We start from the raw sequence: 57671 nt of genomic DNA, 5'->3' as shown, positions 1-57671 counted from the left end.
CTTCGATAACCTCGGTTTCCGGGTTATCGGCGAGCATCCGTTCGAGGTGGTGGATCGCAACGAGCGAACCGTGTGGATTCATGACTTCTCGCTCCAGGCCTATTCCGGCAAGGTCGTGGACATCCACCGCATACGGCCGATCTTCGAGGACCTGTTTACCCGGGTCTGGTATGGCGAGGCGGAAAACGACAGCTTCAACCGCCTGGTGCTGGCTTGCTATCTGGACTGGCGCCAGATCGCTATGTTCCGTTCGTATTCGCGGTACATGCAGCAGATCCGGATTTCCAATAGCCAGACGTTTATCGCGACTACGCTGGTCAACCATGTTGATCTGGCGCAGACACTGCTTGAATTCTTCGCGGTACGTTTCGATCCCAAACGCAACCAGAGTGCGGGCAAGAGCGCGGCGGCCCAGCAGAAGCTGGAACTGGAGTTCAACTCCGGTCTGGACGAGGTGGAAAACCTCAGTGAGGACCGGGTATTGCGCCTGTTCCTCGACCTGATGAAGGCCACACTTCGCACCAACTACTTCCAGCCGGATGGCGACGGTCAGGCCAAGACCTACATCAGCTTCAAATTCCGTCCTTCCGAGATTCCGGACATGCCGCTGCCGATGCCCATGTTCGAAATCTACGTATACTCGCCGCGGGTGGAAGGCGTGCACCTGCGTGGCGGTAAGGTGGCACGGGGCGGGTTGCGCTGGTCGGACCGTTTCGAGGATTACCGTACGGAGATCCTGGGACTGGTCAAGGCCCAGCAGGTCAAGAATGCGGTGATCGTACCGGTCGGGGCGAAGGGCGGCTTCGTCGCCAAACAGCTGCCTGAAGGCGGTGACCGGGACGCGATCCAGCGCGAGGGCATCGAGGCCTATAAGACATTTATTCGCGGGCTTCTCGATGTAACCGACAACCTCTCGGATGGCACGATCAAGCCTCCGTTGAATGTGATTCGCCACGACGAGGACGATCACTACCTGGTCGTCGCGGCGGACAAGGGCACAGCGACGTTCTCGGACATCGCCAATGGCTTGTCGGCCGAATATGACTTCTGGCTGGGGGACGCCTTCGCCTCCGGTGGCAGCCAGGGTTACGACCACAAGAAGATGGGCATCACTGCCAAGGGCGCCTGGGTCTCCGTGGAGCGCCATTTTCGCGAGCTGGGCATCAACCCGAACAAGGACGATTTCACGGTCATTGGTATCGGCGACATGGCGGGGGACGTGTTCGGCAACGGCCTGCTGCGCTCCGAGCATGCCAAGCTGATCGCGGCGTTCAACCACATACACATCTTCGTCGACCCGTCACCGGATCCCAAGAAGAGTTTCGAAGAGCGCAAGCGCCTGTTCGAGCAGCCGCGCTCAGCCTGGACCGACTATAACGCGGACCTGATCTCGAAGGGCGGCGGGGTGTTCAACCGCAACGCCAAGTCAATCCCGGTCAGTGCCGAGATGAAGAAACTGTTCGGTATCAAGTCGGATCGCGTTCCGCCGAACATGTTGATCAGCCATATCCTCAAGGCCCAGGCGGACCTGCTGTGGTTCGGTGGTATCGGTACCTACGTCAAGGGCTCCCAGGAAACCCATACCGATGTGGGCGACAAGGCCAACGACGGTCTCCGGGTCAATGGCAAGGAGCTGCGCTGCAAGGTGGTCGGCGAGGGTGGCAACCTGGGGATGACCCAGTTGGGTCGCATCGAATTCGGCCTCAATGGTGGGCGCCTGAATACGGACTTTATCGACAACGCCGGAGGGGTGGATTGCTCTGACCACGAGGTCAACATGAAGATCCTCCTCAACCGCGTAGTGGCGGCCGGCGACCTGACCGAAAAACAGCGTAACAACATGCTGGAGAAGATGACCGACGACGTATCGGATCTGGTGTTGTTGAACAATTACCGCCAGACCCAGGCGATCAGTATCGCCAATACGGGTGCGACGGCTCGGCTTGAAGAGTACCGTCGCCTGATGGCCAACCTTGAATCTGCCGGCAAGCTCAATCGCGAACTGGAGTTCCTGCCGGACGAGGAGACCCTGGCCGACCGCAAGGTCAAGAAACAGGGGCTGACCCGGCCGGAGTTGTCCGTACTGATTTCCTACGTCAAGGCGGATCTCAAGCAGCTATTGGTTGAAAGCGATCTGCCGGACGAGCCGGGATTGTCGTCGGAGATGCACAAGGTGTTTCCCGATGCACTGATCAAGAAATTCGGCAAGGAACTGGAAGAACACCAGCTGCGCCGAGAGATCATCGCTACCCAGATTGCCAATGATATGGTCAACCACATGGGGATTACGTTTGTTGATCGTTTGCGGCAGTCCACCGGCGCGTCGGTCTCCGCCATTGCCATGGCCTGGATTATCGCGCGCGATGTCTATCGGCTGGACGAATGGTGGGACAAGATCGAGGAGCTGGACTACAAGGTGCCGGCGTCACTCCAACTGGAACTGATGAACGAACTGATCCGCCTGGTACGCCGTGCGGTGCGTTGGCTGCTGCGCAACCGGCGCAGCGAGCTCAATATACAGTCCCACATGGACCGTTTCGCCAAAGCGCTATCGGATATCATCGCCCAACTGCCGGAGTACCTGGGCGAGCAATCTCGTAAGGATTGGGAGAAGCAGTTTAACGATCTGGTGGAGAAATCCATTCCGAAGGATGTGGCCGGAGTCGTTGCCGGCACCTCATACCTGTACTCGGCGCTGGGCATCATCGAGGCTCACGAAACCACCAAGGTACCCCTCAAGAAAGTGGCGAACCTGTATTATCGCCTTGGAGAGGAGCTTAATCTCAACTGGTTTGCCGGTGCCGTCGCGCGCCTGTCGCCGACATCCCATTGGGAAGCGCTGGCGCGGGAAAGCTTCCGTGAGGACCTCGATTGGCAACAGCGGGCCCTGACCACCGGCGTACTGCGGCGTAGCGGCAAGGATCTGGAAGTGAGCGAAGCCATTGACGATTGGATGTCACGGCATGATGTGTTGGTCAGTCGTTGGGAGTCGATGCTGTCCGAACTGCGCAGCGCAAGGGAACCGGAGTATGCCATGTTCTCAGTAGCACTGAGGGAGCTGTTGGACCTGGCCCAGTCATCCATGCATTCTCCCCTGGATGATGCAGACCACTGACTCGACTTGCCCTTGGCGGTCTATTGAAGTTCAATCGGGACGCCGGCTCCGATGTGACGGGGTCGGCGAACTTTCGTGCGGGCTCGGCCAACTTGCGGCCGGGGCTGCTTTGTGGCTCTAGAGAGAATGGGATTATGCGACGCCTGAACCATCTATTCCAAAGTAACCAAGCGTGGGCAGACAAAATCAAGGAAGAGGATCCACGCTTCTTCGAACGTCTTTCCAATCAGCAGGCCCCCGAGTACCTCTGGATCGGCTGCGCCGACAGCCGAGTACCGGCTAACCAGATTGTCGATCTTATGCCCGGCGAGCTTTTCGTACATCGCAATGTTGCCAACGTGGTGGTGCATACCGACTTCAACTGCCTGTCCGTGCTGCAGTTCGCCGTCGACGTGCTCAAGGTAAAGCATGTGATGGTCGTTGGCCATTACGGCTGCGGCGGCGTCAAGGCCGCGCTCAAGAACGAGGGGTTCGGTCTGATCCATAACTGGCTACGTCATGTACAGGATGTGCGCGATCACTTCACCCCGGTATTGAATGAGCTACCGACCGAGAGCGAGAAGGTGGACCGCCTGTGCGAACTCAACGTACTCGAGCAGGTGCGCAACGTTTGCCAAACAGCAACCGTGCAGGAAGCCTGGGCGCGCGGGCAGCAGTTGTCTGTTCATGGCTGGGTCTATGACGTAGCCGATGGCCTGTTGCGGGATATGGGGCTCTGCATCACCAACGCCGAGGAGCATGATGAGTTGTACGAGCGGAGTGTGAACGAACTGGTTGCACGCCCGGTTCGTTCATTCGGAAGTTGATCATGTAGTGCGGTTATCCCGGGTGCGGGGCATCGGCTATCCGCACCTGGTTTCGGCCGCCTTCCTTGGCGGCATAGAGTGCTGAATCGGCCGCCTCGATCCATTTGACAGGCGCTTCAAGCGCATTGTGTATCGGCGCAACGCCCATGCTGATTGTGTAGCGAATCGACGCATCCTGCGTATCCACCGGTGTTTGCTCAATGGTGCTGCGGATTCTCTCGCACATCGCAGTCGCGCCCTCGACGCTGGTTTCCGGCAGGATGATGCCGAACTCCTCCCCCCCGTAGCGCCCAGCCAGATCGGCATGACGCAGGCTGGCCTGGAGTATGGCCGATGTTTTGCGGATGACCTCGTCGCCGGCCACATGGCCATATGTGTCGTTCACAGCCTTGAAATGGTCGATGTCGAACATCACCAGCACCGATTCGTTGCCGTAGCGACGGCAACGTTCGTACTCTGCTTCCAAAAGGTTTTCCCAGGTACCGCGGTTGAGCAGGCCGGTAAGGCGGTCGGTTTCGCTGAGCTGGGTTAATTGGTCGTTGGCCCTTTCAAGGGCCTGGCGGCTGGCCGCGAAGTCGGTGACGTCGTAGATCATGAGGCAGACCAGCCGAACCTTGCCGTCCGCGCCGGACAGGGGACTGATAGTCAGGTTTTGGTACATGTAGGGCGCAGTGCCGGTGATCGGGCGGGTATTGCGAAAATGGAACAGGTAAGGGCGCTGTTCCCAGGTGGTGAAGGCACGGGTATTGAGCAGTCGTACAGATTCCACCTTGCGCTTGAGCCAGCGTTCGGGCAGGTCCGGGAAGTACTCGAACAGATTCTTCTCCTTGATGCGCGATGCCGTGATCCCGCTGTGGTTCTCCATGAAACCGTTCCAGACCAGCACGCGGTAATCCGCGTCCATCACGATCAGGCCCACTTCCACGGTTTCAAGCATATCCATCAGCCAGTGGAATTCCAGCATGTCCGATTCGTTGACTGCCATGGGTTACTCCGTCAAGTAGGCGATGGCTTTTTCGAGGTGGGGGCGGGAATCCGCCGTTAGCAGGATCAATAGGTCACAGACCACATTATGGTCTTCGATGGCGTAGTTGATCTCGATACACAGCAACTGCTGGTCGCCGTCCTGATGGTATTCCAGCAGTTCGCTGACCTGTCGGTGCTGCCCGAGGACAGTCGGATGACTGAGACCGAACCGCAGATCGAGCTGATCGCCGAGCCCCTTCAGGAATGCGCCGAACAGGATGCTCGACATATCCATCAAGACTTCCACTTCCAGGGCGTTGCGGTTCTCTTCTTCGTAGCGCAGCAGGTGGGCCATATCGTCGAAGCTGGCATCGGAAAACAGCAACAACGCCTCACCAGCGACGCCCGCGCCGTTGAAACCCTGGCACACCGCGGAGTAACTCTCGCCCGACGATACGGCGGTTAAAGCCATGGACAATTCGCTCTGGGCCAGGGTGGCGACACGAGGTACCGGTAGTTTGACGAAAACATCGAGCAGCCGCGCGAGCAGGTCAGCGGCCTGGCCCATGGCAACGTTGGACATTTCCTGCAGATAAGCGGTCAGGTCGAGTTTGACGTCCTGCTCTGCCACGCTTGGGGCGAGGTCCTCGCCATCGAGCTCGTCGCTGCGGTAGAGGCCGAAATCCTCCAGGATCTGCTGGATCTTGTCGGGGTCGGTCGGTTTGCGGATGAAATCCATTGCGCCGAGTTTACGCACCCGTTCCCGTGCCTGGGGCTGGATGTCGCCGGACACCACGATGGTCATCACAGGCAGGTCGTCACGGGCCACAGCCTCCAACACACCATAGCCATCCAGCACGGGCATGTTGAGGTCGAGGAACATCAGGTCGCATTCGCCCTGACGGATGATAGCCAGGGCTTTCTCTCCATCTTCCGCGTATGTGATATCGGCGGACCAGTTCTTCGGCAGGGCCCGAGCCATTTGCTTGCGGGCCATGGAGGAGTCATCACAAATAAGGATGCGAAAGCTCATGGATCAGGCTCTTGGACATTTCCCACAGTCTAGCAGTGCCGATCCGGCGATGCGGCAGATGCGTTGAAAAATAAGATCAAATCTTCCCCAAAACCCATACCTACCTAGGCCGACACCGGCTCTCTTGCGTGAATGTAATCAAATGTAAGACGTTCTTCACAAATTGCGAGCCTGGCTGTTGCTGGCTTGGCCTAATGTGACAGCTCTCACTTTTGTTGCCGAACTGCCCTTTTATAGTCGCCCCACAAGCAAATAATAAAACTGCAATGGCGGCACCGAACAACAATAACGATGGCCGCGGTGTATGCAGTGACTGTAGTCGCAGTCAAATTCACTCAGAGACACGATAACCATGAACAGGGAAACGCTGAAATGCGTGGCCCCGGCTCCGTTCAGCCCGACGTTGGCAACATTGGTGTTTTCGACACTGGTGCTATCGACAACGGCCCGGGCTGAACTGCAACCCATTAGTGAAGAAGAGATGGGACGCGTGAGCGGGCAGGCCATGATCGCAGTGGATGTGGATGGAACCCAGGCCAACCGTTTCACCCGGGTCACCCTGGGACTGGACGCGGAAATCCAGACCAACATCGACAATGTGGTGTTGGGTGAGACCAGTGATGGTTCCGACGTGCAGATAGCCCAATTGTCCCTCGGCCATATCTCGAACGATGCGACCCGGATTCAGCTCGATGGCCAGACCTATGCGCTCAACGAGATCGTACCTTTCGTGGGCTCCAATCCTTATTTCGAGCTGGCGGAGCAGGAAGGCGAGGTTATTGGTTTTCGCATGGGGCTGAACCAGGCTCGAGGGACACTATCCGGCGATATAGCGAGTTTTTCCGGTAACCTGGGAATAAATCTGGAGGACGGCTCCGGGAACGTGGTTGCCGCCCGGCTATTTGATAACACCGGGACGGCTACCCATAGCCGAGCGACGCACATCGGACTCGATGACGCCGCTACCGATTGCAGTGCCGGTGTCCAGTGTAGTGCGCTCAGCAATTTCAAGACGCTCGATATAGGCACCCGGAACGAGGACGGTAGCGTGGGTTATGCCCAGGAGCTATTCATCGCCTTCCAGAAAGACGCTGTCCAGTGGCAGAGCAATACGGAAGGCGGTACGCCTATCGACGCGGCGGCTGGCGTCTTCTTCAACGTTCCGACGGCCATGAAGCTGGATCTCCAGACACTGGAGCAGGGTATCCCCCGGGCAAGGACAGAATATATCGATCGCGGTCTGGGGCTGTTCTAGTTCGACTGATAGCTCATCTACACGAAGGCCGCCTGGACTGGGGCGCCTGGCGTCTGTCTGGTACACTCGGCAGCCATTGACGGGATAATCTGCTGAGGTCTGTGCGGCGTGATCAAGAGTTTTTACTGGCATGACTACGAAACCTTCGGTGCCGATCCGATCCATGACAGGCCGTCCCAGTTTGCTGGCGTGCGCACCGACGCCGACCTCAACGTCATCGAGGAACCGCTGGTCATATACTGCCAGCCGACCGAAGACTATGTCCCCGATCCGGTTGCCTGTCTGATCACCGGTATCACGCCCCAGCAGGCACGGGCTGAAGGTTATCCCGAGGCCGAGTTCATCGGCCTTATCCATGACGCCTTCAACCAGCCCGGCACGTGTGCGGTGGGGTACAACAGCCTACGCTTCGATGATGAAGTCACCCGCCATACCCTGTATCGCAACCTCCGCGATCCCTATGCCCGTGAATGGCAGAACGGCAATTCCCGCTGGGATATTATCGATATGGTGCGGCTGACTTATGCCCTGCGTCCGGAGGGGATCAACTGGCCTATGAAGGAAGACGGTACCCCGAGCTTCCGGCTGGAAGAGCTGACCGCTGCCAATGGTATCGCCCATGAGGCGGCGCACGATGCCATGTCTGACGTGGAAGCAACCATCGCGCTGGCAAGACTGATTCGCGACAAGCAGCCGAAACTCTTTCAGTACGTGCTGGAACACAAGGACAAGCATTCGGCCCGTGCCATGCTCGACCTGGCGACCTTCAAACCGGTTTTCCACGTTTCCAGCAAGTATCCGGCGACCATCGGCTGTTGCGCCATGGTGGCGCCTGTGGCCCAACACCCGGTCAATCGTAACGCGGTCGTTGTCTACGATTTACGCCATGACCCTGATGAGCTGATCGAGGCTTCGCCCGAAGAGATCCGCAATCGTGTATTCACCTCACAGGCGGACCTGGGCGAGGGGACCATGCGGTTCCCGCTCAAGGCGGTGCATCTTAATAAATGCCCGGTGCTCGCGCCGGCGACCATGCTCAAGTCCCTTTCGCCCGAGCGCCTGGATGCCCTGCAACTGGATGGCGATGTGCTGCGGGACAACCTCCATAAGCTGCGTCAGGCGCCAGGCATCTCCGAGCGTATCGCGGAAGCTTTCCAGCCGCAGGATAACGGACCGGGCGACCTGACCGACCCGGACGAGCAGCTTTACGCCGGTGGTTTCCTGACACCGGCAGACCGCAAACGTTTGGACCAGTTGCTGCTGCAGCCGGTAGATCTGATGGGGGAGGCGGTGCCGGCATTCGATGATCCGCGGCTGGAGGAAATGGTGTTCCGCTACCGTGCCAGGAATTACCCGCAAACCCTGCTAGCAGAGGAACAGGAGCGCTGGGAGCAGTTCCGTCAGCAGCGTCTCATGCAGCCGACATCGGGATGGCGTTCATTGGAGGGCTACTTTGCGGGCATTCAGCAGCGCTTGCAAGATGAGGAACTCAGTGCCCGTGATCGGCAGTTGCTGGAGGAATTGGCGTTGTACGGAGAGTCGCTGATTCCCTACGTCTGATTCGGGCATGGCGAAAAGCCTCTGGCGTTCCGACTGATGCTGGCTCGCTTCCGTTAGCCCCTTTTTCTGCTTGAAGAACCCTTTCGCGCTTTCGTCTTATTGACACTGGCATCGCGTCGTGAGGTCGGTTCGGGCTTGCCCGGGTCTTCCGTGGGTTTGATCGTCTCGGCGCGGATCTTTTCGACTTCCATCTCCTGCTCAGCTACAAAATGCAGGGACATTTCGAAGCTACGACGCGTGAACTCCAGAACCTTTTCGAAACCCTCGTCGGAGAGTTTTCGCGCCTCGTCGTGGCCGCGAAAGATATTGATGAACTGACGCTCTCGCTCGAACTGAAGCGGTAAGCGGCCAACACCCCAGTCGTTCAGTACCTGCCAGGCTTCCGGATTGTAGTTGCGCGTATAGCGCAGGATGAAGGGAATCGGGTCGTTGCGGGCGACCAGCGCAGCCAGCCGCAGGATCAGTTCGAAGGAGAGGGTGGCTGTGCCGTTCTCGACCGCTTCCAGGAAGTTCTTGTCCCGCAGGTCGAGAGCATCGGCCATTTCGTTCAGTGTAAGACCGGCCACTTCGCGGATGTCTTTCAGGGAATCCCCCGCTGCAAGCATCATGCGAAGCTGGTCCTGGGACTTGAGCAGCGCCCGACCCGCCCGCATCGAAGCATCGGTCGTGCGCAGGGCGAAACGGAAGGCAGAACCGGTCAGATCGGAAAGGCGGTCAACCAGGGAGTCCTCGGTGTTGTCGTCGGGTTTCTCCGGTTTAGCTGACTTGCTGGCATCTTCGGTGCCTGTGAGCGGGGGGACGCCCAACGCTTCCGCCTGCCGCATGGACTGGATGGCATGGAGCGTGTCCATCAGCAGACTTTCGAGAGCGAGGGCCTTGCGGGCTTCGCTCTCGATCGGATTTGGGTTGTCGCTCTCGTTGTCGCTGGTCATCGGAGGCTTCCGTGCCCGGTTTCAGTAAAGATAAAGGGCGCTATTGTCCATAAAGAACCCCATTACGTATAAAAAGCAGCCATTACGGATAACGATTCCGCCTAGAACTTCTCCGAGGTATTGCGGGCCTGGGCAGTAATACGCTCTGGATGGATCATCGACGCCATACGGGAATCCAGTTCCAACATGTCAGCCATAATATGGCCGCCTTCCCGTACGATGAAGTCCAGTTTGTCGTCCCCATCGGGATCGGCCGCCTCGGCTTCCTGATGGGACTCCAGGGCCTTCCAGTCTTCGAAGGGCTCTTTTCCTTCCAACTGGCGACGTGCATTGGCGATGTGCAGCTGGCGAGATTCAAGTTGCTCCTGGTACGTCTCGCGTTCGCCATAGTTCAGGCTGACCCATTCACGGTCGCGCTGGGTGTTGAGCAGCTCGATTTCCTCTTCCAGCAACTGGAATTCCGGACTTTCGGCGAAACGGTCTTCATGGCGACGCCGAAGCTCATCGATCACACCGCTGAAATCGAAGTAACGGGCGTGGGGTACGGCTTCGATCTGGTCCCAGGGCAGGGCACCGTCCAAGGCGTCTTCACCGATCTCTTCCTTGTTGATACGGGTTGGGATGGTGATGTCAGGAATAACACCCTTGTGCTGGGTGGAGCCGCCGGACACCCGGTAGAACTTGGACTGGGTGATCTTGAGCTGACCGTGGTTGAGCGGGCGTACCGCCTGCACGGTTCCCTTGCCGAAAGTTTGTGAGCCGACCACGAGTCCACGGCCGTAGTCCTGTATCGCACCGGCAAAGATCTCGGATGCGGAGGCGCTCATGCGATTTACCAGCACCACCAATGGCCCAGAGTATGCGACCGACGGATCTTCATCAGTGAGCACGCTGACATCGTTGTCGGCATTACGGATCTGTACGGTGGGACCTTCATCGATAAACAGGCCCACCAAGTCGCTGGCTTCCTGGAGCGCGCCACCGCCGTTGTTACGAAGGTCGATCACCAGGCCTTCCATACCGTTGCCTTTCAGGTTGTCGATCAACTTGCGCACATCGCGCGTGGTGCTTTTGTAGTTGGGATCGCCCGCCTGCATGGCCTGGAAATCGGCGTAGAAAGTAGGGATGTCGATGACACCCACCTTATAGGGTTTGCCATTCCTTTCGAGTTCGATCATGTCGCTCTGGGCGGACTGCTCTTCCAGCTTGACCTCGTCACGGGTGATGGCGATGGTACGGGTTACGGTCTCGTCGGAAGCGCTGGCAGGGATCACCTCCAGCCGAACCACCGATTCACGTGGGCCGCGGATCAGGTCGACGACCTCATCCAGCCGCCAGCCGACAACGTTGGTGAACTCCTCATCCTTGCCCTGAGCAACGCCAACGATACGATCCGCAGGCTTGAGCTGCCCCTGCTTGGAAGCCGGGCCGCCGGGTACGAGACGAACCACTTTGGTGTATTCGTTGTCGGACTGCAGCACCGCCCCGATGCCTTCCAGGGAGAGGCTCATGTTGATGTTGAAGTTCTCGGAGGTGCGCGGCGAGAAATAGGAGGTATGCGGGTCCCAGAGGCCAGCGAAGGCGTTCATGTAGCTCTGGAACGCGTCTTCACTTCGTGCCTGGAGGGCGCGCGTGCGCTGGCTTTCATAGCGGCGGGTCAGGGAGGTGACGATCTCCTCGTCGTCCTTGCCATTCAGGCGCTGCGCCAGAATAGCGTTCTTGATTCGCCGTCTCCATATCGCGTCCAGCGCCTCCTTATCGGATGCCCAAGGCTCTTCAGCACGATCCAGCTGCAGTCGATCTTCGCTGTCGAACTCAAACTCATCGATGCCGTCGTTGACCAACTCAAGTGCGTGGTCCAGCCGTTCGATCACTCGTTTCTGGTAAAGGTTGTAAATCTGGAAGGCCGGATCGAGTTGGCCGGTCTTCAGGGCCGAATCAAGCTTGGTGCGCCAGGGCGAAAAACGATCGATGTCACTTTGCAGGAAATACATGCGCTGGCTATCGAGCTGGTCCAGGTAGGCATCGAAAACGCGCTTGGATAGCTCGGAATCGATTCGCTGGTCCATGAAATGCGTGAACTGAAGCTGACGGGAAATCAGGATGTTCGCCCGGGCCTGATCGATGGTCGGAGACACGGGCTCGAAAGCCTTCTCCGCCTCTTTATCCAGAGCCGCCAGACCAGCGGTTGATGTGACCATCAGTCCCAGGGCAAGGGCTACGCCGGCAGACTGAAGGCGAGAGAAGTTAGGCTTGCGGATCATCATTGGCATGTCAGTCAGTCTATATAAGTGAAGGTTCTAGCCATACGCTGGCTTACTGCTAAGCGCATACGGTATCCGGCAGGCAGACCCATCGAAAAACCGAGGCAACTGAATTCATTGTAGGCAAGCGGGGAGTCGGTTGCTACCGGCCGTGAATGGCAAGGGCATGACAATCTGTCCATATTGAGGACAAATTTATGACATGAAATAAAGCCCGGGGTTCCGTCGTCGAACCCCGGCATTAGCCGCTTCCAGGTGACTGATTATAGGCTCAAGCGTGAGTCCTGTCTTACAGTCTGGGGACCGTTCGCCTATTGACCTGGAGCATATTCCAGGGGTTATTCGAAACGCGTATTGCGTTCCGCTTTTTCCAGCAACAGCCTGGGTGGCGCAAAGCGCTCACCGAATTGCTCAGCCAGTATTCTGGCCCGTTCTGTAAAGGCGCGGACCCCGTACTGGTTGATGAACTGGATAGCACCACCGCTCCAGGCGGCGAAACCGATACCGAAGATACTGCCGATGTTGGCGTCCTCCACCGTTCTTAGGACACCTTCCTCGAGGCAGCGTACGGTCTCGATGGACTGGATGAAGAGTAAGCGATCCTTGAGGGTCTGCAAGTCCGTCGCGGCGGCTTTTTCGTGATTGGTGAAGGTGTTTACCAAACCTTGCCAGATCTGCTTCTTGCCCGATTCAGGATAGTCGTAGAAACCGGCGCCCGCAGCTTTGCCCTTGCGATTGAACTCATCCACCATGCGGTCGATGACCGCTTCGGCCGGGTGTGGCGTCCAGGACTTCCCGGCGGCTTCAATATCCTTGCGACTCTGGTTGCGGACGTGCTGGATCAGGGTCAGGCTCACTTCGTCGCAGACGGCTAATGGGCCGACCGGCATACCCGCCAGGATGCCGGCATTCTCTATGCTGGCCGGGTGGATACCCTCCCGCACCATGGCAACCCCTTCGTTGACGAAGGTGCCGAATACTCGTGAGGTAAAGAAACCGCGACTGTCGTTGACCACGATAGGAATCTTGCCGATCTGCTGGACGTAGTCGAATGCGCGGGCCAGCGTATCGTCCGAGGTTTGTTCGCCGGCGATGATTTCCACCAGTTGCATCTTGTCCACCGGCGAGAAAAAGTGGAGACCGATAAACCTCTCGGGGTGCTCCGATGCCCTGGCGAGTTGGGTAATCGGGATTGTCGAGGTGTTGGAGGCGAACAGTCCGCCTTCCACCAGTTTCTGCTCAGCTTCCCGGGTCACGTTGGCTTTCAGGTCGCTGTCCTCGAACACCGCCTCGATGATCAAGTCGCAACCAGCCAGGTCTTCGGCAGCGTCCGTCGCGTTGATCCGGCTGAGTACGGCTTCCCGCCCGGCATCGTCCATACGGTCGCGGCTGACTTTCTTGTCCAGCAGCTTGCGGGAATAAGCCTTACCTTTCTCGGCGTTGTCCACTGAGACGTCCTTAAGCACCACATCGATGCCCCGGATTGCCGTGGAATAGGCGATACCGGCCCCCATCATTCCGGCTCCAAGAACGCCGACTTTGGCGAACTTCGCCGGCTCGACGCCTGCCGGTCGGCTACTGCCGGCCTTGATGGCGTTGAGCTGGAACCAGAAGGTGCCGGTCATGTTCTTGGCAACCTGACCCACGACCAGTTGGGTAAAGTAGCGGGTTTCGATCTTTGAGCCGTTATCGAAGTCCACCTGGGCGCCTTCGACTACAGCAGAAAGGATGGCTTCCGGGGCGGGGTAACAGCCCTTGGTTTTCTGTTTCAGCATCGCTGGTGCAATGGCGAGTTTCTGGGCCATGGCTGGATGCTGTGGCCCGCCGCCGGGAATCCTGAAACCCTTCTTATCCCAAGGTTGTTGGCAGCTGGGGTTAGCCTCTATAAATGCCCGGGCCTGAGACATAAGGTCATCGGTATCCCTGGCCAGCGCATCGACCATGCCAAGCTTCAGCGCCGCTTTTGGGTTGGCCTTCTTACCTTCCATCAGGTAGGGGAAAGAAGCCTCGAGCCCGACCATACGCGGCAGTCTCTGTGTGCCCCCACTGCCGGGCAGCAGCCCCAGTGTCACTTCCGGCAGACCGAGCTGGATGCTGTCGTGGTCCAGGACGACACGATGGTGACAGGCCATACAAAGTTCGAGCCCCCCGCCCAGGGCGGAGCCATTAATCGCTGCCACAACAGGTTTGCCGCTGGTTTCCAGGAAACGCATCTGGCTTTTCAAACCATCGACCATGGTTTCGAATTCGGCCGCCTGGTCGGGCGTCACCTTATACAGTTCGTTGAGGTCGCCGCCGGCGAAGAACGTCTTCTTGGCGGACGTAAGGATGATGCCCTTCAGGGAATCGAGGTCTTTTTCGACCTTGGCCACGGTATCCGTCAGCGCGTCGCGGAACGTGGCGTTCATGGTGTTGGCGGACTGGCCGGGCATGTCGATGGTGAGGGTCAGGATATTCTTGTCGTCGATGTCGTAACGAATAGCAGTCATGGTTCGATCCTTTTCTGTCCCGGCTCAACAGCGTTCGATGATGGTGGCGATACCCATGCCGCCACCGACACAGAGAGTTGCGAGCCCGTAGCGCTTCTGACGCCGCTCCAGCTCATCCATCAGGGTTCCGAGGATTATGGCGCCGGTGGCGCCCAGCGGATGACCCATGGCGATGGCGCCGCCATTGACGTTGACCTTGTCGTCCGGTACACCAAGCTCTTTCTGGAAGCGCATGACCACTGCGGCGAAGGCTTCGTTCACCTCGAACAGGTCAATATCGCTTACGTCGAGCCCTGCCTTACTTAGGGCCTTGCGGGTGGCCGGAGCGGGCCCGGTCAGCATGATCGTGGGATCGGTACTGGTAACGGCCGTCGCGACGATCCGGGCGCGGGGCTTAAGGCCCAATTCTCGACCCTTGGCCTCACTGCCGATCAGCAAGGCTGTCGCGCCATCGACAATGCCAGAGGAGTTGCCGGCGTGGTGCACGTGGTTGATCTTCTCCACATAGTGGTATTTCTCACGGGCCACGCCGTCAAAGCCCATTTCGCCCATCATCTGGAACGAAGGCTTGAGTTGCGCGAGGGATTCGAGTGTCGTGCCGGCACGAACGTGTTCGTCCCGATCCAGGATCATGACGCCGTTCTGATCGGTAATCGGAATGATGGAGCGCTTGAAATGGCCGCTCTCCCACGCGGCTGCGGCCTTCTTCTGTGAACTTACGGCGAATCGGTCCACCTCTTCCCGGCTGAAGCCTTCGATCGTCGCGATCAGGTCGGCGCCGATTCCCTGGGGCATGAATCCAGTCTTGAGGTTGGTTTCCGGGTCGCTCGCCCAGGCGCCGCCATCCGAACCCATGGGGACCCGGGACATAGCCTCGACGCCGCCGGCGACCACCAGATCTTCCCACCCGGAGCGAACTTTCATTGCCGCCAGGTTGGCGGCCTCCAGTCCTGAGGCGCAGAACCGGTTCAGGGTGACACCGGCCACCACTTCATCCCACTGTGCGGCGAGAGCAGCCGTCTTGGCGATATCCGCGCCCTGGTCACCGATAGCGGTAACGCAGCCCATGACAATGTCGTCGACTTGGGCGGTATCGAGGTCGTTACGTTCTTGCAAGGCCTTGAGGATCGTCGTGAGCAGGGTGATCGGTTTGACGCTGTGAAGTGCGCCATCCTTCTTGCCGCGACCCCGCGGTGTCCGCACCGCATCGAAGATATAGGCGTCTGTGGTCATGGTTTTCCCTCTTTGTGCCGGGACTGAAAGACTAGATGTCTATTGTTGTCGGAATTCGGTTGTTGTCAGTATTCGAGTGGTGTCAGCATTCGTGCATGTTGTTGACGCTTGCAAGCCGCCACCTTAGCCCGCGGTCTGCAGGCGTGTAATGGCACCGCCTGCCAATTACATTGACGAAACTGCTCAGCGGCCGTGGATCATCGTCGCGTTCCCTCGAGCAAACTGACAATGCGGCCTCCCCCTTCTAATCTGTAGATAGCGCGTCCGGTGACTGGACGAACTAAATAGTGTCAGCGCCAGAAGATCACGGCGATACAAGACGATATTTCTGATTTGGCAAGAGGCGAGATGTCATGTCCCTGCTCGATACCATCGATAACTTCTATGAACGGCTTGTGGCTGAGGCTGTCGAAGCCACCCGTCAACCGGGTGACGAGGACGATTTCCTGATCGATGTCATGTGTGTGGCACTGAATCGTCTACCGCCGCGTTACTATCGACACACGATCGATATGAAGTTCTATCTGGCGGACCCGGAAATGGAGGAGATGAAGGAGAAGGTGAGGCGACGGGTTATCGACGCCCGGGAATTCGTCCGGAACCACAAGCGGGAATAATCCGCCCGCGGTTCCGGAGGCAGGGCTTAGCCTCTCCAGTGCTCGAGGGCCCGGTGCAAACGTGGTATCAGGACTTCGGCTTCGCTGGTCGGGATGGACTGTGAACACCAACAGGTAACCAGCCGCTCGATCTCGTCTTCGGTGTTGGTGGTGGCACCACCCATACCGGCGGCCAGACGCTCGACCTGTTGTTTCATGCGCAGCTCTTGGTCCTCGTCCGGAGAACTGGAACCGGTGGCAATCTCAAGCCTCACGGCGATTTCCCGTGGCGACGGGAGGTCTCCAGGAACGACGTCGGTATTGGCCGCATCCGTTTCCGCGAGGGACCGGTTAATACGCGCCTGCCAATCGGCGGCACGTTTCTGCCGCAGGGCCTTCTGGATATGACTTTTGAGGGCGTGTTTCTCATGGTCGAGCGCGTCGCTCACGGCGCGGGGTAGCTTGCGTGGCACCGGCGTCTGGTTAAGCTGGCGAAGCTGGGCTTGCAGTTGCTCCACGCCGACATCGCCATCCGTACGCACGGTTTCACTGGCGCTGATGGCCTGCTGTAACTGTTCCACCGCGGCGTGGTCTTCGGCGGCCTGTTCCGCGCGCTGGGCGTCGCGGCGGCCGAAGATGGTATCGCAGGCGGCCCGGAACGCCTGCCAGAGTTTGCGATCTTCACGGTGACGGGTAAGACCTACCGCTTCCCATTCCTTTTGTAGCTCCTTGGCTTGTTCCATCGCCTCGTTAAGAGGCTCATGCTCGATCAGGGCTTCGGCGCGCTCGACGATGGATTGCTTGAGCGCTTCGTTCCGGCGCCGTTCTTCGTTCAAAGGTGCTTCAATCTGTTTGAGCAGGTGGTCGAAAGTCTTTTGCAGGCCGCGGTTGGCCTTGAAGTCCACGGGCCATGCGCTACGCCACTCCTCGCGCGCCACCCGATGGATGCGTTCCACCGCTTTCCAGTCAACCGTGGACCAATCGGCGTTGTTGGCGAACTCGGCTAACTGGTCGCAAATCGCCTTGCGCTTTTCAAGGTTGGCCTCCTTAAGCTCCGACTTGGCGGCGAAGTAAGCTTGGCAAGGCTCGTAGGCCGCGTCGGAAGCTGCCTTGAATCGATGCCAAAGGGATTGATCGGAAGAGCCTCCCAGATCACGCCACTCCTGCTGCAGTTCCTTGATTCGCGCTGCCTTGGCTTCTGGCTCTATATGCTGTTCGGCGAGGTACTCCATGGCTTGGCAAAGCTCTTCCTGCTTGGGCCGGGTAGCGAAACCGCGCCAGTCTTCTAACTCTTGCAATTGTCGGCCGAGCAGCGTCAGTCGGGCCTGGCGCGCCTGACTATGCTTGTGATCGAGTCCATTGAATGCATGCTGTGCCTGCTTATGCAATTGGCGGGACTCGGAGAACAGGTTCTGTTCCAGGGATCGCGCCAGTCGATCGAGCAGGTCGTCCAGTACTTTTTGCTGGGCTTTCTGGTCGCTGGACTGGGCCTTCTGCAATTGCTTTTCCTGGCCGAGCTTACGAGTGAGGGATTCGAGCTGTTCCGGCTGAGCGTAACCCTCCGGCCAGTCGACCGCGTTCAGGGTCTGCTTCAGTTCGCCAGTGTCAGGCGTTTCGGCTTCCGCCAGTCGGACCATGGTTTCCTGCTGGGCGGACAGGCGCTGGACCGCGCCGATGTAATTGCGCAGTTCGAGCATCAGGGCCTGGTATTCCTTCTGCTCCGCCTTGCCCACGTCGGTATCGCGCGTTGCTTCCATCCAACGGTTTTCCTGGGTCTTCTGCAGCGCGTCCAGGGATGAGAGGGACGGGCCGCGCTCAGGCACCTCCGCCGCCAGGGTGTTCAACGTGCTGCGCAGGAGTTCGAGGGTCGCTGTACGCTCTTCGGCCTTCTGCTGACTTTCCGCTTCCTGCGCCGACGCCCGTTCGGCTTCGTGGATTCGACGGCGGCAGGTATCGAGTGCCGAAAGGAAGGCGGTCTGCTGCTCTGGCGATGCGTCGCCAGCGACGTTTTTCCATTGGCTCTGGAGGCTTTCTACCCGAGCGCCATAGAGCTGCATATTCTCCGTGCGTGCCTGTTCCTCCATCTGCTGGATCAGGTCGCCGATAGATGCCTGTACGGAAGCGGCTTTTTCCTGGGCCTGCCGCAGGGACTGCAATTTTTTGCGGGCTGCTTGGTAAACCCCCTTATCGCGCCCTTTGGCCGCCTTCTGGACGGCCTGGAGGTCTTCTTCCTTTTCGATGCGTTCGGCGGCAGCCAGGCGAACAGCCGCTGTCTTGCCTTCGATGGCCAGCCTCAACAACTGTTTGGGTTCAGTATCCGCAGAAACCTGTTGCGCGCTTTCATCTTGTCCTTGGCAGAGTTGCCGTACCAAGGCCTGCTGCTGGGGATCCTTGAGCGCCTCAAGGGCTTCATTGACCTGTTGGGGTTCTGCCTGGGAGAGGTCGCTGATGCGCTGCGCCAGTCGGCTGCGCATATTGGCCGAGGCCTCAGTGTAGAGCGGAATCAAGTGACGGATATGGTTGATCTGTTCGATAGCGGCCGTGCGCACGGCATTGGTTTCACCGTGTCGGGCAGCCTGGATCAGGGTGTCCAGGTCCTTGGCGTTGGCTGGATCCAGCCGGCTCACGTCCATGGGTTTTGGAACGTTGTCCGTTTTCTTGTTCTTGAAGAGTTTCTTGATGAATGCCGCCATAAACACGATTCCAACAAAACGAGGCAAGTTGCTGACCTGGAAGAAAAGTCAGAAGTCTGCAGCGGGCTTGACCGGCTGCCGTAGCGCACGCCTGCGCCATCGACGCTGGCGTTTCTGGTGGGTTAGTCTAATCGTTTTGGGGAGCCCCTGCACAGGCCCGCGTGGCATTGTCAGGTGCCAGGAACTACTTCAGAGAAATGGATGCCTGCCATGGCACTCGGCCAATCGAAAGCCGCCAAAGAAGATCCTGAATACCGTGCCCGTTCGGTGGCGCTGAAACTGCTCGCCCGGCGGGAGCACAGTCGGCAGGAGCTGCGCCTGAAACTGATGCAGCGCAAGCTGATGCCGGAAGTCATCGACCCGGTGCTGGACGAGTACGAGGAGGAAGGCTGGCTCGACGATGCCCGGTTTGCGGATGTCTACGCCCGGCAGCGGATGGATCTGGGTTACGGCCCGCTCCGGATCGAAAGTGAGCTGCAGCAGCGTGGCGTGTTCCAGCGGCCAGAATGCATGACGGATATTTCGGATCAGCAGTGGGCCGATCGGGCAATCCAGGCTCGCCGGCGGCGTTTTGGCTTGGGTATGCGGGCGCTGGAGGCTCGTGAAGAGCCCGATGACGATCTGGTGACGTGAGTGGCTCGCGCGAGGGGTTTACTGAAAGGGCTATCGACGCTGATTCGTAACCTATCCGCACCGTGACGCAATCAGAGCGTCGGCGGTGCGAAGGATAATGACTTGGGCACGTCCTGGGCTTCCGCCGGGGTTGCCTCAATGGGGTCTGCATCCCTGTCAAGATTGGGGAATTCCGGCGATTGGGCCAGCTGCTCGTTCGCCGACATCGGCTGCTTCATCCAGGCCAGTACGTCGTAGTAGCGGCGGATATTCTGCACATAGACGACTGGCTCATGACCACGGGCATAGCCGTAGCGCGTCTTGGTGTACCACTCCTTCTGCGCAAGCAGGGGCAGGAACTCTTTAACGTCGATCCAGCGATCCGGGTTCTTGCCGGCGTCTTCCGTCAGGCGGCGGGCGTCTTCCAGGTGCCCATAGCCCACGTTATAGGAGGCGAGGGCAAACCAGGTGCGGTCGGGCTCCGGAATGTCGTCGGGGATCTGGTCGTGCACCATCTGGAAGTACTTGGCGCCGCCATCGATACTTTTCTCGGGGTCCAGACGATTGTCGATACCCACATACTGCGCCGTATTGCGCGTGAGCATCATCATGCCCCTCACGCCGGTTGGTGAGACGGCGTTGGGGCGCCAATGGGATTCCTGATAACCGATGGCGGCAAGCAGGCGCCAGTCCATTTTGTATTCTGCAGCTGTTTCCTGGAACGACAGTTCATAGGTCGGAAGACGGTTCCGTACGTGATAGACGAAGGTCCGCGCGCCAACATAGTTCAGTCGATCCAGGTGGCCGTAGAAACGCTCCTTGAGCTGGGCGAGGCTGCCATTGGCCTGCATTTTATTGAAGAATTTCTGGGCCGCCTGCACCAGGCTGTCATCCTGTTGGGCTGGGAACAGCCAGGCAATGGGCTGGGGCTCATTCAGGTCGAAGCCTTTCTTGACGTGCGGAAAGAACACCTGATTGAGCGCGAGCTCGGTGGAGTCGACCACGGCGACCTCGAATTCACCGTTTTCAACGCGTTCGAGAATGCCGGCGGTGTCGATGTCCTCGTGGCTTTTCCAGCGCAGGCCGGGATGCGCTTTCACCAATTCAGATAGCGGCTCGATATGATTGCTGTTTGCTACGGCGTGAATAACACGCTCACCCACGTCATCGGGTGAGCTGGCGGATTCGGCATCGCGGTTGTAGATAAGCGTGGACTGGACTTTCAGACTGGTGGGTACGGTCTTGAATTCGTCGGTAGCCTGCACCGTGCCGGCGAGACCGGCAAGCCCGATATGGGCATAACCTTTTTCCAGCACCGATAGAATCTGCCCGTTTCCTTCCGCCTCGCGGACACGCAGTTCCACGCCCAACTCGTTGGCGAAACGCTTGGCCAGTTCGTACTCGAAGCCGGTCGGGCCTTCGCGCCCCTCGTAATAGACCGAGGGTGAGGGCCGGGCAATCACGTGCAGTACACCTTCCTGGCGCAGCTCTTCCAGGGTGGACGGGCGCGAGCAGGCCGTCAACGCGCTGGCAAGGCTTACCACGAGTGCTGCATAGAGTGGTCTTCGACCGGATGATTTCAAGATGGATACGACTGACAAATCCCTAGTCTCCTAACGTCGCGGTACGTGCCGTGTCTGTGACAGATCAATGCCGTCCCGATCGAGTTACATGCGCAGATCCGGCCTGGGCAGGCTGGTCCGGCGCTGCTGTCCAAACTCCCTGGACAATTCGATCACGCCCGCTTGTTCTTCTGTGTCCGGTTACAACGTTCGCGCAGTTTTGCCGTACTGCATCAAACTGAACCGCGTACTATGAACGCTTTGTACGAATTTTCGACACTAAAAATTTGTAATAATGCTGATTAGGGTGCAAACAGCCGTCGGGCGATCAGGTGGTTTCCTGATAATCCCGAAAATGGGGGTGCCGGTCAATTAACTATCCGTCGAACACTGCAAAAGCCTGTAAATTCTGGTGGGCGGAAAACGTCGGATGAAAGACCGGAAGGAACGCTGCGCAAGCCGTTGAAGGTCATTGGTCCCAGACGGCGGCGCTCCGCGGATGGCTGGCCGGATTAGCCCATTTGGGCGTCAGGCTAATCTGTATCCGGGGCGCGGTTTCCAGTATCATTGCGCCCGTCTTTTTAACGGGGTTGCTCGTGTCAGCCCCATACCCCAGATCAGCGCGATACAGGTTTTTGCCATGCTGGAACTCCGCGGTGCCCCCGCACTTTCACTTTTCCGCTCCGAAAAACTCCTGTCCCAGGTCCAGGCCCTGGTGCCGGCAGTCTCAAGCATCTATGCGGAGTTCATGCATTTCGTCGACCTGCCCGAGGCCCTGTCGGAAGAGGACGAGCAGATCCTAAACCGCTTGCTGACCTACGGGCCGACGGCCGATACCCAGGATGCCGAAGGCGTGCTATTCCTTGTGGTACCCCGGCCCGGAACCATTTCGCCCTGGTCGACCAAGGCGACCGATATCGCTCGCATCTGCGGTCTGCGTCAAATTCGGCGTATTGAGCGGGGCACGGCGTTCTATATCCATGCCGATTGCAAGCTGAAGCTGGAGCAACGCGAGGCGATTGCCAGTTTGTTGCACGACCGCATGACCCAACGGGTATTTCACGAGATGGGCGGCGCGGAGTTGTTGTTCCATCGCGAAGAGCCGCGTACGCCCAATCGCATTCCGGTGATGAGTGGGGGGCGTCCGGCGCTGGTCGAAGCGAACCAGCAATTAGGTCTGGCGCTCGCCGACGACGAGATTGATTACCTGGTGGATGCCTTTACCCGACTCGAGCGGGATCCGGTCGATGTGGAGCTGATGATGTTCGCCCAGGCGAACTCCGAGCATTGCCGCCACAAGATCTTCAATGCCTCGTGGGATATCGACGGCGAAGGCCAGGAGAAATCGCTGTTTGCGATGATCAAGAACACCTTCGAGATGAACAGCGAGGGGGTTCTGTCTGCCTATAAAGACAATGCTGCTGTCATTCGTGGCGCGCGGGCCGGTCGCTTCTATCCGGACCCGAAGGATGGCACCTATCGTTACCATCCCGAAGATATTCATATCCTGATGAAGGTGGAGACCCATAACCACCCGACGGCCATTTCCCCACATCCGGGATCGGCGACGGGCGCCGGTGGAGAAATTCGCGATGAAGGCGCGACCGGTCGTGGCTCCAAGCCGAAGGCAGGTCTGGCCGGCTTCACCGTCTCCAACCTCAATATTCCTGATGATATTCAGCCCTGGGAGGCCCCCTACGGCAAACCGGAGCGCATTGCGTCGCCGCTGGACATCATGATCGAGGGCCCAATTGGCGGCGCCTCCTTCAACAACGAATTCGGTCGCCCCAACCTGGCCGGTTATTTCCGCACCTTCGAGCAGGTCGCGCCCGGTGCCGCCGGCGAGGAAGTGCGCGGCTATCACAAGCCGATCATGATCGCCGGTGGTCTCGGCAATATTCGCGCAGACCACGTGGAAAAGGGCGATATCCCGGTGGGCGCCAAGCTGATCGTGCTGGGCGGTCCGGCCATGCTGATTGGTCTGGGCGGCGGCGCGGCGTCTTCCATGGATTCCGGCAGTAGCCACGAGGATCTGGACTTTGCCTCGGTACAGCGCGACAACCCGGAAATGGAACGCCGCTGCCAGGAAGTCATCGACCGCTGCTGGCAGTTAGGTGATGCCAACCCGATCAGCTTTATTCACGACGTCGGTGCCGGTGGTCTTTCGAACGCCATGCCGGAGTTGGTCAAGGATGGTGGTCGTGGCGGTCGTTTCGAGCTACGCGATATCCCTAGTGACGAGCCGGGCATGTCGCCGCTCGAAATCTGGTGTAACGAATCCCAGGAACGTTATGTCCTGGCCGTGGCCCCGGATCAGATCGAGCGTTTCGATGCGATCTGTCGGCGCGAACGTTGCCCTTACGCCGTCATAGGTGAAGCCACCGAAGAGTCGCACCTGACCCTGTCGGATGCCTATTTCGACGATCGTCCCGTCGACTTGCCAATGGATGTCCTGTTCGGCAAGCCGCCGCGCATGCACCGTAGCGTCGAGCGTGCGTCCTTTACCAAGGCGATCTTCGATTCCCGCAAGATCGACGTCAATGATGCTGCGCGCCGGGTCCTGCGGCTCCCGTCAGTGGGCAGCAAGAGCTTCCTGATTACGATCGGCGACCGCACGATTACCGGGCTGGTGTCCCGCGACCAGATGGTCGGGCCCTGGCAGGTGCCGGTCAGCGATGTAGCGGTGACGGCGTCCTCCTTCGATACCCTGGCCGGAGAAGCCATGGCGATGGGGGAGCGTACACCGGTGGCGTTGATCGACTCACCGGCTTCGGGCCGGATGGCCGTGGGTGAGGTGATCACGAACCTGGCAGCGGCGTCGATCGAGAACCTGTCCGATATTCGTCTTTCCGCCAACTGGATGGCGGCCGCCGGGCATCCCGGCGAGGACGAAAACCTATACGAAACTGTGCGCGCCGTAGGTATGGAACTCTGCCCGGCCCTGGGAATCACTATCCCGGTAGGCAAGGACTCCATGTCCATGAAGACCGTTTGGGAAGAGGACAATGGTGAGCAGAAGAGTGTAACTGCGCCTCTTTCCCTGATCATCAGCGGTTTTGCGCCGGTTAACAATGTCCGTAAGACACTGACACCGGAATTGCGCACAGACAAGGGTGAAACCGATCTGATCCTCATTGACCTGGCTGCTGGCCAGAACCGCTTAGGTGGATCTGCCCTGGCTCAGGTATACAACCAGGTTGGGGCGGTGGCACCGGATCTTGACGACCCCGAGGATATCAAGGCGTTCTTTGCTGTTATCCAGGGGCTCAATACTGATGACAAGCTGCTGGCCTATCATGATCGTTCCGATGGCGGCATGTTCGCCACTCTGGTAGAGATGGCCTTCGCCGGACACACTGGCATCGATATTAAGCTGGATGGTCTGGCCGAAGAGTCGAGTCAGTTCGCCCGGGAGCTCTTCAACGAGGAGCTGGGTGCGGTCATCCAGGTTCGCCGCGAGGACACGCCCTTCGTCCTCCAGCAGTTTACGGCTGCCGGATTGGGCGAACACACTGCTGTCGTCGGCTCCCTCAACGATGCGGACCGCATTCGATTTACCTTTGGGGATCAGTCGGTCATCGATACTTCCCGCGAGGAATACCAGCGACTCTGGTCCGAAACCAGTTATCGTATCCAGTCCCTGCGGGACAATGCCGATTGTGCCAAGCAGGAATACGACAACCTGCTGGCGCCGGCCGATCCGGGCCTGAACGTCAACCTGACGTTCGACTTGAGCGAAGACGTGGCTGCGCCTTTCGTCAATAGCGGGGCTCGCCCAAAAGTTGCAGTGTTGCGTGAGCAAGGCGTCAACGGACAGGTCGAGATGGCGGCGGCCTTTGACCGGGCCGGTTTCGATGCGATCGATGTGCATATGAGCGACGTGCTATCGGGCCGTGTCACCCTGGAAACGTTCCGGGCGATGGTTGCCTGTGGCGGCTTCTCTTATGGGGATGTGCTGGGCGCCGGCGAAGGCTGGGCCAAGTCGATCCTGTTCAACGAGCGGGTCCGGGAGCAGTTTGCAGGTTTCTTCGCCCGGCCGGATACGCTGGCCCTGGGGGTCTGTAACGGCTGCCAAATGCTTTCTAATCTCCACGAGTTGATCCCGGGCACGGATCACTGGCCACGTTTCGTCAGGAACGAGTCCGAGCAGTTCGAGGCCCGTCTGGTGATGGTTGAGGTTCAGGAGTCACAGTCCCTGATCCTGGATGGGATGGCAGGTTCACGCATGCCCATCGCTGTTGCCCATGGCGAAGGCCGGGTGGAATTCCACTCCAGTGAGGATGCATCCCAGCTCCAGGAAAATGGACTGGTGTCTTTGCGCTACGTTAGCAACGAGGGGCACCCGACAGAACGCTATCCGTTCAACCCGAATGGTTCCGCTGGCGGTATTACCGGCCTGACCTCCCAGGACGGTCGGGTAACCATCATGATGCCGCACCCGGAGAGGGTATTCCGCACGGCGCAATATTCATGGCATCCGGACAGCTGGGGCGAGGATGCGCCTTGGCTCAGGCTGTTCCGTAATGCCCGTAAAGTATTGGAATAGTCGTTTCTGACCTCTCCGTTGACAGAGAGGGCTGTTCTCGGTCCAGTTGGGACCCCTTGAATAAGAAGGCCGACCGGCAACCTGGTCGGCTTTTTTATGTGTGTCGTGCTTCGCTCCATTCGGTAACGATAATTGTTACCGCCCGTTACGGGTTTATCCCCAATGGTGACGTCCTTGTCATGAAAGGCAAAAAACTGCCAGAGTTCGTGTAAATAATAGTCAAAAAAGCGGCGGGCGACGGCCTTTATAATCGAAATTTTTGCTTGACTTCGTGTTTTTATGCACATCTGTTTTTGATGACTCTTCGGCGGGTGTATAAAGCGCATACATCTCGGCCAAAAAATATGCATACAAGTCAACTTGCTGATATTAAAGTAAAAAAATGATTCGGTGATTTTGTCGCCAATTTGAGGGGAATGCCGTAACCATAGGGTTTCAAGCCATGTTCCCAAAAACTTTCCCCAGAGTTATCCACAGATTCTGTGGGTAACTGATACAAATGATTGAAGTGGTGCCTCTTTGTTCATATTGTCGGTTTTTTGTACCAGAATGACGACTCGTGAACGGTATGGCGATCCGATCCCGGTTGACCGGCCGCTGCCAAGGAGGTGTGGATATGTACAAGTTATGCTATTTCGTGCCTGAGTCTCATCTTGAGCAAACCAAGCAAGCGATCTTCGAGACAGGGGCAGGCAGGGTCGGTGACTATGACTCCTGTGCCTGGCAAACCAGGGGGCAGGGGCAGTTCCGCCCGCTTGACGGTAGCCGGCCATACTTGGGGCAGCAAGGTGCGGTGGAAAAGGTTGATGAATACAAGGTCGAACTGGTTTGTACGGATGATGTGATCCGACTGGCTATAGGTGCACTAAAGCAGGCTCATCCGTATGAAGAGCCTGCGTACGATGTGTTCAGGATGGAGGCGTTCGAGTAGGGCTGTTTGCTGCGACTTACTGGCCAAGTTTGCGCCGGATATCTCCCAATCGTACAGGGAAGTGATTTTCCGCCTTGTCACGGACGAAGTATTCAAGCGTTTCGCGGATAGTTGGAAAGGCTAGTTCTTCCCAGGGTATCTCGTCGAGACCGAAGAGTTCGGCTTCGAGCGATTCCTCGCCGGCTCCATAATGTCCATTCGTCAGCGTCGCCCGGAAGAACATATGGACCTGGTCAATGTGAGGTACGTCCAGCACCGTGTAGAGACCGTCAATCGTAACATCGGCCATGGCTTCTTCGAGCGTTTCTCGAACGGCGGCTTCGAGGGTGGTCTCCGAGTTTTCCATGAAGCCTGCGGGAAGGGTCCAAAACCCCCGTCTGGGCTCGATGGCACGGCGGCATAGCAGAATCCTGTCGCCCCAGACCGGAATGGTGCCGGCGACGATCCTCGGGTTTTCATAGTGGATACGGTTGCAATGGTCGCACACGTAGCGATGGCGGTTATCCCCGGTAGGAATGCGATGGGTTACCGGTTTGCCGCAATGACTGCAATAATTCATTAGCCACCTCAATTCTGTATCATCCCAGTATACTGAGGCGCGCGTCGTCGTCGACCCGCTAATGCGATATTCCGGCCCTTTCGGACGGTATAAATACTGTCCTGCGACAGACTTATTCCATAAGGGTCCGCTCCAATAACAGGACGTGCAATTTTGCTTGAACATTTCAAAAAGCGGTTAGACCGCCATACGCCGCAACAGATTGCATTGGATTACCCAGAGGCGGGTATCCTGGTTCCGGTCACCGACCGGACTGCCGATCCTGAATTGATCCTGACCCAACGCGCGGCTCACCTGAAAACCCATCGTGGTCAGGTGGCCTTCCCGGGCGGAAAGCGTGATCTGACCGACCGTTCGCTGGAAGAAACAGCCTTGCGTGAAACTCATGAGGAAATCGGCTTGGCGCCTTCCCAGGTTCAAGTTGTGGGTACCCTTAGTCAGGTGGTTTCCCGCCATCGCATTCTGGTAACGCCCTACGTTGGTGTGGTGCCTCATGGCGCCGCCCTTGAAGCCAATCCATCGGAAATCGATTCGATCTTCAAGGTGCCACTATCGTTCTTTATGGAAGATCGCCGTTTACGAACTGATGCCTTGGGCTTTCAGGGCAGTACGCTTTATGTGCCCTGTTACGAGTGGGAGGAATATCATATCTGGGGCCTGTCGGCCGTCGTGCTGGTTGACTTCCTGAACGCCGTGTACGATGCCGGCATTGATCTGCTGGAACCACCAAGTTGAGGTGCCTATGAAGTATGGACTGGGAGACCTTAAGCCGACACTCGAGGGCGAGGACCATTTTATCGCCCATAATGCGACGGTGATCGGCAAGGTGTTGCTTCAAGAAAAGTCGAGCATCTGGTTTAACGTCGTCATTCGCGGCGATAACGATTTAATTACGATTGGTCCGGAATCGAACGTTCAGGATGGTAGCGTGCTTCACACGGATGCCGGTGTTCGCCTGACCCTCGGACGCGGGGTAACGGTCGGCCACAAGGCCATGCTTCATGGTTGTGAAATTGGTGACTACTCCCTGATCGGTATTAATGCGGTGGTCCTCAATGGGGCCAAGATCGGCAAGCATTGTCTTATCGGCGCGAACGCGCTGATTCCTGAAGGTATGGTTGTGCCTGATGGATCGCTGGTGGTTGGCTCGCCCGGTAAGGTGAAGCGCGAGCTCAACGAGAACCAGTGCAAGATGCTGGAGTTGAGTGCGGCTCACTATGTCCAGAACGCAGAGCGCTATATCAAGGAATTTGAGGCCCTGGATTGACGGTATGAGCAGAAGTGGAGCAGTACGGTCGCCCTGTGTCAGCGTATGCGCGCTGGATGAAAACGATATTTGTATTGGCTGTCAGCGTACAGCCGACGAGATTACCCGTTGGAGCCAGATGAGTGACGAGGAGCGTCTGCAAGTGATGAAGCTCGTTATTCAGCGCGAGGACGAAATCGCCCTCTAGGTCGGTTTTATCCACCCTGGTTTTCACAGCTATTGACTCAAGAGGATTTGTAGATGGTCAGTATCGGTACCCCGCTGACAGAGTCGGCGTTCCGCGTCCTTTTCTGCGGTTCAGGCGAATTAGGTAAGGAAGTCGTTATCGAGTTGCAGCGTCTGGGCGTGGAAGTGATAGCGGTGGATCGGTACGAGCGTGCGCCGGCGATGCAGGTGGCGCATCGCAGCCATGTCATCAATATGTTGGATGCCGCCGAACTGCGCCGGGTAATAGAGTTGGAAAGACCCCACCTCGTCGTGCCCGAAATCGAGGCCATTGCAACGCCTGAGTTGGTCAAGCTCGAAGAGGAAGGGGTGCGGGTGATCCCGACCGCCCGTGCGGTTAACCTGACAATGAATCGCGAGGGCATTCGTCGGCTGGCAGCCGAAGATCTATCGTTGCCGACCTCGCCCTATCGTTTCGCCGATTCCCTGGAAAACTACCGTGAGGCTGTCCGGGAAATCGGATTGCCGCTGGTTGTCAAACCGGTTATGAGTTCGAGCGGTAAAGGCCAGAGTACCGTTCGCCATGAGTCAGATATTGACGCCGCCTGGGAGTATGCCCAGCAGGGCGGGCGCGCCGGACAGGGGCGTGTGATTGTCGAGGGCTTTGTCGAGTTCGATTATGAGATCACGCTACTCACTGTGCGTCATGCTGGTGGTGTTTCCTTCTGCGACCCAATTGGCCACATCCAGGAAGACGGGGACTATCGTGAATCCTGGCAACCACACCCGATGAGCGATCTTGCATTGCAGCGTTCCCGGGAGATTGCCGACAAGGTTACGGAGAGTCTGGGTGGTTATGGTGTTTTCGGGGTAGAGCTATTCGTGAAGGGTGACGATGTCTATTTTTCAGAGGTGTCTCCGCGCCCTCACGACACGGGATTGGTGACGCTCGTCTCCCAGGATCTGTCGGAATTCGCGTTACATGCACGGGCGATTCTCGGCCTGCCGGTTGCAGCTATCCGTCAACAGGGCCCGAGTGCTTCTGCCGTTGTGCTGCCCACTGGGGAGTCCCGTGCGCCCGTTTTCCATCGGTTGGAGGAGGCGCTTGCTGCGCCGGATACCCAGATTCGTTTATTCGGTAAACCCGATATTGCAGGTCGCCGCCGCATGGGTGTGGCGCTTGCCAAGGGTGAGGATATTGATTCGGCCCGCGAGCAAGCGCGTAAATCTGCTGCCGCTATCAAGGTGAGTTTTTAGACCGAACAAAGTTTTTGAAAATATTCGTTGACTCCCTCTGAGGCGTCTGTAGAATGCGCACCACTTCTGAGGGACACGGCGACAACGCAACGTTCCGGGAAGCGTGAAACCACGGTGTCTGGAGCCGGAAAAAGTTCTAGAATAGTGGTTGACAAGGTAGCGGTTCACTGTAGAATACGCGGCCTTGATCGGGCAACGGCCCAGCTCTTTAAAAAGTTGACCAAGTAATTCGTGTGGGCGCTGGCTGAGGTATTTCGGCAACGAAATATCGAGACAGTGACTCGTCGAAATTGAGTTTTGTCTTGAGCATGATTTGGGATTTTCGGATCCCGTATGATTTAAACTGAAGAGTTTGATCATGGCTCAGATTGAACGCTGGCGGCAGGCTTAACACATGCAAGTCGAGCGGTAACAGGGGGAGCTTGCTCCCCGCTGACGAGCGGCGGACGGGTGAGTAATGCATAGGAAACTGCCCAGTAGTGGGGGATAGCCCGGGGAAACCCGGATTAATACCGCATACGTCCTTCGGGAGAAAGCAGGGGCTCTTCGGACCTTGCGCTATTGGATGTGCCTATGTCGGATTAGCTAGTTGGTGGGGTAAGAGCCTACCAAGGCGACGATCCGTAGCTGGTCTGAGAGGATGATCAGCCACATCGGGACTGAGACACGGCCCGAACTCCTACGGGAGGCAGCAGTGGGGAATATTGGACAATGGGGGCAACCCTGATCCAGCCATGCCGCGTGTGTGAAGAAGGCTTTCGGGTTGTAAAGCACTTTCAGTGAGGAGGAAAAGTGGGTCCCTAATACGGGCTCGCCTTGACGTTACTCACAGAAGAAGCACCGGCTAACTCCGTGCCAGCAGCCGCGGTAATACGGAGGGTGCAAGCGTTAATCGGAATTACTGGGCGTAAAGCGCGCGTAGGTGGTTTGATAAGCGAGATGTGAAAGCCCCGGGCTTAACCTGGGAACGGCATTTCGAACTGTCAGGCTAGAGTATGGTAGAGGGTAGTGGAATTTCCTGTGTAGCGGTGAAATGCGTAGATATAGGAAGGAACACCAGTGGCGAAGGCGGCTACCTGGACCAATACTGACACTGAGGTGCGAAAGCGTGGGGAGCAAACAGGATTAGATACCCTGGTAGTCCACGCCGTAAACGATGTCGACTAGCCGTTGGGACTCTTGAAGTCTTAGTGGCGCAGTTAACGCACTAAGTCGACCGCCTGGGGAGTACGGCCGCAAGGTTAAAACTCAAATGAATTGACGGGGGCCCGCACAAGCGGTGGAGCATGTGGTTTAATTCGACGCAACGCGAAGAACCTTACCTGGCCTTGACATGTTGGGAACCTTCCAGAGATGGAAGGGTGCCTTCGGGAACCCAAACACAGGTGCTGCATGGCCGTCGTCAGCTCGTGTCGTGAGATGTTGGGTTAAGTCCCGTAACGAGCGCAACCCCTATCCCTAGTTGCCAGCACATGATGGTGGGAACTCTAGGGAGACTGCCGGTGACAAACCGGAGGAAGGTGGGGATGACGTCAGGTCATCATGGCCCTTACGGCCAGGGCTACACACGTGCTACAATGGCGCGCACAGAGGGCTGCGAACCCGCGAGGGCAAGCTAATCTCTTAAAACGCGTCGTAGTCCGGATCGCAGTCTGCAACTCGACTGCGTGAAGTCGGAATCGCTAGTAATCGCGAATCAGAATGTCGCGGTGAATACGTTCCCGGGCCTTGTACACACCGCCCGTCACACCATGGGAGTGGATTGCACCAGAAGTGGTTAGTCTAACCTTCGGGAGGACGATCACCACGGTGTGGTTCATGACTGGGGTGAAGTCGTAACAAGGTAGCCGTAGGGGAACCTGCGGCTGGATCACCTCCTTAAACGAAGCCGAACGCTTCGGTCAGAGCCCACACGAATTACTTGGTCAGCCGAAAGAGAGCATAGGGTCTAAGCGGGCCCATACCATTGGGTCTGTAGCTCAGGTGGTTAGAGCGCACCCCTGATAAGGGTGAGGTCGGTGGTTCAAGTCCACCCAGACCCACCAGAATTTCGTGATGCGGCGTTATCGAAGTACTTGCATAGCAGGCTATGCGGCGCACTTCGATGCCTTGCCTCACAAAATTCTTGGCAGCTTTACTGGGGCCATAGCTCAGCTGGGAGAGCGCCTGCCTTGCACGCAGGAGGTCGGCAGTTCGATCCTGCCTGGCTCCACCAACTTTACGAAGACCTGGCTTCGGTCAGTGTGCAGAAACAAGCGTTTCGGATTGATGACAATCGGAAGCCCTTCTTTCTGATCACTGGGTCAGACATGCTCTTTAACAATGCGGACAAGATTGCAAGCCGGATGGATCATCTCTTTATCTCCGAGATGGCCCATCCAATGATAGCGATTTCAAGCGTTATCCGGTGTTAATCGTTGGGTTGCTTAATCTTGGATCAACCGCTGGCAGGACAAAAGGCTGCCGGCAGGTTTAATCGAGGCTGAAGGCGTCAGGCAAGGCGCAGGCTGAGTGAAGGAAGGCGCATACACACGTATGTAACTGACTGAACGAAGACTGCAGCGCGGCATGACGGTTTCAGACGAAGATTAAACAGTTGGTTTGGGGTTATATAGTCAAGCAACTAAGCGCATACGGTGGATGCCTTGGCAGTCAGAGGCGATGAAAGACGTGGAAGCCTGCGATAAGGCTCGGGGAGCTGGCAAACAAGCTGTGATCCGGGCATCTCTGAATGGGGAAACCCACCTGGTTTCGGCCAGGTACTGTGCACTGAATTCATAGGTGTACAGGGCGAACCGGGGGAACTGAAACATCTAAGTACCCCGAGGAAAAGAAATCAACCGAGATTCCCTCAGTAGCGGCGAGCGAACGGGGACTAGCCCTTAAGCTAGACAACTGGTAGGAGAAGGCTCTGGAAAGTGCCGCCATAGTGGGTGATAGCCCCGTATCCGAAACCTGAGTTTAGTGAAATCGAGTAGGTCGGCGCACGAGAAACGTTGACTGAATATGGGGGGACCATCCTCCAAGGCTAAATACTCCTGACTGACCGATAGTGAACCAGTACCGTGAGGGAAAGGCGAAAAGAACCCCTGTGAGGGGAGTGAAATAGATCCTGAAACCGTATGCGTACAAGCAGTCGGAGCACCTTCGGGTGTGACGGCGTACCTTTTGTATAATGGGTCAGCGACTTATGTTCAGTGGCGAGGTTAACCATCTAGGGGAGCCGTAGGGAAACCGAGTCTGAATAGGGCGATTTAGTCGGTGGACATAGACCCGAAACCGGGCGATCTATCCATGAGCAGGTTGAAGGTGCGGTAACACGCACTGGAGGACCGAACCCACTGTCGTTGAAAAGCCAGGGGATGACTTGTGGATCGGAGTGAAAGGCTAATCAAGCCCGGAGATAGCTGGTTCTCCCCGAAAGCTATTTAGGTAGCGCCTCGGACGAATGCCACTGGGGGTAGAGCACTGTTTCGGCTAGGGGGTCATCCCGACTTACCAAACCAATGCAAACTCCGAATACCAGTGAGTACTATCCGGGAGACACACGGCGGGTGCTAACGTCCGTCGTGAAAAGGGAAACAACCCAGACCGCCAGCTAAGGTCCCTAAATACCAGTTAAGTGGGAAACGATGTGGGAAGGCGAAGACAGCTAGGAGGTTGGCTTAGAAGCAGCCACCCTTTAATGAAAGCGTAATAGCTCACTAGTCGAGTCGGCCTGCGCGGAAGATGTAACGGGGCTCAAACTGGTTACCGAAGCTGCGGCTGCATACATTGTATGCGGGGTAGGGGAGCGTTCTGTAAGCCTGTGAAGGTGGATCGAGAGGTCTGCTGGAGGTATCAGAAGTGCGAATGCTGACATGAGTAACGATAATGCGGGTGAAAAACCCGCACGCCGGAAGACCAAGGGTTCCTGCGCAACGCTAATCGGCGCAGGGTGAGTCGGCCCCTAAGGCGAGACCGAAAGGTGTAGTCGATGGGAAACGGGTTAATATTCCCGTACCTCGCGTGACTGCGATGGAGAGACGGAGAAGGCTAGGTAAGCCGGGCGACGGTTGTCCCGGTTTAAAGGTGTAGGCAGAGGGCTTAGGCAAATCCGGGCCCTTAATGCTGAGACCTGATGACGACCGCCCATTGGGCGGGAAGTTACTGATGCCCTGCTTCCAGGAAAATCTTCTAAGCTTCAGGTCACGGGAGACCGTACCCCAAACCGACACAGGTGGTCAGGTAGAGAATACCAAGGCGCTTGAGAGAACTCGGGTAAAGGAACTAGGCAAAATGGTGCCGTAACTTCGGGAGAAGGCACGCCGGTGTGTAGGTGAAGCCCCTTGCGGGTGGAGCCGAAGCCGGTCGAAGATACCAGGCCCCTGCGACTGTTTATTAAAAACACAGCACTCTGCAAACACGAAAGTGGACGTATAGGGTGTGACGCCTGCCCGGTGCCGGAAGGTTAATTGATGGGGTTAGCATTCGTGCGAAGCTCTTGATCGAAGCCCCGGTAAACGGCGGCCGTAACTATAACGGTCCTAAGGTAGCGAAATTCCTTGTCGGGTAAGTTCCGACCTGCACGAATGGCGTAACGATGGGGGCGCTGTCTCTACCCGAGACTCAGTGAAATTGAAATCGCCGTGAAGATGCGGTGTATCCGCGGCTAGACGGAAAGACCCCGTGAACCTTTACTATAGCTTCACAGTGAACTTTGAGCATGCTTGTGTAGGATAGCTGGGAGGCTTTGAAGCGGTGACGCCAGTCATCGTGGAGCCAACCTTGAAATACCAGCCTGGCCTGTTTGAGGTTCTAACTTGGTCCCCTGATCGGGGATGAGGACACTGTGTGGTGGGTAGTTTGACTGGGGCGGTCTCCTCCCAAAGAGTAACGGAGGAGCACAAAGGTGGGCTAAGTACGGTCGGACATCGTACGGTTAGTGTAATGGCACAAGCCCGCTTGACTGCGAGACGGACAGGTCGAGCAGGTGCGAAAGCAGGTCATAGTGATCCGGTGGTTCTGTATGGAAGGGCCATCGCTCAACGGATAAAAGGTACTCCGGGGATAACAGGCTGATACCGCCCAAGAGTTCACATCGACGGCGGTGTTTGGCACCTCGATGTCGGCTCATCACATCCTGGGGCTGAAGCCGGTCCCAAGGGTATGGCTGTTCGCCATTTAAAGTGGTACGCGAGCTGGGTTTAGAACGTCGTGAGACAGTTCGGTCCCTATCTGCCGTGGACGTTGGAGATTTGAGGAAAGCTGCTCCTAGTACGAGAGGACCGGAGTGGACGAACCTCTGGTGTTCGGGTTGTCACGCCAGTGGCATTGCCCGGTAGCTATGTTCGGACAGGATAACCGCTGAAGGCATCTAAGCGGGAAGCCCCTTCCAAGATGAGATCTCCCTGGCCCCTCGAGGGCCCTGAAGAGCCGTTCAAGACCAGGACGTTGATAGGTCGGGTGTGTAAGCGCTGCGAGGCGTTGAGCTAACCGATACTAATTGCTCGTGCGGCTTGACTATATAACACCCAAGCCAACTGCGGATAACGCAGGAAATCGCTTCAGCTGAGCTTCGGCTCGCGCAATCTTGTCCCACCCAGTGGTCAACCTTTTTGCCTGACGACCATAGCGGTCCGGAACCACCTGATCCCATCCCGAACTCAGCAGTGAAACGGACCAGCGCCGATGGTAGTGTGGCTTCTGCCCATGCGAGAGTAGGTCATCGTCAGGCTCCCAATCCAAAACCCCAGTACGGCAACGTGCTGGGGTTTTTTATTGCCTGCAAGAAAGGGATGACCTACGGGAGTGTGCGAGCCGGTGCCCGCAGGGCAGTCGGAGCAACGCTCCGGCAGGGGAGCACGAGCGGACCGTCCCGGTCCGCTCCGGGGCATCGTCGCCGCCCACAGGGCTGCCAGTGGCAGGCACCCCCGAATCGAACCGCCCGCCAACGGCGTACCCGAAAAGGGCATAAAGACGAGCCCTAAGGACCGAACGCCGACAGGCCTGAGCACTGTCGGTCATCGTCACCCTCATGAGGGTCAAGGCGCCCAATCCCGAACCCCGGCCGGTCGCGTGCTGGGGGTTTTTATTGGGCGCCCTAAACACGAAAGTGACCTACGGGGTGTCGCCCCGGTGTCGAAGTCAGAGCTGTTGTTGCCGGGCCCTCGACGCATCTGCGCCTCCTTATTCTCGTCCAGCACCGATGCAGTTCGCTTCGCTCACCAAGTCTATGAAAACGCGACCCCAAAATAGAAAACCCCGACATCTGCCGGGGCCTTAAGTCTTCCCATCAACTAACAACTACTCTTTCCCACCGCCATTCAAATCAACCAGCGCAGAAACAATTTCCTGAATAACCTCAAATTGCTGATTGATGCTATTCATCAGCTGTTCCAGCTCCACAACTTTGAAGACAAAGAACACGGCGGCAATTGCGAACGCAGTAACAGTTAGCAACCAGTAAAGCCTCAACTTCCGATAACGCCGGTCCAGCGCTTCTTCCTGCCGTGCCTGGATTGTTGCAAGCAGGCTTTTGAGTTGATGCAGTTCGTCATGCGTCTCCTCGTAGGCGATTTCCAGGGTGGACAGCCGGCCAGTGAGGCGTCGATTGAGCATCAATTCGTCCGGATCGGGACTTTCGGCGCCGACGGTGGTCTCTTCGGGAAAATCGAGTAGGGGGGCTTCATCTTCCGTACCGGCCAGAATGGACTCGATCATCGCCAACAGCTGTTCTCGATCGACCTGCTTGCTAATCACCCCAGAGGCGCCCCGGGCCTTGGCGTCTTCCAGGTATTTGTCCGCGTTCTGGGAGGTGTACATGAACACCGGGATATTTGCTGTTTCCGGATTGTTCTTGAGCTGCTCAAGCGCCTGAAAGCCGTTCATGCCGGGGAGGAGGTGGTCCAGGAAGATAAGGTCGTAGGACTCCGTCTGGAGCATCTTGAAGCCTTCCTCCGCGGAGGCAGCCCCTTTGGTAACGAGGTCCGCTTTCTGGAGCAATCGGGCGAGGATGATTCGTGCTGTCGACGAATCGTCAATAATCAGCGCTTGGCCGCGAGCCATAGTCTTCTCCTTGTACATGTACGACTCCGACCACCCTGTAATTACAACGTTGTCACATCCCTGGAGCTTGGCAAAACTTAGCGACTATTTCCCGGCGAATCAAGAAGTTTCCTCGCTTTTCACGGTAACCAGATCTCAAAAATACCACCGCCCAACGTGCCGCCATTGTGGATTCGCACTTCGCCTACCCGATCAGAGTCCCGATGCAAACGCGCGACGGCTTCGGCGAAATAGAGCCCAAGGCGGGTGCTGCCTGACTGGAAGTCGATCGGCGCCTGGCTCGAAGCCGATGCTGCCTCCAGCATCGTGTCAGGATAGCCGCTGCCGTCATCCGCGACACGAATCACCAGAAACCCTTCGTTTTCTTCGGCGCTGATCCGGATTCTGCTTCTCGTATAGCGGATAGCATTGTTGACGATATTATTGATGACGCCGGCCAACAGGTCGGCGTCGAAGTACCCGCTCACAGGCTCGCAGATAACCTCATGGATCAATCCGTGGCCTTCGAGAAGCGGAATATGACGGGCGATCTGCGCTTCCAGGTAGTCCGGCAGAAAATGCTCCTCTATATGGGCGGACAGGGTGTCCTGGTCGAGTCTGTATAGACCGAGTAGCTGCACCAAGTCTCCGTGAACGCGTTCGGCCTCATAGCGCAAGGTGTTGAAACGGGGTGAGCTTTCAACCGTATCGGGGATCTCCTGACGCAGCTCATCAAGGGAGTGCAGCAGCATCCCTAGGGAGTTTTTCATGTCGTGGACCGCCGAGGCCATGACCGTGGAGAAGTCTAATCCTTCCGTTCCCTGTGCTCTCCGCCCTTCCTGAAAAGTCTTGGTCTCATCGCTCATGATAGGGACTCCACTTTGCGCTGCAGCGACTGGAAGCGCCGGTACTGCTGGTGTTGTTGTGAAAGATCACGAAGTTTTTCCAGGCAAGCGCGGCATTCCTCGAGCAGAAAAGTGTTGCGTGGCTGGGTTTCGAGCTGCTTGAGGCGAACCTGGACGAGGTTCAGGTTCAGGGCGGCATGCTTCGGGACCAGGGACAGTGCCTCCCGGAAAATCTCGGCCGCGGCGTCCAGGTCGCCATTTTCAAATGCCTTGATGCCATTGCGGTTCAACTGGCGAGCTTTAACCCGTTTGCGGAAGCCCACAGGTTCATCGAGGAGGGCTTCGATAGCGGCCTGGATCCGACTGTCGTCGGCGCAACGCTGGGAGAGATCGAAAAGCTGCTTCTCCGCCTCTTCACGGCGCTCCATGGCAAAGAGCGTCCGGGCCAATTCAAGGACGGTGTCGGGGGACATGTCGCCGCCATCTTCCGACGCGAGCACCTCGTCCACTATCTGACCGGCTTCTTTCCCGCGACCCTGATCGGCATGCACCCTGGCTTGAATCATCAAGCCTTGGCGATAGGCTTCTGGTGCTTCGGGGAAACGCTTCTTCAGGGCCTGGAGAATGCGCAATGCCTCGTCTGCCTGGGCTTGGCCCTCTTGGCTTCGATCATCTTCGCTGAGCTCGCTGAGCGAACGCCCAAGATTCAGATAGTGCTCCGGGGCATCGTGGATGCTGTGTACACCAAGGTGGACGGTGCGGCGCCAGGCAGCGGACGCTGTATCGAGATCCTGGTTCTCCGCTGCCATGGTCGCCAGTTGGCGCTGCCGTAGGATGGCGTTAGGTGAGAGGGTTGTCGCTTTTTCCAGAGTCTGCTGCGCGGCTGTTGGTTTGCCGGTTGCGGCGAGCGCCTGGGCGAGCAGGTCGTACGCTTCGACAAGATCGGGCTGTTTCTCAATGAGAGTCTGTAATGCCACGATTGCTTCTTCATGGCGCTGTTCGGCGATGAGAACCTTTCCCAGGCCCAGTCTTGCCCAGGCGATATCACGGGATTGAAGCACGTCCTCGCAGATCTTCCTGGCATGGCTGTAGTCCCCGATCTGGAAATAGAGATCCGACAGCGTCTTGAGTATCCACGTGCGGTAGCGAGGCTGCTGGGGGAGTAGCTGGGTACAGAGGGAAATGGCCTTCGGGAGGTTCTCCAGGTCGATTTCCCGGTTGATCGGATAGAGCACTGCGCGCTGGTGGAGCAGGGCATTCAGCCTCTGGCTGAGGGCCGCCTGGTTAATAGGCTTGGTCAGGTAGGCGTCGGGTAGGTACTCACGGGCACCCATCACCATTTCCTTCGAAGTCTCGGCCGTCACCATGATGAACAGTGAGGTGCGTCGAAGTAGCTTACGATGACGAAGCTCCTCCAACACATGCTGGCCATTCTTGCCGGAGCCCAGGTTATAGTCACACAGTACGATGTCGTAGTGCTCATAGGCACAGTTCTGGACCGCTGCTGTTCCGCTGGCACTGGTATCGATATGCCCGACCCCCATGCCTCTTAGCATTTGGCGCATGGAGAGCCGGAAGTTCTCGAAATCGTCCACGACCACTACCCGTAGCTTGGAGAAATCGATCTCGGACGGCGATTTTGGTGCGGCTACAGCCGACATAGAGTTCACCTTGATGAGCTTTCAGTCCGCTACTCGCGTTGTGGGCATACAACCTATCAGCTTTGCGCAGTCTGCTTCAGCTGCTTGTTGACCATGGCGCGCAGGGCCGCAGGCTTAACCGGTTTATAGAGAATCTGGTAACCGAGTTCCAGGGTCTCTGCCCGGACCTCCTCGGCCATATAACCGGTGATAAGGATGCCGGGAATGGGATGGCCGAAATCGTCCTGCAGGGCATTCATCGCATCGAGGCCGTTCTGGTCGTTGTCCAACTGGTAGTCTGCCAGAATGATATCAGGCGCCGTGCGGTCGACCGCACGTCGTGCATCCTCCAGGCTCCTGGCCGGCGTGACCTTGCAGCCCCAGTTGTTGAGCAGGGCGATCATACCGTCCAGGATGTTCTCATCGTTGTCGATGCACAATACCGACAGATCCTTCAGGTTGGAAAGACCTCGCGAGGACGGCTTTTTACCGGCTGCCGGTACCTGCACCTTGACGGGCTCGACCCGAGGCACCGTGATGCCGAACATGCTACCGCGGCCCTGGGCAGAACGTACGTTGACCGGGTGGTTTAGCATGGTGCTGATGCGATCCACGATCGCCAGGCCCAAGCCCAGACCTTTCTGGTCGCTGGCCTGCTGCAGGCGACGGAATTCTTCGAAGATCTGCTTCAGCTTGTCGCCGGGAATCCCCGGTCCAGTATCCCAGACTTCGATCCGCACGTACCCCTTCAGACGGCGACAGCCCAGCAGGATGCGTCCTTTCGGCGTGTAACGGATGGCATTGGACAGGAAGTTCTGGACCACTCGCCGCAACAATTGGGGATCGGAATGAACCCACGCGGTTGAGGGAATCATATCCAGTTTGAGTCCCTGCTCTTGGGCGATGGCGGAAAACTCGGTCGACAGGTGCCGCAGCAGGTCATTGACCGGGAAGCTGGAAAGCTTGGGCTCCAGTGCACCTGCATCCAGTTTGGAGATGTCCAGCAGCGTGCTGATGATTTCCTCGGCGGCTTCCAGGGAGCTGTCGATATGGTTCACCAGTTCCTTCAGCTCACCCTGGGCCGCCTTGCCCGCGAGCGCTGACGTGAACAGCCGAGCCGCATTGAGCGGTTGCAGCAGATCATGGCTTGCCGATGCGAGGAAACGCGTTTTGCTCTGGTTGGCTTGCTCGGCAACCGATTTCGCCTTCAGCAGTTGCTCGTTCAGGACTTGCAGTTCCTGAGTCCGCTCCTTGACCCGTTGTTCCAGGTAGATGTTGGTTTCCTTCAGCGCCTGCTCAGTACGGCGCATGGGCGTGATGTCCTGGAAGGTAATCACATAGCCGCCGCCGGGAATGGGACTGCCCTCTATCTGCAGGATCGTACCGTCGGGCCGGTGCTGCTCATCCGCAAGGGGTAGCCCTTCGCGCATGCAGCGCAGGCGATCCTCCAGCACTTCATCTACCTTTCGCGCCGGCAGGTTCATGGTCACCATGTTGTATCGCACAAGGTCGGCCACCGGTCGGCCGGCACGCACGAAGCCGCGGGGATAGACAAACATATCGAGGTAGCGCTGGTTCCAAACCATCAGTTGTTGCTGGTGGTTCACCACGGCCACGCCCAGGCTTATGTTCTCGATGGCCGATTGCAGGAGTTCACGGCTGAAGGTCATGGCCTGGGAGGCTTCGTCGACGATGCTGACAACATCCTCGATCTGCATGTCACGGCCGGTGAGGGTGGACTCCAGCACCACGCGGGCGGTGGAGGCGCCGATAACCGAGGCCAGTTGACGCTCCACATATTTCATCAGGTGTGTACTGGCCGGGCGCTGGGGTGCGATGCGCGTGGCGTTACGGCGCTCGTAGTTACGGAACAGGGTCTCGGCGCGCTCCTCGCCCATAAAGCGGTCAGCGAGGGCCTGCAGGTCGGCGGTGAGGATTTCACCCTGCCAGATCTGTTGTTGGGGCGTCTCGGCCCTGGGCTCGGGGTCGTGGAAGAAGGAGGCAATCTGGATCTTCTCGCGCACCCGCTGCCGGGTAAATAGCGACAGCGTGATGTAGAGCAGGGTATTGCTGCCCAGGCTCCAGATAATGCCATGGCTAACCTGATCCAATTCCATGCCGAACAGCGCGGTAGGGCGGGTCCAGCCCATGCCCCAAAGCCCCTCGTCGATCAGGCTGTCGCTAAGCCATCCGGTAGACGCCAGGGCCGGGATCAACAGTGTGTAACACCACATCAGGAAGCCGGCGGCCAGCCCCCAAACAGCGCCGGTGTGATTCCCGCGGCGCCAGACGATGCCGCCCACCAGCGCAGGACCGAACTGGGCCGCTGCCGCGAAGGAGAGTAGGCCGAAGGCTGTCAGGCTGTATTCCTCGCTGGCGAGTCGGTAGAAACCGTAAGAGGTGAGGAGGATCAGGAAGATAGCGACACGGCGGATGCTCAGCAGCAGATAACTGAGATCCCCGCGCCGATTCATGCGCGGACGGAAGAACTTCAGTAGCGCCGGCATGATAATTTCGTTGCTCACCATGGTGGCAATTGCCACCGAGCACACGATAACCATGGCTGCCGCAGCAGAACCGCCTCCAAGGAAGGCCAGGATGGCCAGCCATTCTTCACCTGCCAGGATCGGCAAGCTCAGGATAAGGACGTCGGGATTGGTATCGGCGCTGTTTGGCACGAGCAGGCCAGCGGCGGCAATCGGTAGCACGAAGGCGCTGGCAATGATCAGGTAGGCGGGCATGGCCCAGCGGGCCGTCTCCAGGTCCCGATGGTCCGTATTCTCCACGACAGTGACGTGGAACTGTCGTGGCAAACAGATTATGGCGAGCATAGCGACCAGGGTCTGGGTCACGAAAGCGACCGGCTCGACATTATCGAATGTAAGCGTCCCTACCAGGTCCGCTTCACGAACTTGCTGCAACAGATCGCCGAAGCCTCCGTAGAGGCCATACCCGACGAAGAGGCCGACGGCGATAAAAGCCACGAGCTTGATAACAGATTCGAAGGCTACCGCCTGAATCATCCCTCGATGATGCTCGGTGGATTCGAGGTGCCGGGTACCAAACAGGATGGTAAACAGCGCCAGGACCAGGGTGATGTACCACGCCGAGTCCCGCCACGCAGCCTGGGTCAGGAACGGGTCCGACAGGCCATCCGATTCCGACAGCACTGTGAAACCCATGGCGATCGCCTTCAATTGAAGGGCGATGTACGGAACACTGCCGATCAGGGCGATAACCGAAATCAGCGCGGCCAGCGTCTGCGACTTGCCGTATCGGGAGGCTATGAAATCAGCAATAGAGGTGCTGTTGTTGCGCTTGCTGATGTAGATGATGCGACGCAGCAGCGTGGCGCCGAACAGGAAGACAAGTAGCGGCCCGAGGTAAATCGGCAGGAAGCCAAGCCCTTCCTGGGTGGCGCGTCCAACCGCACCATAGAATGTCCAGGAAGTGAAATAGACCGCCAGGGAAAGGGCATAAATATGCGTGCGTGCGAATTTTTTCCGGTAGAGGCCGGGGTGGCGGTCACCTGCCCAGGCTACGGCAAACAGCAGCGAAATGTAGGTGATCGAAATAAGGACCAGTAACCAGCCGCTCAGCATAGACAGCCTTTGCCGGGACGCATGTTCAAACCTTTATGGTGTAACCAAACTGTTTTGGCGAAGTGCCTATGAGGTGCAGACTGCACCTAGTAGACGATCGTCATCCGCCAGTTTGCGCAGGGACTCGACCTGGGCCTTGCCTTCCTCTGAAACCGGTACCAGCTGGTGTTCTGCGCAGTTGAGTAGGTAAACCTGCTCTTCAACGGAATCAGTATAGGACTTCTCGAAGCGATACAGGTAAAAGCTATAGACGTTCGGGTTCTGCTCGTCCGGCACGATACTGCTGGTATCCAGCACGGTAAAGCGAGAAACCTGGGGGACCACCAGACTCCACGGGCGCCAGATAACGCTCTCTTTCTCCGCCGCGACGACAACCGCGTCCTCGGGGAGTTGCGACTGTTTAAGATCGAACCAGGTGTATTCCATGTAGGCCATATAGGCCAGCATTCCTGCGCCGCCGAATACAGGAATCAACCAGCGGGGAGCTTTATTGGCAGTGATCGCGCGGATACCAAGGGCAACCCCGGCTGCGCCCAGGCCTGCGAAAACGGTTGCTACGAAATTCCAGAACATCAGGTTTCCTATTTACGGAGCCTCTGAACAAAGCGGGCTTCCCCCGGAGAGGAAGCCCGCTTAGGTTAGCTATATGCAGATTAACGTCTGCATAAGTGCATTTTATGGATTAATGGTCGGCAGCACCACCAGCGCCACGCGGGTAACGCACGCTTTCGACCAATTCCTGGATTTCGACAGGCGGCTCTTCTGTCGCGTTAGACACGATGAAGGCAACTGCGAAGTTGACGATTGCACCAACCGCACCAATCGAGAGCGGGGAAATACCCAGAACCCAGTATTCCGCCGTGTCTGGCAGGTTGTTGGTGCCCGGGATGAACAGCCAGCCCTTGTACACGAAAATGTAAGCGAGGGTGAAAGCGAGGCCGACCAGCATGCCGGAAATAGCGCCTTTGTTGTTCACGCGCTTGGAGAAGATCCCCATCATTAGCGCTGGGAACAGGGATGCAGCTGCGATACCGAATGCCAGCGCGACCACCTGGGCGGCGAAGCCCGGCGGGTTCGCACCTAGATAGGTGGCGACGACGATGGCCACGGCCATCGATATCCGTGCCGCCATCAGCTCACCTTTTTCCGTGATATTGGGGTTTATGCCGCCCTTGATGAGGTCGTGGCTTACGGCAGACGAGATCGCCAACAACAGTCCGGCCGCGGTGGAGAGGGCTGCTGCCAGACCGCCGGCGGCGATCAGACCGATAACCCAGCCGGGCAGATTGGCAATCTCCGGATTGGCCAGTACCAGAATGTCACGGTTGACCTCAAGCTCGTTACCGTTCCAGCCACGTGCCTGTGCCGTGGACTCGAAAGAGTCGGTCGGGTTGTAGAGCTGGATACGTCCGTCGTTATTCTTGTCCGTGAACTGGATCAGACCGGTAACTTCCCATTCGCGAACCCAGTTTGGACGCGCTTCGTACTCGATCGGCTCGGACGTCGGGCCGTCAGGGTAGATGGTCTGCATGAGGTTCAGGCGAGCCATGGATGCAACAGCCGGAGCCGTCAGGTACAGCAGCGCAATGAACACCAGCGCCCAGCCGGCAGACCAGCGGGCATCAGCAACCTTCGGCACCGTGAAGAAGCGGATAATAACGTGTGGCAGACCTGCGGTACCGATCATCAGGGTTAGAGTGAACAGTACCATGTTGAGCTTGTTATCAACGTCAGCCGTGTACTCGCTGAAGCCGAGTTCGGTGATGACTTGATTCAGCTTATCAAGGATAGGCATGCCAGAAGCGGTATGTTCCGAGAATAGGCCCAACGGAGGAATGGGATTACCGGTGAGTTCCAGGGAGATGAAAACCGCCGGAATGGTGTAGGCAATGATCAGTACGCAGTATTGCGCAACCTGCGTGTAGGTGATCCCTTTCATGCCGCCCAATACCGCGTAGACGAAAACGACGACCGCCGCGATGATCAGGCCCATGGTGGCATCAACTTCGAGGAAGCGGGAGAAGGCAACACCGGCACCGGCCATCTGGCCGATAACGTAGGTCACCGATGCCACGATCAGACAGATCACTGCGACCAGTCGCGCGTTCCGGCTATAGAAACGATCGCCGATAAATTCGGGGACCGTGAATTTACCGAACTTTCGCAGATACGGTGCGAGCAGCATTGCCAGCAACACGTAGCCGCCGGTCCAGCCCATCAGGAAGGTTGAGTTGGCGTAGCCGCCTGCAGCAATCAGGCCCGCCATGGAGATGAAGGATGCGGCAGACATCCAGTCGGCGCCGATTGCCATCCCGTTGGTAATGGGATGCACGCCGCCGCCAGCCACGTAGAAGTCTTTTGTGGTACCCGCTTTGGCCCAGACCGCGATCAGGATATAGAGGAGGAACGAGCCCCCAACAAACAATAGGTTAATTGCAAACTGGCTCATCGGTCTTACTCCTCGTGCAGGCCGAATTGTTTATCGAGCTTGTTCATTCTCCAGGCGTAGAAAAAGATCAAGGCAATAAACGTCAGGATTGAGCCCTGCTGGGCGAACCAGAATCCGAGATCGGTTCCACCGACGGGTATCCCGGCCAGAAGAGGACGGAAGAGTATGGCGCAACCGTAGGAGACGAATGCCCAGACGATCAGGCATCCGACGATCAACCTCAGGTTGGCCTTCCAGTACTTAACTGCGTTTTCAGGGTTGTGCGACATAACAGCTCTCCAATGTTGTTTTTATTGAACATGGGCTTATTGGTAGGCGTTTTATCTTGCAAAGAAAGTTATTAATTTTTTTCCATCTTTACCCACTGTCAGACTCTACCCGCAGCCAGGGTTATAGATATTGGCAAATAGTCTAAGAGTGCGCTGAATAGATCGTATCTCGCTCGAAGCTAAGCTGAATGCCAGCCATGCCGCGCCCCTGCAGGATATGTTCTCCCGACGTCGACAGCGGGGCCCGTAGCAGCGATGAGACAACGGAAAGATAGACCGCTTTCAGGGACTTTGCAGATGTTTCAGACGGCGCGCGACGCGAAGTTTTTGGTCAAGTTGCGAAAGAGTCGTCAATTCTCGGCTAATGGCCCTGTTCAGCGCGATCAGAGCGAGTTCAGCCGTCGCCATGGCGTCGGCTGCGGCGTGATGACGCTCGCTTATCTGGAGGCCGAATCGCTCGATCCAGTCGTCGAGTCGGCCGCCGCTTTCCGGGCTGGCGAAGAGTGCCGGCAGGATCTCTGCCACGTCCATCCAGGTGTGTTCCCGGGTATACCCGAGGTGAGTCTTGAGCGCCTTTTCCAGGAAGCGTTTGTCGAAAGCGGAATGAAACGCCAGGATCGGATCGCCATCCATCCAATGGAGCAGGCGGATAAGTGCTTCCTCTATCTCATGGCCCCGTGTCAGGGCCTCGGGGCCGATGCCGTGGATGAGTACCGTCTCGGTGATGTCCAGTTCCGGCCGCTTGAGAATCAGGTCGAATTGGTCAGCCAGGGGTATGGCGAGATGGTCGATGGCGACAGCCCCAATGGCGATCACATGGTCCTTGGCGGCGTTGAGCCCCGTGGTTTCCAGATCCAGCACGACCACACGTTGCTCGGCGACTGGCTGTCTGCCGGGCAACTTGGGGTGAGGCAGGTCTTCGAGGCCAGGGCGGGCAGGATCGCTGGAGAAATAATGCCCCAGCCAGTCTCGTATACGATGGATCATGGTCCGCTCACAGGAGGTATCGGGTTTCCAGCTTCTGTTGGAGTCGCTGGGCCTGGCGGAAGGACTCGCGCAGGATACGGCGATCCAGTGGGTTCAGATCGTCAGGGTTGATGTAGTTATGCAGGGGCTGCTGGTTCTTGAGCTGCTCCTGGTGGGCCCGCATGCGGATGGCCTGGATCAGGCTGTAGGCCTCTTTCCATGCGTTGGCATCCTTTCGGTCGAAGACGCCTTGCTGCGCCAGTTTATCCATTCGCGCGAGGGTGTTGGGCTCACCGATGCCGCTGGCCAGGGCAAACACGCGGACTGACTCGACGAATGGAGCCAGGCCCTGCCGCTTCAGATCGAGGGTGTTCTTCTCACCGTCCGGTGCGTAGCGGAACCCGCGGAAGATCGTCAGTGGTGGGCGACGCATGACGGCATTGCCGGCCAGCATTTTCTGGAACAAGGCGTTCTTCTGGATGCGTGTCACAACCCGCTGCAAAAGACGATCCAGTGCTTCGGTGGGGCCAAAGACCGCACGCATATCCAGGAAGATGGATGAGTAGACCAGGTTTTGCGGGGTGGAGGCGTCGATAAACCGCTTGAACCAGTCGTCCCACTCATTCTCGCTCAGGCAGAGTTTGGGGTTGCTGGCCATGATATTGCCCTTACAGAGGGTAAAGCCACACTCAGCCAACTCGTTATTGACGATCTCGGCAAACGGCAGCAGCTTTTCGCGAACCTGGTCCTCGGTCATCCCTTCCGGCGTCTCGAAAAGGATGCCGTTATCCTGGTCCGTCAGTAGAGTCTGCTCCTGCCGGCCTTCGCTGCCGAAAGTCAGCCAGGTAAAGGGAATGCCTGGATCGTTGCGTTGCAGGTTCAGTTCCAGCACGCGCCTGACCGTCGCATCGTTGAGGGTAGTAATGATCTTCACGATCTGGCCGGAATCCGCGCCATGGGCCAGCATCGTGTCAACCATCTTGGATACCTGGGAGCGCAGGCTGACGAGCGTACGCAGATGGGTAGCCGTGCCTATTGTGCGGGCGAGATGGACCAGGTCGACCCGTTGCAGGGAGAACAGATCCCGCTGGGAAACGACACCGATCAACCGGTTATCGTCGTCGATCACACATAGATGGGCAAAGTGATGCTCCGCCATCAGCATCGCGGCCTCGAAGGCATCAGCCTGCGCATTCAGGGCGTGGGGATCGCGAGTCATTACCTGGCCGATTGGCGTCGTCAACGTGGCCGATTCCTCCGCTACCATGGTCCTTAGGTCACGTAGGGTGAAAATGCCAATCGGCCTGCGCTCGTCATCGGTTATTACAATGCTGCCGACATCGTTGTCATGCATACGGGCGACGGCCTTGCGCACCGGCACGTCAGGCGAGCAGACAATGGGATTGCGCAGGGCATAGCGATCCAGTGGGGTGTCCAGTGTGTGACTCGGGCTGATAGAGGCCATGGCACCGGATTGGATACGCTGGTTGACCTGGTCCAGCAGGCTGCTTACGCCCCGTAGGCAGAAGTCACGGAAGGGCTCGCTCTCCGAAAACAGGGTTACGAAGGCCGCATGGTCAATACTCAGGCAAAATGTATCGCCCGAAGCCCTGTGCAATGTACGCGTTGGCCGCTCGCCAATCAGCGCCGCGAGGGGAAAGCATTCGCCCTGGCTTATTTCGAAGGTCGTTTCCGCGTCACCGTCCCGGTTTGTCCTTTCACCGCGAATCAGCCCCTGTTTGACGACATTGAAGGTTCTGATCGGGCCATCGTCCGGCGACAGTACGACATCGTCGTCAGCATAGAACTTGAGCACTGAGTGCTCGGCAAAGTGGGCCAGATGGGCTTCGTCCATGCTGGAGAACGGAGCGTGTTCGCGCAGAAATGACATGATTGCGCGAGTGTTCTGGGGATGCTGTTCCCTGGGTTCGGCGGGCATGGTCGGACCTCTCCAGGCGATCGCCTCTTCTGCCGGCGCGCTTTATAGGCGGTGACTATTCGATAGAAGCGCCAGCAATGGCTGTGCGATTCAATGATCAGTGTAGTTTATAGCGTCGTGCAGAATGAGGGGAGCACGTAAGACTAATGTACAACAGCCACTGGCTTCTTGATTGGTTAAGGTGTGTGCAGTTATCTCGTAATTGATCTCCGTCGAGGTAACTGTCTGTGGTGTCTGAAAGCTTGAAGGGAAGTTTCTTCCCCGATCTTTTGCTCCCCCCGGTCCCCTCCGGGGGTTTTTTCTTTCTGGACCTGAACTTCCGCTTCGATCTGCGTCTAACACCTGAGTTATTCAGGGCTCTCCGATTTCCCCGACAGGAAAGCCAATGGTAGAGTCCTCCAGACTTGGCTCGTGTTTCCTGCTCGCCAGGTTTGTATGACGGTATAAGAACCAGGTTGAACCATGACCAGAAAAGAGGAACGTCTCAGCTTCCTTGAGGAGATGGGCGACGTCCGCCGCATCAAACAGCCCAACCGGGCTGATGTGCAGACCATTCGAACCCTGACGCCCGGCCATATCGAACGACAACGTGCCGCTGTCGACAGACCCGCCCGTGATGTGAATCCATTGACCGCCTCGGACGTGGAACCCCTGAAGGCCAACGATGTCCTGGCCTATCAACGCCCCGGCATCCAGCATGGGGTGTATCGCAAATTGCGTTTGGGTCAATACCAGATCGAAGCCCGCCTCGACCTGCACCGCATGACCGTGGAAGAAGCCCGCCGGGAGGTGTTCGGTTTCGTCAACGATTGTGTGACCTACGGTGTGCGATCAGTACTGATCCTCCATGGCAAGGGCGAACGTAACGCCGATGGCGTTGCCTTGCTAAAGAGCTACCTGGCCAAGTGGTTGCCCGAACTCGATGCCGTCATGGCGTTCCATTCCGCCCAGAAGCATCACGGCGGTACGGGCGCGGTTTATGTCATGCTGCGCAAGAGTGAAAGGGACAAGCAGCGAAACCGCGAACGACACGGCTCCAAATAGCGTAGATATTCGATAGTGTCGATCTTCGAGAGCGCCCATTGTTGTTGCCTGCAAACATGAGCGACACGTAATGGGCCGTGCCGGCGTTCTGTGGTGCAATCATATTAGCGATTAATCGATCAGGAGTTTTTCATGCGTAAACTGTTTCTGGTTGCCTTGGTTGGTCTCGTCCTGACGGGGTGTAGTAAGGATCGTGTTTTCTGGGAAGACAACGGAAAGGTTGAACAGAAGACCGAAAACCGGGAAGTCTGGGACGACAATGGCAAGATGGAGTCCGAGAAGGAGCGGGAATTCTGGGATCGCAACGGCAAGATGGGTTCCGGCGAGCGCAAGATCTGGAACAATTCCGAAGGTGAGCCGGTCATCAAGTGATGTCACCGTAGTGACGGATATCGTTTGAAGCGCCGGGATTTGCCCGGCGTTTTGTTTTATGGCTGTGGGAAACGGTTCACATGAATGTTGAACGCGCTATCCTTGCTTGAGTACCAGTACGCCGACCGCTATCGAGTCGGCAAGAATGCCATCCAACGAATGACGGACTGAACCAATGTCCCACCCCCAATACCAGGTGCTGGCAGCGGCCGAGCGGTGGCTCGGTGACGGCGAGCGTGTCTGGATCTGTACCATAGTCGAGACTTGGGGATCTTCTCCCCGACCAGCGGGTTCGATGCTTGCGGTCAGCGAATCCGGCCGATGGGCGGGTTCAGTCTCGGGCGGTTGTCTGGAGGAAGACCTCTTGCGCCGCACTGCGCGTGACGAACAGCCCACACTCCCGCACATTACCGACTATGGCGTTACCATCGATGACCGTGAGCGTTTCCGGTTGCCCTGCGGTGGGCGTATCCGTTTGCTGGTAGAGCCGCTCTCCGGGCCTGCCCATCGTGAAGTCTTGGGCCGTCTGCTAGCCGCGCTCGATGCCAAAGTCCCGGTAGTGCGACAAGTGGATCTCTGTACCGGCGAAATGATAGTTGAAGAGGCGAGAGGGCATGGCACCGGGGTTCGGGTGACCGACCAAACCGTCCGCCATATGCTGGGGCCGGAGTGTCGATTATTGCTTGTTGGCGCTGGAGAAGTAGCGGGTCACGTGGCGGCTTTCGGTCGCCGCTGCGGGTTCGACGTCACACTCTGCGAACCGCGCGAAACCTTCATGACGGGTTGGAGCGATTACGAGACGCCGCTTCTCACGACGCTCCCGGACGATCTTGTCATGAAGAGCTTTTCCGACAATCACAGCGCTGTATTGGCTTTGGCGCACGATCCCCGCGTCGATGACATGGCGCTGCTGGCGGCGCTTCAGTCAAATTGCTTCTATGTCGGCGCCATGGGCTCGAAGCAAACGTCCCAAGCCCGCCGGGAACGCCTGGCATCCCTGGGACTGAGCGAGGAGCACCTCGCGCGCCTGCATGCGCCCATCGGTATCGCCATCCGCAGCAAGACGCCAGCGGAGATAGCGGTATCGGTCATTGCAGACCTGGTGGATGCCCGCAACCGCTTGCTGGCGGATGACAGCGCTCTATAATACGCGCAATCCCAATCCTGTATCCCGGATGCGAACCGCCGTCGTATCCGCTTCGGAGGCCGCATGTTCGATGTGACCCGCTACGCCGTTGCCGCCCAGTCCCTGATCGACGCCGGGCGCTTCCTCTACGCCAACGGCTGGTCGCCCGCCACCAGCAGCAACTATTCCGCGCGAATCGACGCAGAGCACATTGCCATTACCGTATCTGGCCGCCACAAGGGGCAGTTGGGTGCGGGAGATATCATGGTGGTGGATCTGAAGGGCAGGCCAGTGCAGTCCGAGACCAAATCCTCGGCGGAAACCCTGCTGCATACCGTCTTGTACGAGCAGTTTCCCGAAACCGGCGTAGTACTCCACACCCATTCGGTGAATGCCACGGTTCTCAGCCGGGCGCTGGCGGGCAAGGGGAAGCTGGAGTTACAGGATTACGAACTCCAGAAAGCGTTTCCCGGCATGACTACCCATGAATCCTCGTTGGTGGTGCCGATTTTCGAGAACACCCAGGATATTGTCGCCTTATCCGAGGAAACCAGGGACTGGTTCGCCCGCCATCCTGAGCAGCCGGGCTACCTGATCCGCGGGCACGGCCTTTATACCTGGGGAAAAACCATGGCAGACTGTTTGCGCCATGTAGAAGCATTTGAATTCCTGTTCGCCTGTGAACTGGAAATGATGAGGGTGACGAAATGACCACGCTGCGTATTTACCGCGAACAACAGCCGGACCAGCCGGAGGTTGTGACCGAGACGCCCGCCGAAATCCAGCGGTTGCTGAGGGAGCAGGGCGTCCGCTTCGAACAATGGCCCACCCGCGACCTGCCGGCCAATGCCAGCCAGGACGAGATTCTGGAGGCCTACGCCGAGGAAGTCTCGCGCCTGAAGGAGGAATGCGGCTTCCAGACGGCGGATGTGGTCAGCCTGAGCGCCGACAACCCGAACAAGGACGCTGCGCGCAGGAAATTCCTCGACGAACACACCCACAGCGAAGACGAAGTACGGTTCTTCGTGCGCGGACAAGGGCTGTTCTACCTGCACTTCGGCGAGAAAGTCTACGCCGTGCTGTGCCAGAAGAACGACCTGATCAGCGTCCCGGACGGAACTCGTCACTGGTTCGATATGGGACCGGCGCCGGAGTTCACCTGCATCCGCCTGTTCTCCAATCCGGAAGGCTGGGTTGCCAGCTTCACCGGTGAGGATATCGCCAGCCGCCTGCCGCGGTACGAGCGTTTGCTGGGTGCGAACGGATGATCCGAGTCATCCTCACGGACATCGAGGGCACCACCAGCTCGATCTCCTTTGTCCACGATGTGCTCTTCCCCTACGCGGCGGAGCACATGGCCGACTTTGTCCGCGAACAGTCGGCGGATAACGAGGAGGTTCAGGCCCAGCTGAAGGCCGTGGCCGAGGAGAGTGGCGTAGACGCCAACGATCTGGACGCTTTGGTGGATGTTCTCTTGACCTGGATTCGGGAAGATCGCAAGGCCACGCCCCTCAAGGCGCTGCAAGGCATGATCTGGGAAAAGGGGTATCGGGACGGCGATTTCCGGGGTCACGTCTACCAGGATGCTGCCGACAAATTGCGCGAGTGGCATGATCGAGGCCTGCGCCAGTATGTCTACTCCTCAGGCTCCGTGAAGGCACAGAAGCTGATCTTCGGCTTCAGTACCTACGGCGACCTGACGCCTTTCTTCAGTGGCTATTTTGACACCCACGTGGGCGCCAAGCGGGAAGTACAGGCGTACCAGAATATCCGCGATGAACTCGGTGTCGAGCCGGACACCGTTCTCTTTCTCTCCGATGTCGCCGAAGAGCTGGATGCCGCAGCGGAGGCTGGCATGGAAACCATCCTTTTGGTTCGCGGCGAAGTCTCCATCGACACGACATATCCTGTGGCCCGAGATTTCAACGATGTCGACAAGCTGATGTCAGAGATCGACTGATTAGCAAAACAGCTGGCCCCAGCGTCGGGCACTAGGTCAGAAAGAAGGGAATGGCTGCCATCGCTGGAGAACGGACAAGGATGTCCCGGTCGCCCTGGCTGGCCAGGGATGGCCATCCACGGCAGCGGAAGCGATGGCAGCCATTCCCTTCCTGCACCGCTCTCCTCAATCTTGTTAAAGGGTTCACGCGAGCAATAGCCACCTCACTGATCAACGGATTGCACTCATCCCGCCGGCTATGCGTAAACTTTTCCCATGACCTGCTTCCGGCTTAAATCTCTCTTCTTCAAATCCCTCACGCTGTTGGCTTTGATCTCAATCGCCGGCTGCAATCCTTTTTCCGCACCCCAGTCCACGATGGACGAGTACGTCGAGCGGGTGGCCCGAGTACTGGAACAGGACGTCACCTTGTCGGAAGTGCCGCTGGCGGATCTGTTCCCCCGCCGCCGCGACCGACGACTGGAAATGCCGGACCTCGAACTGGGCATGCTCGACTTCCTCTCTCTATACGGCTGCGACCTGCAGTTCGTCGTGGGCGAGCGCAATTCCAGTCTGGGTCGGGTGATGCAGCCGGTCAATATCCTGCGTTACGAACTACGCTTTATAGAGGCGGCGGAGGATTGCCTGCCGGAGCTGGAAGATGACGAAGAGCTCCATGAGGCTGTTGCCAAGGCCAGGAAAGCCAAGATTGGGAGCCTGCCCATCGCCATCTGGAATGCGACGTGGGGAATTGAGGAAATCGAGCCGCTGTTTACCCGCACAGAGGGGCTCCTGCCTATGGAGACGAGCGGTGCGACCGTATCCGACCTGGAGCGGGACCTGGCACTGCTCAACACGCGCCTCACGGATCTTGGGGAAGGTAATCTCGATGTTGACCTGGCTTTCCTGGGGGGAATCCAGCAACGCTGGCAGGCCGAGGCTCGCATGGGCCAACTGATCAAAAGCGCACTGCACTTGGTCATCCGGCTGAACGATGCAGCTGATATCATGCAGCAGCGCCTCGATAGCCGCCCCCTGTGCCTGAAACAGCGTACCAATAACCAGGCGGAAATCGCCAAGAACATGTTCTTTTCGGTCTACGCCGGGGAAGTCCAGCCTTACATGGCGACCGTGGATCGCGTGCGGGATGCCCTGGTGCCGGGCTTCGAACGATTGGCTGCAAGTCAGCGAGACGTCATGCCCGAGTCGTTCGAACCCTACTATCGCCGTTATCTGCAGCAAACAGGTGAAAGCAGTCTATGGCAGCAACTCGACGACGCTGTCGCTCGCCACACACGACTCTGGCAGGAGTTGTTGGGGCAGTGCGGTTTTCGTCCGGGTAGCTGATAGTCAACAGGGCTTATCTGAGATTGCCTAACGCTGGCTTTCCGGTGTGACCCGCAAGATTTCCTCGATCGTGGTTTCGCCGGCGGCAACCTTCTGCGCGCCGCTCAGCCGCAGGGACTTCATGCCATCCTTGTAGGCTTCGAGACGTAGTTGCTCTAGGTCGCAAGACTCGTCGACGGTACTGCGTAATCTCGGCGAGAGTTGCAGAATCTCGTAGACCCCGGCACGACCGCGATAGCCCGTATTACGGCATTCCAGGCAGCCGCCCGGCGCGTAGACTTCAGCCGGCTTGGGCGCTTTCCACGGGCGGGTGAGGTTGGCCCAGGCGTTGGCGTCGACTTCGGCCTTGACCTTGCAGTCCGGGCAGAGTGTCCGTACCAGTCGCTGGGCCATCACGCCCAGGACGGTAGCGCGGATCAGGTAGGAAGGAATGCCCAGCTCGATCAGGCGGGTGATGGCGCTCGGCGCGTCATTGGTGTGCAACGTGGACAGCACCAAGTGGCCGGTCAGCGCCGCCTGTACAGCCATTTCCGCCGTTTCCAGGTCACGGATCTCGCCCACCATGATTATGTCCGGATCCTGACGCAGCAGGGCGCGCACGCCGGAGGCAAAGGTCAGGTCGATGCCATGCTGGACTTGCATCTGGTTGAAGGAGGGCTCCACCATCTCGATGGGATCCTCGATGGTGCAGATGTTCACCTCGGAGGTCGCCAACTGTTTCAGGGTGGAATAGAGCGTCGTGGTCTTGCCGGACCCGGTCGGGCCGGTCACCAAAACGATCCCGTGGGGCTGGCCGGTCATTGATTTCCAGCGCTGGATGTCTTCACGGCTAAAGCCCAGTCGATCGAATCCCTTGAGTAACACCTCCGGATCGAAGATCCGCATCACCATCTTCTCGCCGAAAGCGGTCGGCATGGTGGCCAGGCGCAGCTCCACTTCTGCATTGTCTGGCTTACGCGTCTTGATGCGACCGTCCTGGGGTTTGCGTTTTTCCGCCACGTTCAGTCGGCCCAATATTTTCAGGCGGCTGACGACCGCGACGCCCACCTGGTCGGGGAACTCGTAGACGTTGTGCAGCACGCCGTCGATGCGGAATCGGACCTGGGAAATATTACGCCGTGGCTCGATATGGATATCGCTGGCACGTTGGTCGAAGGCGTACTGCAGCAGCCAATCGACGATCTTGACTACGTGCTGGTCGTTGGCGTCCGGACTCTTGTTGTCTCCCAGGTCCAGCAGTTGCTCGAAGTTGTGGATGTTGCCGGCACCCTGTGCGGTTGCGCCACTGGCCTTACTGACTGAACTGGCCAGTTGGTAGAACTCGACGGTGAAGCGGCGGATGTCCTCAGGGTTGGCGACCACGCGCCGGATATCCTTTTTCAGGACGTGACGCAGGTTGGCTTCCCAGTCTCCCTTGAAGGGCTCGGCGCTGGCGATCCAGACCTCGTCGGGATGGATTTCCACTGCCAGGATGTGATGGCGCTGTGCGAAGGCGAAGGACATCACCTTGGCCACGCCGGGGGCGTCGATCTTCAACGGGTCGATGTGGTAGTACGGCTGGTTTGCCCAGCGCGCCAGCCATTCGGCAAGCCGGTCCAGGTCGAGTGTCCGCTTGCTCTTCTGGCTGGTCAGCTCGGCGATGGCCACCACCTCGAGCGGATGGCGCTTGGCGGACTCCGCCCCCAGGTTGGCCGTCAGCACCCGTTCGGCATCGTCCTGGGTGATCTCGCCGTCTTCCACCAGGGCCGTGCAGATATCACGAAGCGTCAGTGTGGCGCGGGGCGGAGCTGCAAGCGTGGAGGTGGACATGCTGGACATAGGGCGTACTACTCAGGCCGATTGGTTTTCAAATGCACCATAGCAGAAACGAAGAGCAGAAGGGCGATCACGGCATTGGCTGTTGCACCTAGTCCGCCTTCGGTCAGCCAGGCGCTCACGACGAACTGGGTGAAGTAGAAAATCAGTACGAAGCTGAGCCAGATCATGCCGCGGTTGTTCCCGCTGATAACGACCGGCACAAAGGTCAGCAGGGGCAGCAACTTGATGGTGAGAATCAGCGGAAGCGATAGGGCTGGATCGGGTGCTGGCCAGAATGTCGTCACTACCAGCAGCACGATCAGCGCGACGTAAAGCACTTGGCACAGTAGCCGTGAGTAGCGAGCTCGCGGAGAATGGAGCATTCAGTATCCTTGACTAGTTGAACGGTTTGAAACGGCTTAATCGGCAACCTTCAGCGCGAGTCGCGCCACTCGCTCGCCCAGTGCCTGACAAATAATCTTCTCATCCTCAGTCAATGGGTGCGGTTCGTCGGTACCGGCCCAATGACTGGCACCGTAGGGCGTGCCGCCGGCTTCGGTTCTGGATAGGGCGGGCTCGGTATAGGGGACGCCCGTGATCAGCATGCCGTGGTGAAGCAGGGGAATGGCCATGGAAAGCAGGGTAGCTTCCTGGCCGCCGTGCAAACTGCCGGTGGATGTGAATAGCCCCGCCGGCTTGTCGACCAGGGCACCATTGAGCCACATGTCGCCGGTGGAATCGAGGAAGTACTTCAGCGGCGCCGCCATGTTGCCGAAACGGGTGGCACTACCCAGTACCAAACCCGAACAATGGCGTAGTTCCTCAGTCGTGCAGTAGACGGCGCCCTCCACGGGAACCTCCGGTACGCTAGCTTCGGTATCGGGTGACACTGGCGGCACGGTGCGCACCCGGGCCTCGATGCTGTGGACACGTGATATGCCTCGGGCAACCTGCATCGCCATCTCTGCCGTGTGGCCGCTGCGGCTGTAATACAGCACCAGGACGTAGGGGCTCTGTGCCATTGTTGGCTCCTGTTCGCTGATTAAAAGTGTCGCAAAGCTAGAGGATGTCGAGTACGGATTCCGGAGGCCGGCCCAGAGCCGCCTTTCCCTTGTGCAGGACGATCGGACGCTCGATCAGCTTGGGATTGTCTACCATGGCGGCGATCAGTTGATCCTCGGTCAGCGTACTATCGTCCAGCCCGAGCTCGCGATAGATCGATTCCCCGGTTCGCATGAGTTCACGCGGGGTTTTATCCAGCTGTTTCAGTATGCCCTTGAGTTCGTCGGCTGTCGGTGGCGAATCCAGGTAGCGGATAATGTCGGGCTGGATGCCTTGTTCTTCCAGCAGCGCCAGCGTCTGGCGGGATTTCGAGCAGCGTGGATTATGGAAAATTCGGGTCGTCTCTGTCATGGTTCTGCGTTCACACTTCCAGATTCGTAAGCTAGGGTTGCCAAGTCTATCAGGAG

The 57671-nt window shown here is 57.9% G+C and carries 41 protein-coding genes, 2 tRNA genes and 3 rRNA genes (1 of these 46 running past the window's edge); 24 read left to right on the top strand and 22 right to left on the bottom strand.

Going from position 1 to position 57671, the window contains the following annotated elements; all coding sequences use genetic code 11:
- Window positions 1-3115 carry the 3' portion of an NAD-glutamate dehydrogenase gene (locus RE428_RS14555; RefSeq protein WP_004582850.1) on the top strand. It extends 1766 nt beyond the left edge of the window, so only the last 3115 of its 4881 coding nucleotides appear in the window; its start codon lies beyond the left edge, outside the window; the stop codon is at window positions 3113-3115.
- Window positions 3116-3249: 134 nt separating this feature from the next.
- Window positions 3250-3921, top strand: coding sequence for a carbonate dehydratase (gene can / locus RE428_RS14550; RefSeq protein ID WP_004582851.1), 672 nt, complete (start codon window positions 3250-3252; stop codon window positions 3919-3921).
- A 13-nt stretch (window positions 3922-3934) separates the two neighbouring features.
- Here can and RE428_RS14545 read toward each other — a convergent pair whose 3' ends face one another.
- On the bottom strand, window positions 3935-4906 hold the full coding sequence (locus RE428_RS14545) for a GGDEF domain-containing protein (protein WP_004582852.1): 972 nt from the start codon (window positions 4904-4906) through the stop codon (window positions 3935-3937).
- Window positions 4907-4909: 3 nt separating this feature from the next.
- Window positions 4910-5920: a response regulator gene (locus tag RE428_RS14540; RefSeq protein WP_004582853.1), complete on the bottom strand. Its 1011-nt coding sequence runs from the start codon at window positions 5918-5920 to the stop codon at window positions 4910-4912.
- Window positions 5921-6272: 352 nt separating this feature from the next.
- On the opposite strand from RE428_RS14540, the gene RE428_RS14535 reads away from it, so the two are divergent.
- Together RE428_RS14535 and sbcB are read left to right on the top strand one after the other, a co-directional pair.
- On the top strand, window positions 6273-7175 hold the full coding sequence (locus RE428_RS14535) for a hypothetical protein (RefSeq protein WP_004582854.1): 903 nt from the start codon (window positions 6273-6275) through the stop codon (window positions 7173-7175).
- A 108-nt stretch (window positions 7176-7283) separates the two neighbouring features.
- On the top strand, window positions 7284-8735 hold the full coding sequence (gene sbcB / locus RE428_RS14530) for an exodeoxyribonuclease I (RefSeq protein ID WP_004582855.1): 1452 nt from the start codon (window positions 7284-7286) through the stop codon (window positions 8733-8735).
- Between the two features lie 53 nt (window positions 8736-8788).
- Here sbcB and RE428_RS14525 read toward each other — a convergent pair whose 3' ends face one another.
- The 4 genes from RE428_RS14525 to RE428_RS14510 form a co-directional block, all read right to left on the bottom strand.
- Window positions 8789-9667, bottom strand: a complete 879-nt coding sequence (locus tag RE428_RS14525; RefSeq protein WP_004582856.1) for a helix-turn-helix domain-containing protein — start codon at window positions 9665-9667, stop codon at window positions 8789-8791.
- A 101-nt stretch (window positions 9668-9768) separates the two neighbouring features.
- Window positions 9769-11934, bottom strand: coding sequence for a carboxy terminal-processing peptidase (locus tag RE428_RS14520; protein ID WP_004582857.1), 2166 nt, complete (start codon window positions 11932-11934; stop codon window positions 9769-9771).
- Window positions 11935-12269: 335 nt separating this feature from the next.
- On the bottom strand, window positions 12270-14420 hold the full coding sequence (locus RE428_RS14515) for a 3-hydroxyacyl-CoA dehydrogenase NAD-binding domain-containing protein (RefSeq protein ID WP_004582858.1): 2151 nt from the start codon (window positions 14418-14420) through the stop codon (window positions 12270-12272).
- A gap of 24 nt (window positions 14421-14444) precedes the next feature.
- Complete coding sequence (locus RE428_RS14510) at window positions 14445-15653, bottom strand: acetyl-CoA C-acetyltransferase (RefSeq protein ID WP_004582859.1); 1209 nt, start codon at window positions 15651-15653, stop codon at window positions 14445-14447.
- Window positions 15654-16006: 353 nt separating this feature from the next.
- Here RE428_RS14510 and RE428_RS14505 point away from each other — a divergent pair, with 353 nt between their 5' ends.
- Window positions 16007-16270, top strand: coding sequence for a late competence development ComFB family protein (locus RE428_RS14505; RefSeq protein WP_004582860.1), 264 nt, complete (start codon window positions 16007-16009; stop codon window positions 16268-16270).
- Between the two features lie 26 nt (window positions 16271-16296).
- Here RE428_RS14505 and RE428_RS14500 read toward each other — a convergent pair whose 3' ends face one another.
- A complete protein-coding gene (locus RE428_RS14500) occupies window positions 16297-18942 on the bottom strand; it encodes a DUF349 domain-containing protein (RefSeq protein WP_004582861.1) in 2646 nt (881 codons plus the stop codon).
- 210 nt (window positions 18943-19152) lie between these two features.
- On the opposite strand from RE428_RS14500, the gene RE428_RS14495 reads away from it, so the two are divergent.
- A complete protein-coding gene (locus RE428_RS14495; RefSeq protein WP_004582862.1) occupies window positions 19153-19575 on the top strand; it encodes a regulatory protein RecX in 423 nt (140 codons plus the stop codon).
- 71 nt (window positions 19576-19646) lie between these two features.
- On the opposite strand, the gene mltF is transcribed toward RE428_RS14495, so the two are convergent.
- Complete coding sequence (gene mltF, locus RE428_RS14490; RefSeq protein WP_004582863.1) at window positions 19647-21098, bottom strand: membrane-bound lytic murein transglycosylase MltF; 1452 nt, start codon at window positions 21096-21098, stop codon at window positions 19647-19649.
- A gap of 658 nt (window positions 21099-21756) precedes the next feature.
- On the opposite strand from mltF, the gene purL reads away from it, so the two are divergent.
- Window positions 21757-25662 carry a phosphoribosylformylglycinamidine synthase gene (purL, locus tag RE428_RS14485; RefSeq protein WP_004582864.1) on the top strand — a complete coding sequence of 1302 codons (3906 nt, stop codon included), beginning with the start codon at window positions 21757-21759 and terminating at the stop codon, window positions 25660-25662.
- A gap of 616 nt (window positions 25663-26278) precedes the next feature.
- Window positions 26279-26593 (top strand): YqfO family protein, encoded by a 315-nt coding sequence (locus RE428_RS14480; RefSeq protein WP_004582865.1) that lies wholly within the window; start codon window positions 26279-26281, stop codon window positions 26591-26593.
- 16 nt (window positions 26594-26609) lie between these two features.
- Here the strand turns inward: RE428_RS14480 and RE428_RS14475 are convergent, their stop codons facing one another.
- Complete coding sequence (locus RE428_RS14475; protein WP_004582866.1) at window positions 26610-27152, bottom strand: NUDIX hydrolase; 543 nt, start codon at window positions 27150-27152, stop codon at window positions 26610-26612.
- Between the two features lie 153 nt (window positions 27153-27305).
- Here RE428_RS14475 and RE428_RS14470 point away from each other — a divergent pair, with 153 nt between their 5' ends.
- The 9 genes from RE428_RS14470 (at window position 27306) to rrf (ending at window position 35557) form a co-directional block, all read left to right on the top strand.
- Window positions 27306-27887: a CoA pyrophosphatase gene (locus tag RE428_RS14470; protein ID WP_004582867.1), complete on the top strand. Its 582-nt coding sequence runs from the start codon at window positions 27306-27308 to the stop codon at window positions 27885-27887.
- Window positions 27888-27894: 7 nt separating this feature from the next.
- Window positions 27895-28419, top strand: coding sequence for a gamma carbonic anhydrase family protein (locus tag RE428_RS14465; protein ID WP_004582868.1), 525 nt, complete (start codon window positions 27895-27897; stop codon window positions 28417-28419).
- A 4-nt stretch (window positions 28420-28423) separates the two neighbouring features.
- Entirely contained in the window at window positions 28424-28606 is a 183-nt protein-coding gene (locus tag RE428_RS14460; RefSeq protein WP_004582869.1) for a DUF1289 domain-containing protein, read from the top strand.
- A gap of 53 nt (window positions 28607-28659) precedes the next feature.
- The gene (purT, locus tag RE428_RS14455; protein ID WP_004582870.1) at window positions 28660-29841 is read left to right on the top strand and encodes a formate-dependent phosphoribosylglycinamide formyltransferase; all 1182 of its coding nucleotides are present in this window, start codon (window positions 28660-28662) and stop codon (window positions 29839-29841) included.
- A 340-nt stretch (window positions 29842-30181) separates the two neighbouring features.
- Window positions 30182-31722 (top strand): 16S ribosomal RNA (locus RE428_RS14450).
- 87 nt (window positions 31723-31809) lie between these two features.
- Window positions 31810-31886 (top strand) — tRNA-Ile (locus tag RE428_RS14445).
- A gap of 94 nt (window positions 31887-31980) precedes the next feature.
- Window positions 31981-32056: transfer RNA gene (locus tag RE428_RS14440), tRNA-Ala, on the top strand.
- Window positions 32057-32454: 398 nt separating this feature from the next.
- Window positions 32455-35347 (top strand): 23S ribosomal RNA (locus RE428_RS14435).
- 94 nt (window positions 35348-35441) lie between these two features.
- A 5S ribosomal RNA gene (rrf, locus tag RE428_RS14430) occupies window positions 35442-35557 on the top strand.
- Together the 16S, 23S and 5S rRNA genes with 2 tRNA genes alongside form the textbook arrangement of a ribosomal RNA operon.
- A 569-nt stretch (window positions 35558-36126) precedes the next feature.
- Here the strand turns inward: rrf and RE428_RS14425 are convergent.
- The 9 genes from RE428_RS14425 to RE428_RS14385 all read right to left on the bottom strand — a co-directional run bounded on the left by RE428_RS14425 (window position 36127) and on the right by RE428_RS14385 (window position 48577).
- Complete coding sequence (locus tag RE428_RS14425; RefSeq protein WP_004582727.1) at window positions 36127-36888, bottom strand: response regulator; 762 nt, start codon at window positions 36886-36888, stop codon at window positions 36127-36129.
- A gap of 119 nt (window positions 36889-37007) precedes the next feature.
- Entirely contained in the window at window positions 37008-37733 is a 726-nt protein-coding gene (locus RE428_RS14420; protein ID WP_051079808.1) for a sensor histidine kinase, read from the bottom strand.
- Window positions 37730-39373, bottom strand: coding sequence for a tetratricopeptide repeat-containing response regulator (locus RE428_RS14415; protein ID WP_004582725.1), 1644 nt, complete (start codon window positions 39371-39373; stop codon window positions 37730-37732). Before RE428_RS14415 ends, RE428_RS14420 begins: the two co-directional genes overlap by 4 nt.
- 56 nt (window positions 39374-39429) lie before the next feature.
- Window positions 39430-42954: a hybrid sensor histidine kinase/response regulator gene (locus tag RE428_RS14410; protein ID WP_004582724.1), complete on the bottom strand. Its 3525-nt coding sequence runs from the start codon at window positions 42952-42954 to the stop codon at window positions 39430-39432.
- A 66-nt stretch (window positions 42955-43020) separates the two neighbouring features.
- Window positions 43021-43527 (bottom strand): hypothetical protein, encoded by a 507-nt coding sequence (locus RE428_RS14405; protein ID WP_004582723.1) that lies wholly within the window; start codon window positions 43525-43527, stop codon window positions 43021-43023.
- A 109-nt stretch (window positions 43528-43636) separates the two neighbouring features.
- Window positions 43637-45403, bottom strand: coding sequence for a sodium:solute symporter family protein (locus tag RE428_RS14400; RefSeq protein ID WP_004582722.1), 1767 nt, complete (start codon window positions 45401-45403; stop codon window positions 43637-43639).
- A 5-nt stretch (window positions 45404-45408) separates the two neighbouring features.
- Complete coding sequence (locus tag RE428_RS14395) at window positions 45409-45672, bottom strand: DUF4212 domain-containing protein (RefSeq protein ID WP_004582721.1); 264 nt, start codon at window positions 45670-45672, stop codon at window positions 45409-45411.
- 282 nt (window positions 45673-45954) lie between these two features.
- Complete coding sequence (locus tag RE428_RS14390; RefSeq protein ID WP_004582720.1) at window positions 45955-46659, bottom strand: 3'-5' exonuclease; 705 nt, start codon at window positions 46657-46659, stop codon at window positions 45955-45957.
- Window positions 46660-46666: 7 nt separating this feature from the next.
- Complete coding sequence (locus RE428_RS14385; protein ID WP_004582719.1) at window positions 46667-48577, bottom strand: putative nucleotidyltransferase substrate binding domain-containing protein; 1911 nt, start codon at window positions 48575-48577, stop codon at window positions 46667-46669.
- Between the two features lie 462 nt (window positions 48578-49039).
- Here RE428_RS14385 and smrA point away from each other — a divergent pair, with 462 nt between their 5' ends.
- From smrA to RE428_RS14350, 7 genes are all read left to right on the top strand, one after another.
- A complete protein-coding gene (smrA, locus tag RE428_RS14380; RefSeq protein WP_004582718.1) occupies window positions 49040-49621 on the top strand; it encodes a DNA endonuclease SmrA in 582 nt (193 codons plus the stop codon).
- Window positions 49622-49753: 132 nt separating this feature from the next.
- On the top strand, window positions 49754-49993 hold the full coding sequence (locus RE428_RS14375; protein ID WP_004582717.1) for a hypothetical protein: 240 nt from the start codon (window positions 49754-49756) through the stop codon (window positions 49991-49993).
- Between the two features lie 175 nt (window positions 49994-50168).
- The gene (locus tag RE428_RS14370; protein ID WP_004582716.1) at window positions 50169-51140 is read left to right on the top strand and encodes an XdhC family protein; all 972 of its coding nucleotides are present in this window, start codon (window positions 50169-50171) and stop codon (window positions 51138-51140) included.
- A 63-nt stretch (window positions 51141-51203) separates the two neighbouring features.
- Entirely contained in the window at window positions 51204-51830 is a 627-nt protein-coding gene (locus tag RE428_RS14365; RefSeq protein ID WP_004582715.1) for a methylthioribulose 1-phosphate dehydratase, read from the top strand.
- Window positions 51827-52387, top strand: a complete 561-nt coding sequence (locus RE428_RS14360) for a 1,2-dihydroxy-3-keto-5-methylthiopentene dioxygenase (protein ID WP_004582714.1) — start codon at window positions 51827-51829, stop codon at window positions 52385-52387. The genes RE428_RS14365 and RE428_RS14360 overlap by 4 nt, the downstream gene beginning before the upstream one ends.
- Entirely contained in the window at window positions 52384-53079 is a 696-nt protein-coding gene (mtnC, locus tag RE428_RS14355; protein ID WP_004582713.1) for an acireductone synthase, read from the top strand. Before RE428_RS14360 ends, mtnC begins: the two co-directional genes overlap by 4 nt.
- Window positions 53080-53436: 357 nt before the next feature.
- The gene (locus RE428_RS14350) at window positions 53437-54405 is read left to right on the top strand and encodes a DUF3080 family protein (protein WP_338381145.1); all 969 of its coding nucleotides are present in this window, start codon (window positions 53437-53439) and stop codon (window positions 54403-54405) included.
- 27 nt (window positions 54406-54432) lie between these two features.
- Here the strand turns inward: RE428_RS14350 and tfpB are convergent, their stop codons facing one another.
- The 4 genes from tfpB to arsC are packed head-to-tail and all read right to left on the bottom strand — an operon-like array spanning window position 54433 to window position 57615.
- Window positions 54433-56223, bottom strand: a complete 1791-nt coding sequence (gene tfpB, locus RE428_RS14345; RefSeq protein WP_004582711.1) for a type IV pilus assembly ATPase TfpB — start codon at window positions 56221-56223, stop codon at window positions 54433-54435.
- 8 nt (window positions 56224-56231) lie between these two features.
- Window positions 56232-56585: a DUF2069 domain-containing protein gene (locus RE428_RS14340; RefSeq protein WP_004582710.1), complete on the bottom strand. Its 354-nt coding sequence runs from the start codon at window positions 56583-56585 to the stop codon at window positions 56232-56234.
- 36 nt (window positions 56586-56621) lie between these two features.
- Complete coding sequence (gene wrbA, locus RE428_RS14335; protein WP_004582709.1) at window positions 56622-57224, bottom strand: NAD(P)H:quinone oxidoreductase; 603 nt, start codon at window positions 57222-57224, stop codon at window positions 56622-56624.
- Window positions 57225-57261: 37 nt separating this feature from the next.
- The gene (arsC, locus tag RE428_RS14330; protein WP_004582708.1) at window positions 57262-57615 is read right to left on the bottom strand and encodes an arsenate reductase (glutaredoxin); all 354 of its coding nucleotides are present in this window, start codon (window positions 57613-57615) and stop codon (window positions 57262-57264) included.
- Window positions 57616-57671 lie beyond the last annotated feature (56 nt).

The organism is Marinobacter nanhaiticus D15-8W, assembly GCF_036511935.1.
GTDB lineage: Bacteria > Pseudomonadota > Gammaproteobacteria > Pseudomonadales > Oleiphilaceae > Marinobacter_A > Marinobacter_A nanhaiticus.
The sequence above is the reverse complement of the archived record's forward strand: the minus strand, read 5'-3'. Positions and strand labels throughout refer to the sequence as shown.

Bases quoted from the DNA above. Each gene is read 5' to 3' on its own strand.
- can (WP_004582851.1), top strand. From the start codon at position 3,250: ATGCGACGCCTGAACCATCTATTCCAAAGTAACCAAGCGTGGGCAGAC.
- RE428_RS14545 (WP_004582852.1), bottom strand. From the start codon at position 4,906: ATGGCAGTCAACGAATCGGACATGCTGGAATTCCACTGGCTGATGGAT.
- RE428_RS14540 (WP_004582853.1), bottom strand. From the start codon at position 5,920: ATGAGCTTTCGCATCCTTATTTGTGATGACTCCTCCATGGCCCGCAAG.
- RE428_RS14535 (WP_004582854.1), top strand. From the start codon at position 6,273: ATGAACAGGGAAACGCTGAAATGCGTGGCCCCGGCTCCGTTCAGCCCG.
- RE428_RS14525 (WP_004582856.1), bottom strand. From the start codon at position 9,667: ATGACCAGCGACAACGAGAGCGACAACCCAAATCCGATCGAGAGCGAA.
- RE428_RS14520 (WP_004582857.1), bottom strand. From the start codon at position 11,934: ATGATGATCCGCAAGCCTAACTTCTCTCGCCTTCAGTCTGCCGGCGTA.
- RE428_RS14515 (WP_004582858.1), bottom strand. From the start codon at position 14,420: ATGACTGCTATTCGTTACGACATCGACGACAAGAATATCCTGACCCTC.
- RE428_RS14510 (WP_004582859.1), bottom strand. From the start codon at position 15,653: ATGACCACAGACGCCTATATCTTCGATGCGGTGCGGACACCGCGGGGT.
- RE428_RS14505 (WP_004582860.1), top strand. From the start codon at position 16,007: ATGTCCCTGCTCGATACCATCGATAACTTCTATGAACGGCTTGTGGCT.
- RE428_RS14500 (WP_004582861.1), bottom strand. From the start codon at position 18,942: ATGGCGGCATTCATCAAGAAACTCTTCAAGAACAAGAAAACGGACAAC.
- RE428_RS14495 (WP_004582862.1), top strand. From the start codon at position 19,153: ATGGCACTCGGCCAATCGAAAGCCGCCAAAGAAGATCCTGAATACCGT.
- purL (WP_004582864.1), top strand. From the start codon at position 21,757: ATGCTGGAACTCCGCGGTGCCCCCGCACTTTCACTTTTCCGCTCCGAA.
- RE428_RS14480 (WP_004582865.1), top strand. From the start codon at position 26,279: ATGTACAAGTTATGCTATTTCGTGCCTGAGTCTCATCTTGAGCAAACC.
- RE428_RS14475 (WP_004582866.1), bottom strand. From the start codon at position 27,152: ATGAATTATTGCAGTCATTGCGGCAAACCGGTAACCCATCGCATTCCT.
- RE428_RS14465 (WP_004582868.1), top strand. From the start codon at position 27,895: ATGAAGTATGGACTGGGAGACCTTAAGCCGACACTCGAGGGCGAGGAC.
- RE428_RS14460 (WP_004582869.1), top strand. From the start codon at position 28,424: ATGAGCAGAAGTGGAGCAGTACGGTCGCCCTGTGTCAGCGTATGCGCG.
- purT (WP_004582870.1), top strand. From the start codon at position 28,660: ATGGTCAGTATCGGTACCCCGCTGACAGAGTCGGCGTTCCGCGTCCTT.
- RE428_RS14425 (WP_004582727.1), bottom strand. From the start codon at position 36,888: ATGGCTCGCGGCCAAGCGCTGATTATTGACGATTCGTCGACAGCACGA.
- RE428_RS14420 (WP_051079808.1), bottom strand. From the start codon at position 37,733: ATGAGCGATGAGACCAAGACTTTTCAGGAAGGGCGGAGAGCACAGGGA.
- RE428_RS14415 (WP_004582725.1), bottom strand. From the start codon at position 39,373: ATGTCGGCTGTAGCCGCACCAAAATCGCCGTCCGAGATCGATTTCTCC.
- RE428_RS14410 (WP_004582724.1), bottom strand. From the start codon at position 42,954: ATGCTGAGCGGCTGGTTACTGGTCCTTATTTCGATCACCTACATTTCG.
- RE428_RS14405 (WP_004582723.1), bottom strand. From the start codon at position 43,527: ATGTTCTGGAATTTCGTAGCAACCGTTTTCGCAGGCCTGGGCGCAGCC.
- RE428_RS14400 (WP_004582722.1), bottom strand. From the start codon at position 45,403: ATGAGCCAGTTTGCAATTAACCTATTGTTTGTTGGGGGCTCGTTCCTC.
- RE428_RS14395 (WP_004582721.1), bottom strand. From the start codon at position 45,672: ATGTCGCACAACCCTGAAAACGCAGTTAAGTACTGGAAGGCCAACCTG.
- RE428_RS14390 (WP_004582720.1), bottom strand. From the start codon at position 46,659: ATGATCCATCGTATACGAGACTGGCTGGGGCATTATTTCTCCAGCGAT.
- RE428_RS14385 (WP_004582719.1), bottom strand. From the start codon at position 48,577: ATGCCCGCCGAACCCAGGGAACAGCATCCCCAGAACACTCGCGCAATC.
- smrA (WP_004582718.1), top strand. From the start codon at position 49,040: ATGACCAGAAAAGAGGAACGTCTCAGCTTCCTTGAGGAGATGGGCGAC.
- RE428_RS14375 (WP_004582717.1), top strand. From the start codon at position 49,754: ATGCGTAAACTGTTTCTGGTTGCCTTGGTTGGTCTCGTCCTGACGGGG.
- RE428_RS14370 (WP_004582716.1), top strand. From the start codon at position 50,169: ATGTCCCACCCCCAATACCAGGTGCTGGCAGCGGCCGAGCGGTGGCTC.
- RE428_RS14365 (WP_004582715.1), top strand. From the start codon at position 51,204: ATGTTCGATGTGACCCGCTACGCCGTTGCCGCCCAGTCCCTGATCGAC.
- RE428_RS14360 (WP_004582714.1), top strand. From the start codon at position 51,827: ATGACCACGCTGCGTATTTACCGCGAACAACAGCCGGACCAGCCGGAG.
- mtnC (WP_004582713.1), top strand. From the start codon at position 52,384: ATGATCCGAGTCATCCTCACGGACATCGAGGGCACCACCAGCTCGATC.
- RE428_RS14350 (WP_338381145.1), top strand. From the start codon at position 53,437: ATGGACGAGTACGTCGAGCGGGTGGCCCGAGTACTGGAACAGGACGTC.
- tfpB (WP_004582711.1), bottom strand. From the start codon at position 56,223: ATGTCCAGCATGTCCACCTCCACGCTTGCAGCTCCGCCCCGCGCCACA.
- RE428_RS14340 (WP_004582710.1), bottom strand. From the start codon at position 56,585: ATGCTCCATTCTCCGCGAGCTCGCTACTCACGGCTACTGTGCCAAGTG.
- wrbA (WP_004582709.1), bottom strand. From the start codon at position 57,224: ATGGCACAGAGCCCCTACGTCCTGGTGCTGTATTACAGCCGCAGCGGC.
- arsC (WP_004582708.1), bottom strand. From the start codon at position 57,615: ATGACAGAGACGACCCGAATTTTCCATAATCCACGCTGCTCGAAATCC.